Origin of the sequence: Streptomyces johnsoniae (genome assembly GCF_031845565.1) — a bacterium.
GTDB lineage: Bacteria > Actinomycetota > Actinomycetes > Streptomycetales > Streptomycetaceae > Streptomyces > Streptomyces johnsoniae.
Map to the genome: position 1 here is coordinate 282779 of NZ_JAVREV010000006.1, position 55569 is coordinate 338347.

Genomic DNA, 55569 nt, shown 5'->3' on the forward strand with positions numbered 1-55569 from the left:
ACCGCGAGCGCGTGGAAGGCACGTTCGGGAACGTTTTCCCGCTTGTAGAGTCCACGCCAGAACGTGGTGAGGTCGGCGTCGCCGCGCACGAAGAACACCTCGGTGCCGCCCGCCGCGGAGGCGACCGCCTGCCACCCTCCTGGGGCTTCATCGACGGGGAAGACCAGGCAAGCGATGTGGTGGCCTTCCAGGGCGCTGCGCAGGGCGTGACCGAGTGACCAGGCCAACTGCCGTGTCCGGCCGGCCACCGTGACCTCGTCGGGGACATGCGTGGCCTGCTCGGTGTCCCAGGTGCGGCAGCGGTCCATCAGCAGGGCCATGCGACGGCGGACGTCCGGGGACACCGCCCGCCCCGGGCCGTCGGACTCGTACATGAACCGCCACAGCTCGCAGTCGTCCAGGCATTCGTGCTCGTGCCACCACTCGGGCCGCTGCCACAACCCGTTCGTGAAGGATGTCCTCAAGAACGTCGTTGAACTCGTCGAGCAGATGGGTCAGTGGCTCGGACGCGAGACCCCGGAAATCAAAGCTGGTCTCGTCGACGAGTACCCGGTACGGCTCATCGGCTGCGGCGTCGGGCACGGGCGAGCCTCCCCAGGTCACTCTCGATCTGGTCGAAGAAGCCGCCGGGCCACTGCGTCAGCTCGCCGCGGTCGGTCAGCTCGATGGGCACTGTCTCCTCCCGCCCGAAGTAGTGCACGATTGCGTCCTGCGCGCGTAGAGTCCGGTCCTCCGCCACGGCGAGGCGCGCCCCGTTCAGTACGTGGTCGCTGTGCGTCTCCACCATGACCTGGACGCCGCTGCCCGCGACGCGGGCCAGGAACCGGCCGAGCCGGGACTGGCCGCCCGGGTGGAGATGGGCCTCGGGATTTTCCACGATGAGGATGTCGCCGGGCTCGGTCATCAGTCCGGCGACGATGACGGGCAGGCCGTAGGAGACCCCGAACCCGGTATTGGCGGGCCGGATCACTTCGCCGTACGGGCCCGCCTCCTGGAAGCGGATGGTGCTCGCGGCGAGTCCCGGGGCCCACTGGGCGGTGATCCGGATCGGGCGGATGATGTGCGAGGCCCAGTGTTCGGCTTGGGAACGCAGCAGCGGCACGTCGGAGTCCGGGTGCTGGAGCGGGTCCCGTACGGTCAGCCGCCGCGTCGTCAGTCGTTCCTGGCGCAGAGCGAGGACCTGCGCGGTGTGCTCGCCCCGGACGCCGACCCCCAGCTCATCGGGCGGCTCGGCCGAGACGTTCAGCAGGTCGCGGGGGCCGAGGCGTTCGGCGCAGGTAGGTGAACCCACTGCCCGGGCGGTCGAGGCCGGGCGGCGGCTGGTCGGGCGCATCGTCGACCGAGAGGTGCAGGGCGCGTTCGTGGGGGATGCCGAACCGGTACTCCCAGATAGCGTCCGGGCGTTCACCGTCGCCGTGGAGCCGGAAGTCGAATTCCTGATGCTCGGCCGCGGGATGCAGCAGTTCCTGGGCCTCTCCCAGGGCCAAGCCGTACGGCCCGTTGAGTCTGACGGTCCGGTCGACGGGCGAAGCGGCCTGGCGGGCGAGCAGGAGGGATTGAAGGACGGTGCTCTTGCCGGCACCGTTGAGGCCGGTCAGCACTGTCAACGGGCGCAGCGTGAAAGCAGCGTTCGCGAAGCACTTGAAGTTCTTGATCCTCAGCGAGGTGATCACAGACCGGCCTTCGCGTCCTGCTCGGCGGAGCTGAAGCGGTACGCCACACGGCGCCGGTCGCTGGTGGAGGAGGTAATGGCGTCAAGGTAGGCGATGTCTTCGGCCATGCGGGTACGTGCCGCGCCCACGATGGCCGCCTGCCTGCGCTTGAGGTCTTCCGCGTCGTAACGGGCCAGGGCGACGGACCAGCTCTCGAAAAGGGCCCGGTTGATCGGATTGCGTCCCGGCGGGCCGCCTGCCGGCCACTTGCGGAACGTGTGCTCGCCGAAGAGGAGATGCGCGTTGGCCATGGCTGTGCGGAACGCCTCGTACAGCTCGTCGACCTTGCTGTCGGGCACTTCTTTCGGATCATCGAGCTGTGCCGTGGCATGCTCCAGGAACTTGTCCATCACCGGATTTCGTTGGTACGCGTCCATGCCCATCAACCAGAAGGCCGCGAATCGCAGGGCCATCTCGCGGTCGTTCATGCGGATGTGGCCGCCCAGGTAGTTGGTCGCGGTGTTGAACTCGGGCATGGCTGTCATGTGCTTGAGAATGTTCCGGCTGCGGTCCTTGCTCATGCAGTGCCGGATCTCCTGCGCGTTCAGCGGAGTACCGCCGGTGTTGATGCGCTTGAAGATGTCGTACATGACGTCGGACGGCGTCGTTGGGTCGATGACGTTCACCACGAGCTGGGTATTGTTAACGCGGCGCTGCCACTGCACGGGCAAGTCCGAGAAGCTGCTGCTGTTTTCCTCCAGGTAATCCAGCCCCTTGAGGCGGAACCCTTGGTCACCACCCCGGACGAAGGCATGGAGGGTGGAGAGCCGCTGCAGACCGTCCACGACCCTGAAGGCCCCATCGCTGTCCTCGGCGAAGTAGAACGCGGGCAGCGGGATCTGGAGCAGCAGGGATTCGACGAGGCGTGACTTCTGTTCGACCTTCCACACCTGGCCGCGCTGGAAGTCCGGGGCCAGCTCCAGCGACCCTTCGTCGATCATGTCCAGGATGTTCCGTAGCGAGAACGTACTGGTGGTGACGCGGATCTGCGCCGGGTCCCACGGCTTCACGATTGCGGAATCCGGCTCCGGAGCCGTTCGGTCATCCTGCTCCACCTCGACGCCGGTCGCCCGACCGTCGAAAACGTCCTCGACCACGTCGGGTGTTCCTTGTGCCTCCGCCTTCTCCATGCGGCTGATCCTATCGACGCGGTGTCTCGCCCGGGGTCAGGTCTCTTCCGCGAGATGCGGCGTCATGTCCGGCGGGCGAGGAATCCGGTGTCGAGCGCCGGGTAGGGCGCCGGCAGTTGAAGCTTGCCGCTCAATTCGACGGAGGCGACGGCCCGGTGGTGGCTGTCGGCGGGTGCGTCCGGAACGGGCACGGGGTCCGAGTGGACGTAGGCACGGCCCTCCTGGCGGTGCACGAGAACGCACACGGGACCCCCGCTGTCGCGTAGGCACGGAGCTTGGGCCCCGTGTCGGTCTCGTGGTTGCCCGACGTCACCTCGCCCGCGAGGGCGAGCATGTCGATGGGATACCAGCCCTTGCGTGCCGCCCGGTATGCCTCGTCGAGATCGGTCGGCTCGCGGCGGAGCACATAGAAGTCCGGGATGAGCAGGGCAACGGTCCGGCCGTCACCGAGCCCCACCCGGTAGCCGTTGCCGAGGCCCGCGAGAGCGAACCCGGCGGAGCGCAGCCGGCTGCTCAGCTCGAAGGCCGCTGCATTGTGCTTGAGCTCGTGGTCGGGTTGCGGTGGCACGAGGATCAACCCCTCGACGTACTCGGGCTGGATCGGCTCCTGGGACGCCTCTTCGATCGCGATCAGCAGGTCGGTGGGGTCGGGCCGCTGGGGTCCCCCTGGCTGAGTAACGGGATGGACGCTCATCGCGATCTCTCCTCACACCGTCCGCAACGGCCCTCGTCACCCCCAGGCCACGCCGCGGCGGCCGCCCGCGGCACCGTAGAGCCCCGGGCGGGGCGCGTGCGGCGGCTGAGGGGACCCTTCACCCGTTCGGGGTCGGGCGGGTGGCACGGCTGTCGGCGACGCGGATCGCGTTGCCGAGCGCGGTGCTGGTTCGGCCCAGCGCGATCCGGAGGGTCAGCGGTCCTGCGGCCCGGTCGGCCAGAACGGTTTCCGCGTCGGCCAGCACCTCGGCGCCCGTCCGGAGTTGCGCCTCCTCCAGGTCGTCGGCGACGCGCGAGAGCAGACTCTCGCTGTTGTCCGTGCGCAGAAAGCACGGCTTACCCTCCGGAGTCTCCCAGGGGAGCAGCCGGAGCCCCGGCTCCGGAGCGGCCTGGCCGCGCTCGCGGTCGTAGTTCATCGGATCACCACTCGATCGTTGCTGTGTGTGCTGATTTGGATACAGACTGCCGGTGGCGTGGCTACGGTGGAAGATGCGGCACCTCTCCACGGCCGCGGACAAGACGGGAGTTGAGCTGTGACCAACGATTCGACGCGCCGTGGTGGCCAGGAGCCGGCAATGACGCGGCGGAAGTACGGCGAGGAGTTGTTCCTGCGACGGCAGGAGGCGGGGCACACCCAGCAGTCCCTGGGGGACGCGGTGATCATGTCCCCGTCGATGATCGCCCACATCGAGGCGGGGCGGCGACGGCCACGCCTTGAGGACGCGCGACGGATCGACAAGGAACTGGGCAGCGGGAAGTTTTTCGAACGATGGCTGCCCACGCTCGACGAGGGCCAGTTTCCGCCGCACTTCAGGGATGCGGCGGAGTCGGAACGGCGGGCCGACGTCATTGAGGAGTACGCGGTCGGCTCCGTGCCCGGCCTGCTGCAAACCGCGGCCTACGCACGTTCCCTGGCTCTCGGGACCGAGCCGAACGTTCCCGCGAAGGAGCTTGACGAACGCATTGTCAACAGAACGGGCCGTGCCCGCATCCTGGAAGATCCGTTGAAGCCTCGGATGTGGGCGATTCTCGGTGAGAGCGTGCTGCGGACGGTCGTTGGCGGACCGGACGTCATGACGGCACAGCTGCGGCACATTGCCGCGTTGGTCCGATCCGGGCGCGTGCAGGTGCAGGTACTGCCGTTCTCGGCGGGCGCTCATCCGTTCCTCGACGGCAAGTTGAAGCTGATGCGCTTTTCGGACGGGCCTGACGAGGTGTACTTCGAAGTGCTTTACACGGGCTCGCTGAACGACGATCCGGCGACGGTGAGGCGCTATCGGGACGCATATGATCTGGCAAGGGCCGCCGCGCTGTCCCTTGAGGCGTCCCTTCAGTTGATCGAGTCGGTGGCGGAGGAGTACGAGCATGCGGAGCAAGAGCATCCCTGACGTGTCCCAGCTCTCGGCCTGGCGCAAGTCCAGCTACAGCGGTGGCGACGGCGGTGATTGCCTGGAGGTCGCCGATGCCCCTTCCGGCTTCGTTCCGGTGCGGGACAGCAAGAACCGCAGTGGTGCTGTGCTTGTCCTCCCGGCGGGTGGCTGGTCCGGATTCGTCGCCGCGGTGCGGGGCGGGGCGTTTGACGGTTGATCGCTGAGGCCGGTCCGCGACGGCATCCGTTGCGGACCGGCGTCAGCCCAGGGCCGTGGCGATGGCGAGTGCGATGCGTTCGATCCAGTTGATCGCGTCCGTCACCTCGGCCTCGGTGATGGGACGCCGGCGCTTGAGGTCGCCGTCCAGCAAGTCGGCGTCGTGCGCGATCTTGTTGCGGCGGTCGGTGATCTCGACATACCGCTGCTTGAGTTTCTGCCCGGTGAACGATGTCCGGTTATGGCTCCAGGCGTTGATCTCGACGGCGGCCTTGCCCCAGACATCGTCCTCCGTGACCAGCTTCAGCGCCTCGCTGATCTTGCGCGGGTTCTGCAGCGATGCGTTGCCCCACTTGGTCCTGACATGCTCCGAGACGGCCTCGGCCAGCGTTGTGGTGCCCCGCCGGACCTCTTCGACCTTCGCGAGCGGCAGCTCGAACCTGGTCAATTGGTGCGGCATGTCGGGGCTGTCCCGGGCCGTGGTCGCAGCCCGTCACTTCGCGCACGGCGGCCGCCGTCAGTGCGCGGGAGAGGAAACGCTGGTCGTAGCCCTTCTGGTCGTAGCCTGTGAGGTCTTCGTCGTAGATGAGCCCCTGGTACTGCTGCAGAAGCGCCGTGCGGATCTGGTGGATGCGGATGGGAGCTGTCGCAGCCCTGCGTTCTGTCTCGTCCATGTCCGCCCCCAGCGCTCGTTGCCTCCGTGCCCGCCACAGTTCAAGCGTCGATGCATCGGTTGGGTGGTTGTCCGTGTACAGGGTGCGAAGGCGGCGGCTCCGCCGGGAGTTGCAGTGTGCCCCGGGCCGGCCACGGTCGTCTGAAAGGATCGGTCGTGTGACTGATGAAGCACCGACCGGGTTCACGCGGGTGCGCCTGGATCTGGCCTATGACGGGGGTGGGTTCTCCGGGTGGGCTCGGCAGGTGGGGCGGCGCACCGTTCAGGAGGAGATCGAGGAGGCGCTGCGGGTGGTGACGCGTTCGCCGGGGCGTTACGAGCTGACCGTGGCGGGGCGGACGGACGCGGGGGTGCACGCGCGCGGGCAGGTCGCGCACGTGGACCTGCCGGACGAGGTCTGGGCCGGGCAGGGGGAGGGGCGCCTGCTGCGCAGGCTCGCGGGGCGGCTGCCGCACGATGTGCGGGTGTGGCGGGCCGAGGAGGCGCCGCCGTACTTCAACGCGCGGTTCTCCGCAGTGTGGCGGCGCTACGCCTACCGCGTCGCCGACCATCCGGGCGGTGTCGACCCGCTGCTGCGGGGCCACGTGCTGTGGCACAACTGGCCGCTGGACGTGGCCGCGATGAACGAGGCGTCCCGGCGGCTGCTGGGCGAGCACGACTTCGCCGCGTTCTGCCGCAGGCGCGAGGGCGCGACGACCATCCGCGCGCTGCGGGATCTGCGGTGGGAACGGCGCGCGGACGGCGTCGTGGAGGGCACGGTGCGGGCCGACGCGTTCTGCCACAACATGGTGCGTGCGCTGGTGGGCGCGCTGCTGTTCGTCGGCGACGGGCACCGGCCGCCGGACTGGCCCGCGCGGGTGCTCGCGGCCCGGGTGCGGGACTCGGCGGTGCACGTGGTGCGCCCGCACGGCCTCACGCTGGAGGAGGTGGCGTACCCGCCGGACGGCGAGCTGGCGGCGCGCAACGCGCAGGCCCGCCGCCGCCGGACGCTCGCCGGTGCGGAGGGCGCGGCGGGCTGAGCCTCAGCCGCCGCCCTGCCGCTCCTCGACGAGGGCGCTCGCGGAGGCCGATGCCTGGGCCTCGCCGCGCTGGATGATGCGGTTGAACGCGTGGTCGTTCCCGTCGCGGGCGCCCTGCTGGGCCGGGGTGCCGTCGCCGCTGTCGGGGGAGCCGTCGCTGTTGCCCGCGATGGTGTAGTAGGCGTAGCGGCCGACCTGGTTGGCGGTGGTGCGGCAGCCGCCCTGCTGGCAGAACTCGGGGGCTCCGTCGCCGGTCAGGGCCTGGAGGCTCGCGCCGTCGGCCCCTTCCTGTGCCTCGCGGGCGGCCTGGGCGTCCGCCTCGCTGCCGAACTGGGCGACGCCCACCGTCACCGCGACGCCGCCGCCGGTGTAGGTGGCGCGCAGCAGCGCCGTGCAGCCGTGGTCGGTGAGGATCGTGCCCAGCGCGGCGCTCGCGGCCTCCGCACAGTCCGCCGCGGAGCCGGTCGCGGCCTTCTGGTAGCTCCTGCCGTCGATCTCCATGGCGTCGCCGGCCCAGAAGCCCTCGACGTCGAAGGGCGCGGTGTCCTTCTCGGCGTCCGATATGAACTCGCGCGGCTGCGGCAGCGGCGGCAGCGACACCTCGTCCCACGAGGGCTCGGACCCGGCGCTGCCCGACGGCACGTCGGTGGGCTCGGGCAGCGTGGCGGACGCCTCGTCGGACGCACTGCCGCCGTCGTCGCTCTGGCTCACCACGGCGAACGCCACCACGGTGCCGATCACGGCCGCCGCGGCGGCGGAGGCGATGATCGTGGTGGTGCGCTTGCGGCGCCTGCGCCGGTCGGCGTCGGCGGCGAGCGCGTTCCAGTCCGGTGTGTTCGATCCCCCGGGGACCCAGTTGGAGCCCCCCTGCCCGTAACTCATGGCCGAAGCTTATCCGCCCGGCGGCGCCGCAAAAACGGCTGGGACGGGACGCTGCCGGGGCGGCACAATGCGCGGGTGGGACATGTGGAGGCCGCGCATCTGGAATATGACCTGCCCGACGGGCGGGTCCTGCTCGACGACGTGTCGTTCCGCGTCGGCGACGGCGACGCGGCGGCGCTGGTCGGGGCGAACGGTGCGGGCAAGACGACGCTGCTCCGGCTCGTGACGGGGGAGCTGAAGCCGCGCGCCGGAACGGTCACGGTCAGCGGCGGGCTCGGTGTGATGCCGCAGTTCGTGGGGAGCGTGCGCGACGACCGGACGGTGCACGACCTGCTGGTCTCGGTCGCCGCTCCGCGGCTGCGGGAGGCCGCGCGGGCCGTGGAGACGGCCGAGCTGGCCGTGATGACGGACGACGACGAGGCCGCGCAGATGGCGTACGCGCAAGCGCTGGCCGACTGGGGCGAGGCGGGCGGCTACGAGGCCGAGACGATGTGGGACATGTGCACCATGGCCGCGCTGAAGACCCCGTATGAACGGGCGAGGTGGCGCGAGGTGCGCACGCTGTCCGGCGGCGAGCAGAAGCGGCTGGTGCTGGAGGCGCTGCTGCGCGGCCCCGACGGGGTGCTGCTACTGGACGAGCCGGACAACTACCTGGACGTGCCGGGCAAGCGGTGGCTGGAGGAGCGGCTGCTCCAGACGCGCAAGACGGTGCTGTTCGTCTCCCACGACCGGGAGCTGCTGGCGCGCGCCGCGCGCAAGATCATCAGCGTGGAGCCGGGCCCCGCGGGCTCCGACGTGTGGACGCACGGCGGCGGCTTCGCGACGTACCACGAGGCGCGGCAGCAGCGCTTCGAGCGCTTCGAGGAGCTGAAGCGGCGCTGGGACGAGCGGCGCGCGCAGCTGAAGCGGCTGGTCGTGGAGCTGCGGCAGTACGCGGCGCGCAGCGACGAGATGGCCTCGCGGTACCGGGCGGCGGTGACGAGGCTGCGGAAGTTCGAGGAGGCGGGCCCGCCGCAGGAGCCGCCGCGCCGGCAGAACATCCGGATGCGTCTCGGCGGCGGCCGGACGGGGGTGCGGGCGTTCACCTGCGAGCGCCTGGAGCTGACCGGCCTGATGAAGCCGTTCGACCTGGAGGTCTTCTACGGGGAGCGGGTCGCGGTGCTGGGGGCGAACGGTTCGGGCAAGTCGCACTTCCTGCGGCTGCTGGCCGGTGAGGACGTGGCGCACACCGGCACCTGGCGCGCCGGCGCGCGCGTCGTTCCCGGGCATTTCGCGCAGACGCACGCGCACCCCGAGCTGTTCGGCAGGACGCTGCTCGACATCCTGTGGACCGAGCACGCGCTCGACCGGGGCGCGGCGACGTCGGCGCTGCGCAGGTACGAGATGGACCGGCAGGCGCTCCAGCCGTTCGACCGGCTCTCCGGCGGTCAGCAGGCCCGCTTCCAGATCCTGCTGCTTGAGCTGGCCGGGACGACCGCGCTGCTGCTCGACGAGCCGACGGACAACCTGGACCTGGAGAGCGCGGAGGCGTTGCAGGAGGGGCTCGCGAGCTTTGCGGGAACGGTGCTCGCGGTGACCCACGACCGCTGGTTCGCGCGCTCTTTCGACCGGTTTCTGGTCTTCGGCGCGGACGGCCGGGTGCGCCAGGCGCCGGAGCCGGTGTGGGACGAGGAACGGGCGGCCCGGTAGCGGCTCCCGCCGTTTTGACTGCCCAACGGCACGGGCAGTACGCTGCAACGTCGAACAAAGAAAAATAATGCGTATGGCTTGCTCGATCTCACGTGAGGGGCCTGCGCCGGTCCACCAGGATGGCTGCTGGCGGCCGGCACCCGGTTTGCGTCACCGGAGTGCGGCCAGTGCCGGTTTCTCCCCCGGATGGCCTTGTCAGGAACCCAACACTGAAGAAGCGAAGGCTACGACCCGTGCGTACGTACAGCCCCAAGCCCGCCGACATCCAGCGTCAGTGGCACGTCATCGACGCCGCCGATGTCGTACTGGGCCGCCTGGCCTCCCAGGCCGCCACCCTTCTGCGGGGCAAGCACAAGCCGATCTACGCGCCGCACGTCGACACCGGTGACTTCGTCGTCATCATCAACGCCGACAAGGTGCACCTCTCCGGCAACAAGGCCACGCAGAAGCTTGCCTACCGCCACTCGGGCTACCCGGGCGGTCTGCGGTCGGTCCGTTACGAGGACCTGCTGAAGAACAACCCGGAGAAGGCGGTGGAGAAGGCGGTCAAGGGCATGCTCCCGAAGAACACGCTGGGCCGCCAGATGTTCTCCAAGCTGAAGGTGTACGCGGGCCCCGAGCACCCGCACGCCGCCCAGCGGCCCGTGCCGTTCGAGATCATCCAGGTCGCGCAGTAGTCCCGGCCACCCCCGACACGGAAGAGAATCTGAGGAGAATCGTGGCCGAGACCACCCCTGAAACGCTTGACACCGAGGTCCCCGAGGTCGAGGAGTACACGACCGAGAGCACGCCCGAGGAGTTCGCCGTCGACGGCGAGCCCGCGGCGGCGCAGTTCGGCGACCCGCTGCCGGGCGCCGGCACCGGGCGGCGCAAGAACGCCATCGCCCGCGTCCGGATCGTCCCGGGCAGCGGCAAGTGGAAGATCAATGGCCGCACCCTGGAGGGCTACTTCCCCAACAAGGTGCACCAGCAGTCCGTGAACGAGCCCTTCAAGGTGCTCGAGCTCGACGAGCGCTACGACGTCGTCGCCCGCATCTCCGGTGGCGGCATCTCGGGTCAGGCCGGTGCGCTGCGCCTCGGCGTGGCCCGCGCGCTGAACGAGGCGGACATCGACAACAACCGCGGCCCTCTGAAGAAGGCCGGCTTCCTCACCCGTGACGCCCGTGCGGTCGAGCGGAAGAAGGCGGGTCTGAAGAAGGCCCGTAAGGGGACGCAGTACAGCAAGCGCTGACCCTCGGCTGGATCATTTCTGCTGACGCCCCGACAGCACCTCCGTGCTGTCGGGGCGCTCCTTTTATAGGGTTAACGCGTCGGGCCGCTCTGGTGAACTCGGAGGAATTACTGTGGGACGACTCTTCGGCACGGACGGCGTGCGCGGTGTCGCCAACGCGGATCTCACGGCAGAGATGGCCCTCGGCCTTTCTGTGGCGGCGGCGGGCGTACTCGCCGGTGCGGGCGGGGAGCCGGGGCGCCGGCCGCTGGCCGTCGTGGGGCGCGACCCGCGGGCGTCCGGCGAGTTCCTTGAGGCGGCCGTCGTCGCCGGCCTCGCCAGCGCGGGCGTCGACGTCCTGCGGGTGGGGGTGCTGCCGACCCCGGCCGTCGCCTACCTGACGGGTTCGCTCGGCGCGGACTTCGGCGTGATGCTGTCCGCCAGCCACAATCCGATGCCGGACAACGGCGTCAAGTTCTTCGCCAGGGGCGGCCACAAGCTCGCCGACGAGCTGGAGGACCGCATCGAAGCGGCCTACTGGGACCATGCGGCGGGCCTGCCGTGGGACCGTCCGGTCGGCGCGGGCGTCGGCCGCGTCACGGACTTCGGCGAGGGCTTCGACCGTTACGTGTCCCATCTGGTCGGCGTGCTGCCGCACCGCCTCGACGGGCTGAAGGTCGTCATCGACGCGGCACACGGCGCGGCCTCCCGGGTGGCGCCCGAGGCGTTCGCGCGGGCGGGCGCGGACGTCGTCACGATCGGCGCGGAGCCCGACGGCCTCAACATCAACGACGGCTACGGCTCGACGCACCTCGGTGCGCTGCGCGCCGCCGTGCCCGCCCACGGCGCGGACCTGGGCATCGCCGTGGACGGCGACGCGGACCGCTGCCTGGCGGCGGACGGCACGGGCGCCGACATCGACGGCGACCAGATCCTCGCCGTGCTGGGCGTGGCGATGCGGGACGCGGGCACGCTGCGGCACGGCACGGTGGTGGCGACCGTCATGTCGAACCTCGGCTTCACCCTGGCCATGCAGCGCGAGGGGCTGCGCCTGCGGCAGACGGCGGTGGGCGACCGCTACGTGCTGGAGGAGATGAAGCGCGGCGGCTACTCGCTGGGCGGTGAGCAGTCCGGGCACGTCATCGTGCTGGACCACGCGACGACCGGCGACGGCACGCTGACCGGGCTGATGCTGGCGGCGCGGGTCGCGGCGACGCGCCGCCCGCTGGCGGAGCTGGCCCGCGTGATGGAACGGCTCCCGCAGGTGCTGATCAACGTGCGGGACGTCGACCGTTCGCGCGCCGCGGACAGCCGCGAGGTGGCCGAGGCGGTGGCCGAGGCGGAACGGCAGCTCGGCGACACCGGGCGCGTGCTGCTGCGGCCCTCGGGCACCGAGCCGCTGGTGCGCGTGATGGTCGAGGCGGCCGACGCCGCGCAGGCCCGCGCGGTGGCGTCGGGGCTCGCGGACGTCGTGAAGTCGGCACTCGGCTGACCCGGCGGGGGCGGCGGGGCGCTGCGGCGGCGGGGTCGGGCGGCCCCGCGGGCGTCACAGCTTGCGCAAGCGCAGGCGGCGGACGGCGTGGCCGGCGTCCTTCTGGAGGATCAGGGTGGCCCTCGCCCGGGTGGGGGCGATGTTGGTCAGCAGGTTGGGCTCGTTGATGGTCCGCCAATTCCGTTCGGCGTATTCCATGGCGGCGGCTTCCGGAACCGAGGCGTATTTCCTGAAGTAGGAGTCCGGGTTCTGGAATGCCGTCGCGCGGAGTTTTCTGAAGCGGTCGAGGTACCAGTGGCGGATATCCGCCGGGCGCGCGTCGACGTAGACGGAGAAGTCGAAGTAGTCGGCCAGGCCGACCTGGCCGTGCTGGGCGGGCTGGAGGACGTTCAGGCCCTCCAGGATCAGGATGTCGGGGCGGCGGACCACCTGGCGCTCGCCCGGCACGATGTCGTACGTGAGGTGGGAGTAGACCGGCGCCCCGACCTCGTCGCTGCCCGATTTGACCCGGGCCACGAACCGGGTCAGCGCGCGCCTGTCGTACGACTCGGGGAAACCTTTCCGCGCCATCAGCCCGCGGCGGTGCAGCTCGGCGTTGGGCAGCAGGAAGCCGTCGGTGGTGACGAGTTCCACCCGCGGGTGCTCGGGCCAGCGGGCGAGGAGCACGCGCAGCAGGCGCGAGACGGTCGACTTGCCGACCGCGACGCTGCCCGCCACCGCTATGACGAACGGGGTCGCCGGCTGCGGGCCGCCGAGGAACGTGCTGACCGCGTCGCGCAGCCGGCCGGTGGCGCCGACGTACAGGTTGAGCAGGCGGGACAGCGGCAGGTAGACCTCCGCGACCTCGGTCAGGTCGATCACGTCGCCGAGGCCGCGCAGCTCTTCCACCTCCTCCGCGGTGAGGGGCAGCGGCGTGCGCGCGCGCAGCGCGCTCCACTCCGTGCGGCTGAGATCCACGTACGGCGTCGGGTGCTGGAGCGAGGTTGCCACGCGCACATTGTGTCGGCCCCGTTAGTCTGCCCGCATGTGCGGGATGGTCGGGTACGCGGGAGCACAGGCGCAGTCGGCCCTGGAGGCCGTACTCGCGGGCCTGGGGCGGCTGGAGCGGGCGGAGCACGACGCGTCCGGGGTGGCGGTGCTGTCCGACGGCGGCCTCGCGGCGGCGGGCGCCGCGGGGCCGCTGGCGCAGCTGCGCGGCGTGCTGGCGCGCCGGCCGCTGCCCACGGGCGGCATCGGCGTCGGGCAGCTGCGTGCGAAAGGCGGGGCGGGGAACGGGGCGACGGCCTGCGCGCAGCCGTGTCTCGACGCCGCGGGGCGGGTCGCGGTGGTGCACGACGGGTCCTTCGGCAACCGTGCCGAGTTGCGCGACGCGCTGGCCGGGCGCGGCCATCTGCTGCCGTCCGGCACCGAGGGCGAGGTGGCGGCGCACCTGCTGGCCGAGCAGTTCTCGTCCTGCGTCGACCTCGGCGAGGCGCTGCGGCAGGTGTGCCGTTCGCTGCGCGGCTCGTTCGCGCTGATCGCCGTGCACGCCGACGAGCCGGACACCGTGGCGGGCGTGCGGCGCGGGCTGCCGCTGGTGGCGGGGGTCGGGGACGGCGAATCGTTCCTGGCCTCGGACGCGGCGGCCTTCGACGGGCACGCGCACGAGGTGCGCGGCCTGCCGGAGGATCATGTGGTGCTGCTGCGGCGGGAGTTCGACGAGGTGCGGTGCGAAGTCACCGACGCGCACGGGAGCGTGGTGCAGGCGTGATCGTCGGTGTGGGCATCGACGTGGCGGGGATCGACCGGTTCGCCGAGGCGCTGGAGCGCACGCCGCAGCTGGCGCGGCGGCTGTTCGTCACACGGGAGTTGCTGCTGCCCGGCGGGGAGCGGCGCGGCGTGGCCTCCCTCGCGGCCAGGTTCGCGGCGAAGGAGGCACTGGCCAAGGCGCTGGGCGCGCCGGCCGGGCTGAGCTGGACGGACGCCGAGGTCGTCACGGACGCCGACGGGCGCCCGCGGCTCGCCGTGCGCGGCTCGGTGGCCGCGCGGGCGGCGGAGCTGGGCGTGCGCGCCTGGCACGTCTCGCTGAGCCACGACGCGGGTGTCGCGTCCGCGGTGGTCATCGCCGAGGGCTGAGCGCGGCCCACACCCCGGGCAGCGCCTCGGTGACCGTGGAGGCCATCGGCGGCACGGGTGCGGCCCGCCCGGCCAGGCCGTGCAGGTGCGCGCCGAGCGCGGCGGCGTCCAGCGGGGCAAGGCCGGCCGCGAGGAGCGCGCCGATCAGGCCGGAGAGCACGTCGCCGCTGCCCGCGGTCGCGAGCCACGGGGTGCCGGTGGTGTTGGCCAGCACGCGCCCGCGCCCCTCGGGGCCCCCGGGGCCCGGCTCGGCGATCAGCGTCGTGGACCCCTTCAGCAGCGCCACCGCGCCGTAGCGGACGGCGAGTTCGGACACGGACGCGAGCCGCGCGGACTCCACGCGGTCGCGGGACGTGCCGAGCAGCGCCGCGGCCTCCCCGGCGTGCGGGGTGAGCACCGTGGGCGCGGAACGGGCGCGCAGCCGTTCCGGGTCGATGCTGTGCAGGCCGTCCGCGTCCACCAGGACCGGCACGTCGGCGGCCAGCACGTCGGCGACGGTCGCCGCGGCCTCCGGGCCGCCGCCGAGTCCCGGGCCGACCACCCACGCCTGCACCCGCCCGGCTTCGCTCGGCCGGCCCTCGGACACCAGCGTCTCGGGATAGCGGCCGATGACGCCGCCGCCGGCCGGGCCCGCGTACCGGACGGCGCCGGCGCCGCCGCGCAGCGCGCCGCCGACGGTGAGCACGGCGGCGCCCGGGTAGCGGGCCGAGCCGGCCGCGATGCCGATCACGCCGCGCCGGTACTTGTCGGACTCGGCCTCGGGACGTGGCAGGAGCGCGGCGGCGTCGGCGTCGTCGAACGCCACGAGGTCGGGCTCCGGCGGCAGTTCGGGGCCGAGGCCGATGTCGACCAGTCGCACCTCGCCCGCGAGGGCGCGCGCCGGGTCCACGAGCAGGCCCGGCTTCCAGGCGCCGAACGTGACGGTCAGCGCCGCCCGCACGGCCGCGCCGTGCACCTCACCGGTGTCCGCGTCGACGCCACTGGGCAGGTCCACGGCGACCACGGGAACGCCGTGCTCCGCCGCGGCGGCGGCCGGACCGGCGGCGTCCTGGCGCAGGCCGCCGCGCCCGCCGATGCCGGTGATGCCGTCGACGACGAGCCGGGCGCGGGCGATCAGCCGCTCCGCGCCCGCCGCGCCCGCGGCCCGGCCGCCGGCGGCGCGCAGCGCCGCGAGGCCGCCGGGGTGGGCGCGTTCCTCGTTCAGCAGCACGGCCGTCACCGCGGCGCCGCGCCGGGCGAGCCGCGCCCCGGCGTACAGGGCGTCGCCGCCGTTGTCGCCGCTGCCGACGAGCAGCACGACCCGGGCGCCGTACAGGCGCGGCCTCAGCAGCTCCGCGCAGGCGGCGGCGAGCCCCGCGGCGGCCCTGGCCATCAGCGTGCCCGCGGGCAGCCGCGCCATCAGGGCCCGTTCCGCGGCGCGTACGGTCTCCACTCGGTATGCGGTCCTCATGGTCCCAGTCTGACCCGTACGCCCGCGCGATTCCTGCGACACTGGAGGGTGATGAACGATCACTCACCGGCCGGCGGCCGGCGGCTGTGGGCCGACATCGATCTCGACGCGTTGCGCGCCAATGTGCGCACGCTGCGCGAACGTGCCGTCGGTGGCGCCCAGTTGATGGCCGTGGTGAAGGCCGACGGATACGGGCACGGGCTGCTGCCGAGCGCCGCCGCGGCGCGGGAGGCCGGGGCGGCGTGGCTGGGCACCGCCACCCCGCAGGAGGCGCTCGCGCTGCGCGCGGCGGGCGATACGGGGCCGTTGCTGTGCTGGCTGTGGACGCCGGGCGACCCGTGGCGGCAGGCCGTCGAGGCGGGCATCGACGTCTCGGTCAGCGGCCGGTGGGCGCTGGCGGAGGCGGCGGACGCGGCGCGGTCCGCGGGCCGCGTCGCGCGGGTGCAGCTGAAGGCGGACACGGGCCTCGGCAGGAACGGGTGCCAGCCCGCGGACTGGCCCGACCTGGTGGCCGCGGCGCGGGCCGCCGAAGTGGCGGGCACCGTGCGGGTGACCGGCGTGTGGTCGCACTTCGCGTGCGCGGACGAGCCGGGGCATCCCTCGATCGCGCTCCAGCAGGCCGCGTTCGCCGACGCCCTCGGCGCGGCGGCGCGGGCCGGCCTCGACCCCGAGGTGCGGCACCTGGCCAACTCGCCGGCGACGCTGACGCTGCCCGACGCGCACTACGACCTGATCCGGCCGGGCGTCGCCGTGTACGGGCTCTCGCCGTCCGCGGAGGTGGGCACGCCGCAGGACTTCGGGCTGCGGCCGGTGATGACGCTGCGGGCGCGGCTCGCCTCGGTGAAGCGGGTGCCGGGCGGGCACGGGGTCGGCTATGGGCACAGCTACACGACGTCGGGCGCGACGACGCTGGCGCTGGTACCCGCGGGTTACGCGGACGGTGTTCCGCGGCACGCCTCGAACACCGGCCCGGTGCTGGTCGCGGGGAAGTGGCGGACGGTCGCGGGCCGGGTGGCGATGGACCAGTTCGTGGTGGACCTGGGCGGCGACGCGGCGGCCGCGGGGGACGAGGCGGTGCTGTTCGGCCCCGGCGACGCGGGGGAGCCGACGGCGGAGGACTGGGCGCGGGCCGCGGGCACCATCGGGTACGAGATCGTGACCCGGGTGGGGCACCGCGTGCCGCGCGTGTACCGGGGGGAGCGGGCGTCGTGAGCTGGGCGCGGCGGGCGGGGATAGCGGGCCTCGCACTCGGGGCGGTGGCCACGACGGTCGCCGTGGAACGGATATCGGTGGGGCGTTCCGTGCGGCGCGAGGCGCAGCTGGCGCTGGACGCGGCGGGCCCGTACGGGACGCTGCGCGGCACGCCTGGCGCGGCGGTCGCCGAGGACGGGACCGAGCTGTACTTCGAGGTGGAGGACGTCGGGGAGTACGCGCGCCCGGCGGCCGATCGGCCGGGCGGCCCGGCCCCCGGCCCCGGCCCCGCGGCCCCGGCCGGCCGGGCGCGGCGCCGGGCGCGGCGGCGGCAGCCGCCGCCCACCGTGGTGTTCAGCCACGGGTACTGCCTGCACCAGGACGTGTGGCACTTCCAGCGGGCCGCGCTGCGCGGCTCGGTGCGGGCGGTGTACTGGGACCAGCGCGGGCACGGCCGTTCGGGGCGCGGCCGGGCGCTGCGGGAGGGCGGTGACCCGGTCAGCATCGACCTGCTCGGCCGCGATCTGAAGGCGGTGCTCGACGCGGTGGCGCCGGAGGGCCCGGTGGTGCTGGTGGGGCACTCGATGGGCGGTATGACGATCATGGCGCTGGCCGAGCAGTACCCGGACTACGTGGCGCGCCGGGTCGCGGGCATCGCGCTGCTGGCGACCTCGGCGGGGGACCTGGCGGAGGTGACGTACGGCTTCCCGGCCTCGGCGGTGCGCGCGGTGCGCAGGGTGGTGCCCGGCGTGCTGCGGGCGCTCGGCTCGCAGCAGGAGCTGGTGGACCGCGCCCGGCGCCTCGCGGGCGACCTGTACGCCGGGCTCGTGCGCCGGTACGCGTTCGGCACGCCGGACGAGGTCGACGCCGGGGTGGCGCGGTTCGCGGAGCGGCTGATCGACTCGGTGCCGGTGGAGGTGGTCGCCGCGTTCTACCCGGCGTTCGCCGAGCACGACAAGCAGCGGGCGCTCGCCGTGCTCAACGGGCTCGCCGACGACCTGCCGGTGCTCGTGCTCGCCGCCGAGCGGGACGAGGTGACGCCCGCCTCGCACAGCGAACGCATCGCCGCCGCGCTGCCGGGCGCGGAGCGCGCGGTGCTGCCGGGCGCCGGGCACCTGCTGCTGCTCGAACGTCCACGGCAGGTCAACGAGCAGCTGACGCGGCTGCTTGCGCGTAGCATCCCGTTCCATGAGCCAGCTGTCTGAGGCGCCGGTGTCCACGGCGTCGTTCACCGTCGGCGGGGCGGAGCGGATGCGGGAGGCCGGGCGGCGCCTGGCGGCGCTGCTGCGGCCGGGGGACCTGGTGCTGCTCACCGGGCCGCTCGGCGCGGGCAAGACGACGCTGACCCGCGGCATCGGCGAGGGGCTCGGCGTGCGCGGCGCGGTGACGTCGCCGACGTTCGTGATCGCGCGGGTGCACCCGCCGCTCGGCGGCGGCCCGCCCCTGGTGCACGTGGACGCCTACCGGCTCGCGGGCGGCCTCGACGAGATGGAGGACCTGGACCTCGACGTGGCGCTGCCGGAGTCCGTGGTGGTCGTGGAGTGGGGCGAGGGCCGCGTCGAGGAGCTGTCGGAGGACCGGCTGCACGTGGTGATCCAGCGGGCGGAGGGCACCGACGCAGGGGACGCCACGGACGCCGGGGACGCCACGGACGCCGGTGACGAGGAGCGGAAGGTCACGCTGACCGGCGTCGGCGCCCGCTGGCAGGGCATCGGCCTGCGGCTGCTGGACTGAGCCGTCAGGCGGACAGCCGCGCCAGGCGGGCGGCGGCCCCGGGGGCCTCGGCGGCGCCGATGCGCTGGTAGATGCCGACCGCTCGGCGGAGCGCGGCGACCGCGGCCTCCGTGGCGCCGGTGCGTTCGTGGCAGTGGGCGCTCCCTTCGAGGGCGTGCGCCTCGTCCAGCGGGCTCGTGACCTCACGGGCCAGGTCCAGGGCCCCCCGGTACGCGGCAAGCGCCTCCTCCGGGCCGGCGGACGCGGTCAGGAGAGCGCCCTGACTGTTCAGGACCTCGGCCTCCCCGAGGCGGTCCCCGACCTTCCGGAACAGCCCCAGGGACCGTTCCAGCAGGCCGGCCGCCGCCGTATGGTGCCCCGTCTGCGTCCGGACGCGCCCCAGGTCCTGGAGGGTGTGGGCCTCGCCGTGGAGATTCCCGATGGCGCGGAACAGGTCACCTGCCCGCTCGAACAGGCCGGCCGCCTCCCGGTGGTCCCCGGTCACCGACCGCACGCGCCCGAGCTCCCACGTGGCGGTGGCCTCGCCGTGGCGGCTGCCGAGGGCACGGCAGAGGTCGAGCGCCTGCCCGGCCAGATCCGCCGCCTCGCGGTAGTCCCCGGTCACGTAACGCACCCGGCCCAGCTCCCCCAGGGTGGCGGCTTCGCCGTGGCGGCTGCCGAGGGCGCGGTACAGCTCCAGCGCACGGGGCAGCAGCTCGGCCGCCTCGCGGTAGTCCGCGGTCGCGGCCCGGGTGCGGCCCAGATCGCGCAGGGCGTGGGCCTCGCCGAGACGGTCGCCCAGGGACCGGTACAGGTCCAGCGCCCTGGGCAGCAGTTCGAGTGCCTCGGGGAACGCCCCGGTAACCGCCCGCACCTGCCCCAGCTCGCGCAGGGCGGTGCCCTCGCCGTGCCGGTCGCCGACCGCGCGGTACAGGTCCCCCGCCTGCTGGAACAGGCCGGCCGCGGCCGTGAGATCCCCGGTCATGGCCCGCGTGCGCCCCAGCTCCCCGAGGGCGGCGGCCTCGCCGCGGCGGTCGCCGAGGGCGCGGAACAGGTCCCGTGCCCGCCCGGCCAGGCCGGCCGCCTCCTGGTAGTCCCCGGCCACGGCGCGCATCCGGCTCAGCTCGCGCAGGGCAAGGGCCTCGCCGTGCTCGTCCCCGGCGCTGACGGCCGCGTCGGCCGCGGCGCGGTGAAGGGCGACGGCCTCGTCCCAGGGGCCCTGCAGATGCAGGAAGGAGGCCAGGGCGGCCGTGAGCCGCAGGGTGCGTGCGTGCCGCGCCGTCGCGTTGGCGTAGCGCGTGCAGGCGATGAGGTTGGACCGTTCGGCCAGCATCCAGGCCAGCGCCGCCTCGTAGGTGGCCGGAGCGCGCACGTGTGCCGGGGGAGCGGCACCGGTGCGGGAGAGCGGAGCCTGGGCGAGGAGGCGGTCGGCGGCTTCCGCCGTGTGCTGGTAATGATCGAGCAGCCGGCCGATTCCCCGGTCGCGGTCCCGGTCCGACTCCTGGTCCGCGAGCATGCGGGCGTAGCTGCGGATCAGGTCGTGCAGGCGGAAGCGGTCGGCCGTGGCCGAGTCGACGAGGTGGCTGGTGTACAGGGCTTCGAGCTCCCGGCGGGCCAGGCCCACGGGAGTACCGGCGAGGGCGGCCGTGGCGTCGGCATCGATGTCGGTGCCCGGGTGCAGGCCCAGGTAACGGAGGAGACGCTGCCGTTCCGGAGTGAGCGCGCGGTAGGACATGTCGAAGGCGGCGGCCACCCCCTTGTGGCCGGTGGCGAGTTGTTCGAGCCGGTCCCGCGCGCCGGAGAGCTTTTCCGGCACCGTGGCGAAGCTCCACTCCCGGTGGGCGGCGAAGTGTCCGGCGGCCAGGGCCACCGCCAGCGGCAGGTGACCGCACAGGTCCACGGTCAGGGTCACCGCGGCCGCGTCCTCGGCGGTGGCGGGCGTCCGGCGGGCGAGGCGGACGAACAGTTCCGCGGCGTCCCCCGGCGGCAGCGGACCCACCGTCAGCGGGGCGGCACCGTCGAGCGCGACGAGACGGCGGCGGCTGGTGATCAGTACCAGAACGTCTCCCGTGCCGGGCAGGAGCGGTTCGACCTGGGCCTGGTCGGCGGCGTCGTCCAGCAGCAGGAGCACGCGTTTGCCGGCCAGCCGGTCGCGCCACAGACGGGCGCGGTCGTCCTGACCCCGGGGGATGTTCTCGGGGGCGATGCCGGTGCAGAGCAGAAGAGCGCCGAGGGCATCGGCGGGACCGACCGGATGCTGCCCTGGGCTGTGGGCATGTAGTTCGAGCAGGATCTGCCCGTCGGGGAAGCGGTCGGCCAGGAGGTGGGCCGCGTGAAGGGCAAGGGTGGTCTTCCCGACGCCGGGCATGCCGTCGATGGTGTGGATGACCGGGGCACCGCCCTGCTCGGTACCGGTGAGGAGCCGTTCCAGCTCGGCACCGCGGCCGGTGAAGGCCGGCGTGTCGCGCAGCAGGGTCCGCAGCGCGGTCACCGGCGCGGGCGGCGCTCCGTTGACGACGGTCATGTCCCCGGCGGCCACATGGACCTGCGCGTTGTCTTGGGCGGTGACCTCGATGGATGTCCGGCGGGGTGGCCGGGTCTCGTCGTCCGGCCGCGTGGTCATGAACGGTCGACCCGCAGGGGGCCGTTGGCGATGAACACCTGGGCGTTGTCCCGGGCGTGCCCGACGATGTGGACGGACCCCTGACCGGCGGCGGGGAGGAGGGCCCGGATACGGCTCTCCAGCAGGCGCAGCTCCTCCAGCAGCGCCGGGTCCTCGGCGAGGAGGCCCTGCAGGCGCAACCGCCAGGCCCCGATCAGGGCCTGTTCGGTGTCCTGGTCGCCCTGCTCCCGGGCCGCCAGCAGCGCGGCGCGGTCGGCGTCGAGGGCGGTCTCCACCGCGTCGGCCTGTGCGGGACGCGTCCGCCGCCACCAGGCCATCGCCGCGATTCTGGCCTGCTGCCACGTGTCGGTGACCATCGCGCCGACGAGCGCCGTGCCCGCCGCCAGTACCACCGGGTCCATCCTCGTCCTCTTCCCTGCCTGCCGCGCACCGCGGGTCTCGTCGTCCGCCCGGTGGGCCGGCCCAGGTGGGTCACCAACTGCCGACTGCCGAGCGGGGGTTCAGAATACGAAGGACGGCGGTGATGCGGACGGCTTCGCGTCGACATCACCCGCCGGACGCAACTTCGAACCTGTCAGCGGCATATGACGCGTTCCCGGCAGCCGCCGACGCCGCCGACGCCGCGTCCGCCTCGCCGCGGCCGGGGTGGCCTACGGGACGACGATCACCGGGATGCCGGCGGTGGCGAACAGCCACATCGTGTCCCCGTCCTCCCGCGTCTGCCGGAGGGCGCCCGTGCGCTGGCTCGACTCCGGGTCGGGCGTCGAGCCGTCCAGCGCGGCGGAGAAGCCGAACGCGATACCGTCCGCGTCCTGGTGGAAGCCGACGGTGTGCTCGGTCGGGACCCCGTCGGAGCCGCTGCCCTGCGCGGTCCGCCACTCCACGGCGTACTCGCCGGGCGGCGGGGTCACCGAGCTGGGGAACACCTCGTAGGTGTCGGCGACGACCTCTCCCGTTCCGTCCTCGCTCAGATCGACCAGCCACACCCGCCGCTGCTCCACGGAGTAGACGACGCGCTTGCCGGTGCCGGACTCGGCGGGCACCGGCGGCGGCCCTTCGGACGGGTCCGCCTGCTCCCCGCCCCCTTCGCCCGAGGGGGACGCCGACTGGGAGGGCGCCCCGCCGTTCCCCGGGCGGTCGTCCGCCGCGGATGCCTGGTAGGCGAAGAAGGCGACGACGGCGATCGCGGCGGCCGTCAGCAGGGTGACGAAGGCGCCGGAATGGGAGCCAGAGGTATGCCGCGCCACTGTTCTGCCGCCGCCTTTCACGGAAACCCGCCGGAGAGTCCAGAGGGCGACGGTACCAGGGACGCCCGCGCCTCCCGGGGAGCTTTAGGCTTGCTGCGTGCTGCTGCTCGCCCTGGACACCGCCACCCCCGCCGTCACCGTTGCGCTCCACGACGGGACCGGGGTGCTCGCCGCCGCCGAGGAGACCGACGCCCGCAGGCACGGGGAGCTGCTGCTCCCCGCCGTGGACCGGGTGCTCGCCGCGGCCGGCCGCGGCCTCGGCGAGGTGACGTCCATCGTCGTCGGCACCGGCCCGGGACCGTACACCGGACTGCGCGTCGGCCTGGCCACCGCCGCGGCGTTCGGGGCCGCGCGCGGCCTGCCCGTGCACGGCCTGTGCACGCTGGACGGCATCGCCTGGGCCACGGGCCTGACCGAGCCGTTCCTGGTGGCCACCGACGCGCGGCGCAAGGAGGTCTACTGGGCGCGGTACGCCGACGCCCGCACCCGCGTGGCCGGGCCCGCGGTCGGCCGGCCCGCGGACGTCGCGGCCGGGGCGGCGGGGCTGCCGGCCGTGGGGGCGGGCGCGCTGCTGTACCGGGAGGCGTTCCCCGGCGCGCGGGATGACCTGCCGCGGCACGCCTCGGCGGCGGCGCTCGCCGGGCTCGCGGCGGAGCTGATGGCCGCCGGGCAGCCGCTCCAGGAGCCGGTCCCGCGCTACCTGCGCCGCCCGGACGCGCGGGTGCCCGCCGGGTACAAGGCGGTCACGCGGGCATGACGGACGCGGAAGGGCCCGCGCTCCGCGAGATGCGCTGGTGGGACATTCCGGGCGTGCTGGCGCTGGAGAAGGAGCTGTTCCCCCAGGACGCCTGGTCGGAGGCCACCTACTGGGCCGAGCTGGCCCAGGCCGGCGGGCCCGGGCGGCGGCGCCTCTACCTGGTCGCGGAGTCGGACGGCACGCTCGTCGGCTACGCGGGCCTCGGCGTCGCGGGGGACACCGGCGAGGTCATGACCATCGGGGTCACCGCGGGCCGGCAGGGCGCCGGGCTCGGCGCCCGGCTGCTCGGCGCGCTGCTCGGCGCGGCGGCCGGCCCGTTCGCCTGCCGCGAGGTGCTGCTGGAGGTGCGCGTCGACAACCGGCCCGCCAGGCGCCTGTACCAGCGGTTCGGGTTCACCAGGGTCGGCGTCCGCCGCGGCTACTACCAGCCGGGGAACCACGACGCCCTGGTCATGCGGCGCGAGCTGCCCGCGGGCGGCGCCCTGGCGAACGAAGCAACGGAAGGGGAAGCGGGAACGCATGGCTGACGAACCGCTCGTGCTCGGCATCGAGACGTCCTGCGACGAGACGGGGGTCGGCATCGTCCGCGGCCACACGCTGCTCGCCGACGCCGTCGCCTCCAGCGTGGACGACCACGCCCGCTACGGGGGCGTCGTTCCGGAGATCGCCAGCAGGGCGCACCTGGAGGCGATGGTTCCCACGATCGAACGGGCGCTGAAGGAGGCCGGCGTCACCGCGTCCGACCTCGACGCCGTCGCCGTCACCGCGGGGCCAGGGCTCGCGGGCGCGCTGCTGGTCGGGGTATCGGCGGCCAAGGCGTACGCCTACGCCCTGGGCAAGCCGCTGTACGGCGTCAACCACCTGGCCTCGCACGTGTGCGTGGACCAGCTCGAACACGGGCCGCTGCCCGAGCCGACCATGGCGCTGCTCGTTTCCGGCGGCCACTCCTCGCTGCTGCTCGCCCCGGACATCACGGCGGATGTCAGGCCGCTGGGCACGACGATCGACGATGCGGCGGGTGAGGCGTTCGACAAGATCGCCCGGGTGCTCGGCCTCGGCTTCCCCGGCGGCCCGGTCATCGACCGGCTCGCGCGCGAGGGCTACCGGGACGCGGTCCGTTTCCCCCGCGGGCTGACCGGGCCGCGGGACGCGCCCTACGACTTCTCGTTCTCCGGCCTGAAGACGGCGGTGGCCCGCTGGGTCGAGGCGCGGCGGAACGCGGGCGAGGACGTGCCGGTGGCGGACGTGGCCGCCTCGTTCCAGGAGGCCGTCACCGACGTGCTGACGCGCAAGGCCGTCCGGGCCTGCCGCGAGGAGGGCGTGGACCACCTGATGATCGGCGGCGGCGTCGCCGCGAACTCGCGGCTGCGCGCCATGGCCGAGGAACGGTGCGCCGCGGCCGGTATCACGCTGCGGGTGCCGCGCCCCGGTCTGTGCACGGACAACGGCGCGATGGTCGCCGCGCTCGGCGCCGAGATGGCCGCCCGCGGCCGGGAGCCCTCCGCGCTCGGCCTGCCCGCCGACTCGTCGCTGCCGGTGACGGAGCCCCACGTGCCGGGCGGCCGCCGGTGACCGTGGCGCTGATGTGGGAGGCGCGGGCGGCCGAGGGGCGCGGCGCGGAGCTGCTGGCCTGGGTGCGTACCCAGCGGCCGGCGCGCGCCCCGCTGCGCCGGGAGACGTTCACCGCGCCCGCTGACCGGGTGCTGGTCATCACCTGGTGGCCCGCCGGAGCCGAGGGGGACCCGTTGCCCGAGCCCCCGCAAGAGCTGCTGCACCGGCCGGTGCACCGCTGGCGGTTCACGCGGGTGCCCGACTGAACGGCGCCCTCCGGCGGCCTACGGCCCCGCGGGGCGGCCGATCAGCACGGTGGGCGCGTCCGCGATGCGGGTGAGGAACACGGTGGCCGCGGCCGGGCCGCGGGGCTTCAGGCGGCTGCGCAGCTCCTCGGGGGTGACCGCGAAGCCGCGCTTCTTGACGGTGAGGGTGCCGACGTTCCGCTCGCGCAGGAGTGCGCGCAGCCGTTTCACGTTGAATGGCAGCACGTCGGTGATCTCGTAGGCCGTGGCGAACGGGGTGGGGCGCAGCGTGTCGGCCGTGACGTAGGCGATGTGCGGGTCGAGCAGGCGGCCTTCGACGTGCTCGGCGACGTCCGCGACGAGACCGGCCCTGATGACCGCGCCGTCGGGCTCGTAGAGGTAGCGGCCCGGCGGCCCGGCCGGCGCGGGGCGCGCAGTGCCGGTGAGGCTGTCGCCGCCGGGCAGCAGCGTGGCGCGGCGGGGCGCGGCAGGTCCGGTGCCGAACCACAGCACGGCCTCCTTCACGTCGCCGCCGTACGAGACCCACTCCGCCTCGGTGTCGCCGGGGAGCGCCTCGTGCGGCACGCCCGGCGCGATCTTCAGCGCGGCGTGCGGCAGCCGGCCGGCCAGCCCGACGGCCCAGGACAGCGGGGGCGAGTACGCCTCGGGCGCGAAGATCCGGCCGCCGCCTGTCCTCCGGCGCGCGGGGTCTACGAACGCGCCGTCGCAGCCGGAGACGTCGACGTCCTCGACGGCGGCGCAGCGCACGGTGATGCGGTCGGCGAGGCCGAGCGCCGCGGCGTTGGCCTCCGCGGCGGCGCAGGCCAGCGGGGAGCGGTCGACGGCGAGCACGCTCAGCCCCGCCCTGGCCAGGGCGATGGCGTCGCCGCCGATGCCGCAGCACAGATCGGCCACGCGCCGGACGCCGAGCGCGGCGAAGCGGCGGGCCCGCCAGGCGGCGACCGGGGCGCGGGTGGCCTGCTCGACGCCGTCGGGCGTGAAGTACATCGCCGCGGCCTCGGGCCCGAATTTCGCCGCGGCGCGGTCCCGCAGGCGGGCCTGTCCGATGGCCGCGGAGACCAGGTCGGCCGGGTGGGTGCGGCGCAGCCGGGTGGCGGCGGCCAGCTCGTCGCCGGGCGCGAGACCCCTGAGGTCGTCGAGCAGGCGCCGTCCCGGGGCGGTCAGCAGGGCGCGGAATGCGTCGAGTTCGGTTGCGGCCACACGGGTCATTCTCCCCGTCGGCGCGGAACGGCGTGCGCGGGTCCGGCGGTGGGGGTGGCAGCATCCCAAGCCATGAAGATTATCCGACAAGTAGGACAAAAGGATTGTCGGGTTGGGCGGGGAGTGCGACGCTACGGCACCCTCGGCGGCGCGGCGATGCTCGCCCTTGTCTGCTCGGGGGCCGGCCTGCCCCCGTACCTCCTGCCCGGAGCGGAGGAGCCGGCGTCGCACCTCGCGTCCACCGTGGACGCCAACCCGCCGGGCGCGCTCGGCGCGCGCACGGTCCTCGGCCTGCCGCGGCACCGCCAGGCACAGGCCGTCGCCGACGCCACCGCGGCCTACGCCAAGCGGCTCGAACGGGCCGAGGCGCGGCGCGTCGTCGCCGCAAAACGCTGGGGACTGCGCCGCGCGCCGCTGCGCGCTCCCGCGCCACCGGCACACAAGCCGAAGCTCGCCACCGAACCCGGCCACCTCTCGGGGCCCGGGCTGCCGCCGGTCATCGTCCGGGCCCCCACCGAGGACAAGGTCGTCTTCCTCACCATTGACGACGGCGCGGACAAGGACCCGAAGCTGCTGGACATGCTGCGCGAACTCGACGTGCCCTACAGCAGCTTCGTCACCGACTACGTCGCGCGCGACGACTACGGCTACTTCCGCAGGGCCCACCGGAACGGCTCCGGTGTGCACAACCACACCGTGACCCACCCGGAGCTGCCCCGGCTGTCCTACCGGCAGCAGCGCGCCGAGATCTGCCGCCAGCAGGACAACCTGGAACGGGAGATCGGCGAGCGCCCCGTCCTCTTCCGGCCGCCCTACGGCGCCTACGACCGGGACACGCTGCGCGCGGCCGCGTCCTGCGGGGTGACGGCGGTGCCGCTGTGGGCCCAGGAGGCGTTCCCCGACCGCATCGAGTGGGGGCGCGCCGACCGGAAGTTCCACCCCGGGGACATCATCCTCACCCACTTCCGCGGCCCGGGGGAGTGGGACGGCACCATGACCGACATGGTGCGGCGGGTACTCGACACCGCGACCGAGCAGGGCTTCGCCCTCGCCCGGCTGGAGGACTACCTCTAGGAACTTTCGCGGACGCGCCGGGCGGCGCGTTCCGCGGGACGTGTCCCGGCGGTCAACCGGCCCCGGACGGGGGGCGTTTCACCGGCGCGCGCGCCCCCTCGCGCTACCGCCCACCAGGCGAACTGGCACTCTAGTTGACTGAGTGCTAACCGACGCATAGTCTCGATGCTGGCACTCTCACTGCGGGAGTGCCAGACACTGCGCGACAGGTTGATCCGGCACCCGCGACGACGGGTCCACCACGTCGCCGTCCAGCCATAGAAGACCCCGTGAGATCTCCGAAGGGGGAGGTCGGATCGTGACGACCGCCAGCTCCAAGGTTGCCATCAAGCCGCTTGAGGACCGCATCGTGGTCCAGCCGCTCGACGCCGAGCAGACCACGGCCTCGGGCCTGGTCATTCCCGACACGGCCAAGGAGAAGCCCCAGGAGGGCACCGTCCTGGCCGTCGGCCCCGGCCGCTTCGAGGACGGCAACCGCCTGCCGCTCGACGTCAAGGTCGGCGACATCGTTCTGTACAGCAAGTACGGCGGCACCGAGGTGAAGTACAACAACGAGGAGTACCTCGTCCTCTCCGCTCGCGACGTGCTCGCGATCATCGAGAAGTGATCGCACCGCGCCCCTGGGTCCACGGCTGACGCAGCCGTTCACGGCCCGGGGCGCGGTTTCGTTTTCCCCGAAGAACGCAAGGGACATCCACACCCATGGCGAAGATCCTGAAGTTTGACGAGGACGCCCGGCGCGCCCTCGAACGCGGCGTGAACCAGCTTGCCGACGCGGTCAAGGTGACCATCGGTCCCCGCGGCCGCAATGTCGTGATCGACAAGAAGTTCGGCGCGCCGACCATCACCAACGACGGTGTCACCATCGCGCGCGAGGTCGAGTCCGAGGACCCGTACGAAAACCTGGGCGCGCAGCTGGTGAAGGAGGTGGCGACCAAGACCAACGACATCGCTGGTGACGGCACCACCACCGCCACCGTGCTGGCGCAGGCGCTCGTCCGCGAGGGTCTGCGCAACGTGGCCGCCGGTGCCTCCCCCTCCGGCCTCAAGCGCGGCATCGACGCCGCCGTGGAGGCCGTCGCCGACGACCTGCGCGCCAGCGCCCGGCCCATCGACTCCAAGGAGGACATCGCCGCCGTCGCCGCGCTGTCCGCCCAGGAGAAGCAGGTCGGTGAGCTGATCGCCGAGGCCATGGACAAGGTCGGCAAGGACGGTGTCATCACCGTCGAGGAATCCCAGACCTTCGGCCTCGACCTCGACTTCACCGAGGGCATGGCCTTCGACAAGGGCTACCTCTCGCACTACATGGTGACCGACCAGGAGCGCATGGAGGCCGTCCTCGACGACCCCTACATCCTGATCCACCAGGGCAAGATCGGCTCCATCCAGGACCTGCTCCCGCTGCTGGAGAAGATCATGCAGGCCGGCGGCTCCCGGCCGCTGCTGATCGTCGCCGAGGACGTGGAGGGCGAGGCGCTGTCCACCCTCGTCGTCAACAAGATCCGCGGCACGTTCAACTCGGTGGCCGTCAAGGCCCCCGGCTTCGGCGACCGCCGCAAGGCGATGCTCGGCGACATGGCCACCCTCACCGGCGGCACCGTGATCTCCGAAGAGGTCGGCCTCAAGCTCGACCAGGCCGGTCTCGACGTGCTGGGCACCGCGCGCCGCGTGACCATCACCAAGGACGACACCACCATCGTCGACGGCGCGGGCAAGGCGGCCGACATCGAGGGCCGGGTCGCGCAGATCCGCGCCGAGATCGAGGCCACCGACTCCGACTGGGACCGGGAGAAGCTCCAGGAGCGGCTGGCCAAGCTGGCCGGCGGCGTGTGCGTCATCCGGGTCGGCGCCGCCACCGAGGTGGAGCTGAAGGAGAAGAAGCACCGCCTCGAGGACGCCATCTCCGCCACCCGTGCGGCCGTCGAGGAGGGCATCGTCCCCGGCGGTGGCGCCTCGCTCGTCCACTCGGCCAAGGTGCTCGACGGCGGCCTCGGCAAGACCGGCGACGAGGCCACCGGCGTGGCCATCGTGCGCCGTGCCGCGGTCGAGCCGCTGCGCTGGATCGCCGAGAACGCGGGCCTCGAAGGCTACGTGATCACCGCCAAGGTGGCCGAGCTGGACAAGGGCCAGGGCTTCAACGCGGCCACCGGGACCTACGGCGACCTGGTCGGCGACGGCGTGATCGACCCGGTGAAGGTGACCCGTTCCGCGCTGCAGAACGCGGCCTCCATCGCCTCCCTGCTGCTCACCACCGAGACCCTGGTGGTGGAGAAGAAGGAAGAGGAGCCGGAGCAGGCCGCCGGGCACGGCCACGGCCACGCCCACTGACGCGGTCGCGCACGACCCCGCGGGCCCCCGGCCCGCCGCCCGGAGCACCGGCGGCGGCCGGGGGCCCGCCGCCGTCCCTACCCCCGTTCCCCGGCCAGTTCACTGCCCGTCGTGCCGCGGCCCGTACCTGCGGCCCGCCCGGGAGGACAGGCCGCCGAGCGCGCCGCGCGGCGCCAGCCGGGCCGCGCCCATCAGCACCTTGTACCGCGGATCGGGAATGCACACCGTCCGCCGTCTGGCCAGATCCCGCAGTGCCGCGTCCACCACCCGGTCCGCGTCCAGCCACATCCAGCCCGGGATGTTGTCCGTCCCGAGCCCCGCCCGCTGGTGGAAGCCGGTGCGCACGAATCCGGGGCAGAGCGCCATCAGCCGCACGCCGTCGGCCGCGAGGTCCCGGGCCGCGCCCTCCGTGAACTGCACCACCCACGCCTTGGACGCCCCGTAGGTACCGCGCGGCAGGAACGCGGCCACCGACGCCACGTTCACCACGCCGCCCCGGCCGCGCCGCCGCATCGGCTCCGCGGCGGCCGAGGTCAGCCGCAGCACCGCCTCGCAGTGGACCTTGAGCATCCGCAGTTCGTCGGCCACGGGCACGTCCAGGTAGCTGCCCCGCTGCCCGAAGCCGGCATTGTTGATCAGCAGGTCTACCGGGTGCGCCCGTTCGGACAACCGCGCTTCGACAGCGGCGATGCCCTCGTCGGTCGACAGGTCCGCCCGCAGCACGGCGGCCTCGATCCCGTGCCGGTCGTGCAGTTCGGCGGCCTGGTGTCCCAGCGCCTGTGCGTCACGGGCCACCAGCACCAGGTCGTGCCGGTCACGGGCCAGCCGGCGGGCGAACGCGGCGCCGATCCCCGACGTCGCTCCGGTCACCAATGCAGTTGTCATACGAAGACCGTAGTGGGCGCTATCCGCGGGAGTGCGGCGCGTTCGCGTTCACCAGATCGCGGCGTGCGCGGCCGAGCAGCTCCTCGCGCTCGTCCTCGGTCAGGCCGCCCCAGACGCCGTACGGCTCGCGCACCGACAGCGCGTGCGCGGCGCACTCGGCGCGCACCGGGCAGCGCATGCACACTTCCTTCGCCGCTTCTTCGCGGGAGCTGCGCGCCGCTCCGCGCTCCCCCTCGGGATGGAAGAACAGTGAGCTGTCCACGCCCCGGCATGCGGCCAGCAGTTGCCAGTCCCACAGGTCGGCGTTGGGGCCAGGAAGGCGGGAGAAATCTGCCATGACGGTGTCCCATCGTCATCGAGGCTGAGGAAGGGGATGTAAATATGACTACCAGCTGAATATATATCTATGCACTCCAAGTCGGGCAATAAGGTCTAAAAAGGGCAAAAACGAATGTTCGGCGTGTTTGGCTGAGCGCGGCGGTCGCGTGACGAGCCGGTCACGTACAGTGCTGCTGCTGTGAGGTTGGAGGCCGTAACTCTTTCGGGTGACCGTCGTTGAGAGGGCGGAGGCGGTTGACACGGCTTGTCAATCGCACAGGTGACGACACACGACTGCCTGGAGGCTCAAGTGCGCATCAGCTGCGGAGGGCGACCATGACTTCCGTCCTTGTCTGCGACGACTCCCCGCTCGCCCGGGAGGCGCTCCGCCGCGCGGTCGCGACCGTGCCCGGCGTTGAGCGGGTCACTACGGCCGCCAACGGCGAGGAGGTCCTGCGCCGCTGGGGTGCCGACCGTTCCGACCTGATTCTGATGGACGTCCGAATGCCCGGCCTCGGCGGAGTGGAAACCGTGCGGCGGCTTCTTTCCGCGGACCCCGGCGCCCGCATCATCATGCTCACCGTCGCCGAGGACCTGGACGGCGTGGCGCTCGCCGTGGCCGCGGGGGCGCGTGGCTATCTCCACAAGGACGCCTCGCGCGCGGAGCTGCGCGCCACCGTCACGCAGGCGCTCGCCGATCCGACCTGGCGGCTGGCACCGCGCCGGCTGCGTTCCTCGGACATGGGGGCGGCCCCGACGCTGACCGCCCGCGAGATCCAGGTCCTGGAGGGGATGAGCCACGGCCGGTCCAACGCCGAGATCGGCCGTGAGCTTTTTCTCTCCGAGGACACGGTCAAGACGCACGCCCGCCGGCTGTTCAAAAAGCTGGGTGCTTCGGACCGCGCGCACGCCGTTGCCCTGGGGTTCCGGTGGGGGCTGGTGCGCTGAGCGACGGGACCGGACGGGGACGCGGCCACGAGTCGGCACCCCGTCCGGTGAGGAGCGGTGACCCAAAAGGATCGCGGGTGCCGCATCCTTGAGAGTATGACGCTCCTTGGGGACGAGTCGGCCAGGTGCGAGGGGAGGGCCCGGGACATGTCGTTCGGCACTCCCGCCCACAACGCTCCCGCCGCACATAACGCTTCGGTGCACAACTCCGCCCGCGGTGGTCCGGACCCTGCGGCGACGGTGCACCATGGACCGATGCGCGATGACGAGCACACGGCGATCGGCGCCCTCGTGCATCGCGCCGCCGAGGGTGACGCGCAGGCCACGCACGATCTGCTGGCCCATGTGCACCCGCTCGCGCTGCGCTACTGCCGGATGCGCCTGGCCCGGCTGCCGGGCGAGGCGCGGCACTTCGTGGACGATCTCGCGCAGGAGGTCTGTCTCGCGGTGCTCTGCGCGCTGCCCCGCTACCGGGACACCGGGCGGCCGTTCGACGCGTTCGTCGTCGCCATCGCGCAGCACAAGGTCGCCGATCTCCAGCGCGCCGCCCTGCGTCACCCCGGCAGCACCGCGGTCCCCTCCGACCAGATGCCCGAGCGGCCGGACGACTCGCTCGGCCCGGAGGAGCGCGCCCTGCTGAGCAGCGACGCCGAGTGGGCCCGCACCCTGCTGGCCAGCCTGCCGGACCACCTGCGCGAGCTGGTGCTGCTGCGGGTCGCGGTGGGGCTGACCGCGGAGGAGACCGGCCAGAAGCTCGGGATGTCGCCGGGCGCGGTGCGGGTCGCGCAGCACCGGGCGCTGAGCAGGCTGCGGGCGCTGGCCGGGCGCTGAGCCATCCCGGTGATGGCCGTAGCATGGACCTTCATGCGGGTTGCGCGGGAAAGGCTGTCATGACTGATTACGCGGGTGAGGTGCCGGAGAAGTTCGCGGCGCTCGGGCTGACCTTCGACGATGTGCTGCTGCTGCCTGGTGCGGCGGACATGGCGCCGGGCGACATCGACACCTCCTCGCACATCTCCCGCAACGTGCGGGTGCGCGTGCCGCTGCTCTCGGCCGCGATGGACCGGGTGACCGAGGCGCGCATGGCCATCGCCATGGCCCGGCAGGGCGGCGCCGGCGTCCTCCACCGGAATCTGTCGATCGAGGAGCAGGCCGCCCAGGTCGACCGCGTGAAGCGGTCGGAGGCGGGCATGGTCACCGATCCGATCACGATCCGCCCGGACGCGACGCTGCGGGAGGCCGACGAGCTGTGCGCCCGGTTCCGCATCAGCGGCGTGCCGGTCACCGACGCGGCGGGGCGGCTGCTCGGCATCGTGACCAACCGCGACATGGCCTTCGAGCCGGACCGCAGCCGTCAGGTGCGCGAGGTCATGACGCCGATGCCGCTGGTCACGGGCCGGGTCGGGATCTCGGGTCCGGACGCCATGGAGCTGCTGCGGCGGCACAAGATCGAGAAGCTGCCGCTGGTGGACGGCGAGGGTCTGCTCAAGGGCCTGATCACCGTCAAGGACTTCGTCAAGGCCGAGCAGTATCCGAACGCGGCGAAGGACGGGGAGGGCCGGCTCATCGTCGGCGCGGCCGTCGGCGTGGCCGGTGACGCGTACGAGCGGGCCCAGGCGCTGATCGAGGCCGGGGTGGACTTCGTCGTGGTGGACATCGCGCATGGGCACTCCCGTCTCGTGCCCGATATGGCCGCGAAGATCAAGTCGAACTACGACCGGGTGGACGTCGTCGCGGGGAACGTGGCCACCAGGGACGGCGCGCAGGCGCTGGTGGACGCCGGTGTGGACGGCATCAAGGTCGGTGTCGGCCCCGGCTCCATCTGTACGACCCGGGTGGTCGCCGGGATCGGCGTGCCCCAGGTCACCGCGATCCACGAGGCGTCTCTCGCCGCGCGCGAGGCGGGCATCCCGGTCATCGGGGACGGCGGCCTCCAGTACAGCGGCGATATCGCGAAGGCGCTGGTCGCGGGCGCCGACACGGTGATGCTCGGCAGCCTCCTCGCCGGCTGCGAGGAGTCGCCCGGCGAGCTGATGTTCATCAACGGCAAGCAGTTCAAGTCCTACCGCGGCATGGGCTCCCTCGGGGCCATGCAGTCGCGCGGGGAGCAGCGTTCGTACTCGAAGGACCGTTACTTCCAGGACGAGGTGGCCGACGACGACCGGCTGGTCCCGGAGGGCATCGAGGGGCAGGTGCCCTTCCGCGGGCCGCTCGCGTCCGTGGTGCATCAGCTGGTCGGCGGTCTGCACCAGTCGATGTACTACCTCGGCGGCCGGACCGTTCCGGACATCAAGGAGCGCGGCCGGTTCGTGCGCATCACCTCGGCGGGGCTCAAGGAGAGCCACCCGCACGACATCCAGATGACGACCGAGGCCCCGAACTACTCGCGGCGCTGACCGGCCGCGACGCAAGGAGAATCCTCCGTGACTGAAATCGAGATCGGCCGCGGCAAGCGCGGGCGGCAGGCTTACGCGTTCGATGACATCGCCGTGGTGCCGAGCCGGCGCACGCGCGACCCCAAGGAGGTCTCGATCGCCTGGCAGATCGACGCCTACCGGTTCGAGCTCCCGTTCCTCGCCGCGCCGATGGATTCCGTGGTCTCGCCCGCCACCGCCATCCGCATCGGCGAGTTCGGCGGGCTCGGCGTTCTCAACCTGGAGGGTCTGTGGACCCGCTACGAGGACCCGGAGCCCCTGCTCGCCGAGATCGCCGGCCTCGACGAGACCGCGGCGAACCGGCGGCTCCAGGAGATCTACGCCGCGCCGATCCAGGAGGAGCTGATCTTCCGGCGGATTCGTGAGGTCAGGGAGGCCGGCGTGGTCACCGCGGCGGCGCTCTCGCCGCAGCGCACCGCGCAGTTCTCCAAGGCGGTGCTGGACGCGGGCGTCGACATCTTCGTCATCCGCGGCACCACGGTCTCCGCCGAGCACGTGTCGGGGGCCGCCGAGCCGCTGAACCTGAAGCAGTTCATCTACGAGCTGGACGTGCCGGTGATCGTCGGCGGCTGCGCCACCTACACCGCCGCCCTGCACCTGATGCGCACCGGCGCCGCCGGCGTGCTCGTCGGCTTCGGCGGCGGCGCCGCGCACACCACGCGGAACGTGCTGGGCATCCAGGTGCCCATGGCCACCGCGGTGGCCGATGTCGCGGCGGCGCGCAGGGACTACATGGACGAGTCGGGCGGGCGCTACGTGCACGTCATCGCGGACGGCGGCGTGGGCTGGTCGGGCGACCTGCCGAAGGCGGTCGCCTGCGGCGCGGACGCGGTGATGATGGGCTCGCCGCTGGCGCGCGCCGCGGACGCCCCCGGCCGCGGCCACCACTGGGGCATGGAGGCCGTGCACGAGGACGTGCCGCGCGGCAAGAAGGTCCACCTCGGCACCGTCGGGACGACGGAGGAGATCCTCATGGGCCCCTCGCATATCCCCGACGGCTCGATGAACTTCTTCGGGGCCCTGCGCCGCGCGATGGCGACGACGGGCTACTCGGAGCTGAAGGAGTTCCAGCGGGTCGAGGTCATGGTCGCCAGGTCCCGCTGACCCGGCCGGCCCGCGGCGCCTCAGCCGCGGCGCCAGGGGCCGGTGATCGCCAGCAGGATGCCGGGCTCCTGAATGCTCGCGTACAGGGTTTCGCCGTCCGGCGAGAAGGTCACCCCGGCGAACTCGCTGTACTCGGGCTCATCCTCGGTGCCGATGTTCACCTCGTTGCGGGCCATCGGGTACGTGCCGCCGTCCTCGTCGGTGCCGAACAGGTGCTGAAGCCCCTCGCCGTCCTCGGCGATGACCAGGCCGCCGTACGGGGAGACGGTGATGTTGTCCGGGCCGTCCGGGCGGTCGCCGCCGTCCGGGTCGGGGTTCACCCCGAAGCGGATCTTCAGGGTGGCGGCGCGCCGTTTCGGGTCGTAGAACCAGACCTGCCCGTCGTGCGGCTCGCCCGGGCTCTCCTCCCGGGCGTAGGACGACACGAAGTACGCGCCGCCGTCGCCCCACCACATGCCTTCGAGCTTCTGGCCGCGCGTGACACGGCCGTCCTCGAACTGTTCGCGCACCGGCGTGTCCCGCGCGTCGCGGTCGGGCACGGGCACCCAGTCCACGCCGAGGACCGTGCCCGGCTCGGTCACCCGGGAGAGGTCGTCGACGAACCGGCCGCGGTCGTCGAAGCAGCGGAACGCCTCGAACGCGCCGTCCTCGTCCGCCAGCGTGCCGAGCCGGCCGCGGCCGTGGCGGAAACCGGACGGCGGGGTCCAGCGGTAGAACAGCCCGTTCGGCTCGTCCGCGTCCTCCGTCAGGTAGAGGTGGCCGCGCTCGGGGTCGACGACGACGGCCTCGTGGTCGAAGCGGCCCAGGGCCTTGATCGGCCGAGGGCTCCGGTTGGCCTCCGGGTCCTCGGGGACGACCTCGAAGACGTACCCGTGGTCGCGGGTCATGCCGTTCTCCCCGGCAAGGTCGGAGTTCTCCTCGCAGGTCAGCCAGGTGCCCCAGGGCATGGTGCCGCCGGCGCAGTTGTTCGAGGTGCCGGCCACGCCGACCCACTCGGCGACCTGCCGTCCGTCCGCGCCGACCTCCACGACCGTGCAGCCGCCGGGCGCCGCCGGGTCGTACACCAGTCCCTCGGTGAGCGGCACGGGGTGGTCCCACTCGGAACGGGGGCCGTCCATCTCGTGGTTGACGACCAGGAGGACCGTGCCGCGCGGGCCCTCGAAGGTGCCGGTGCCGTCGTGGTTGCCCGGCGTCGTCTCGCCCGTGGTCAGCGTCGTGCGGCCGGTGCGGGTGAGGACGCGGTAGGAGAAGTCCTCGGGCAGCGACAGGATTCCGTCGGGATCGGCCACCAGCGGCCCGTACCCGGCGCCGCCCGTCTGCCGCCCCGCCTCGCAGGCCAGCGCGCCGGGGGCACTCGCCAGCACGCCCACGCTTCCGGTCAGCGCCACCCCCGAGCCGAGGGCGGAACGTCCCATGAAGGTCCGGCGGCTGAACCCCGCCCTTCCGCCTGCTTCGGTCGTGCGTTCGTCTGCGCTCATGTGGCATCACCTTGGCGCCGCGGAGGAAATGGCGCCTGAACGCTAGGCGACGCGGGCCGGACGTTACAACCGGTGTGCCGCTCCCGCCGGGGTGGCGCCGCGCGTGTCGAGCAGCAACTGCGCCTTGGCGGCAAGGCCTTGGAGGTCGTACGTGCTGTGGTGCTGGAGCAGCAGCGTCAGGTCGGCGGCGGCGGCGGACTCGTAGAGCGAGTCCGCCCTGGCGACCGGTCGGCCCGCCACGCGCCACTCGGCGACGAACGGGTCGTGGAACATCAGCTCCGCGCCGAGCGTCAGCAGCCGGGAGGCGATCTCGCCCGCGGGCGCGCCCTGCCGGTCGGGCAGGTCCGGCCGGTAGGTGACGCCGAGCAGCAGGACGTGGGCGCCGCGCGCCGACTTGCCGTGCTCGTTGAGCAGCGCGGCGGCGCGCTGGGTGACGTAGCGCGGCATCCGTTCGTTGACCTCGCGCGCCAGTTCGACCAGGCGCAGCCGCCCGCCCGGATCGCAGGCCGCCGCGCGGCCCCCGACCCCGGGCCCGGGGCGGAAGGCGAGGAAGCCGAACGGTTTGGACTCCGCGCAGCGCACCACGTCCCATACGTCGATGCCCAACTCGTGGCACAGCACGGCCATTTCGTTGACGAGCGCGATGTTGACGTGCCGGAAGTTCGTTTCGAGCAGCTTCACCGCCTCGGCCTCCTGCACGCCTCGCGCCCGCACCACCTTGTCGGCCAGCCGCCCGTAGAACGCCGCGGCGGCCTCGGTGCAGGCCGGGGTGAGGCCGCCGATGACGCGGGGGATGCCGGCGTAGCCGACCGTTCGGCTGCCCGGGTCGAGCCGCCCCGGGGCGTGCGCCAGGTGGAAGTCGCGCCCGGCGCGCAGGCCGGAGCCGCGTTCGAGCAGCGGGCGCAGCACGTCCCGGGTGGTGCCGGGGTGCACCGTGGACTCCAGCACCACCAGCATGCGCGGGCGCAGCACCGGGGCCAGCGCCTGTGCGGCCTCCCGGACCGCGCTCAGATCCGGGGCGTGCCCCGCGCCGGGCGGGGTGGCCGCGCAGATCAGCGCGGTGCGCACCCGGCCGAGGTCCGCCGGGTCGCTGCTGGCGCGGAACCCCGCGGCGAGCATGCGGCGCAGCTCGGCCGCGGACAGTGAGCCGCCGGCGGGTGGCCGGCCCGCGTTGATCCCGGCGGCGGCATCGGGGTCCGCGAGGAAGCCGACGGTGCCGATGCCGGCGGCGGTGGCGGCGCGGGCGGCGGGCAGCCCCAGCTGCCCCAGGCCGAGCACGGCGAGATCAGCGGGCATTCGCGGTACCGCTCCCTTCTCCCCGGTGGTCAGCTTAGGGGCATATATGACAGATGTAGCTGATTGACCCCCTGGGCCGGACCGACGGCGCGCCAAAGCGGAGGAAATGGGGAATCATCGAGAGGGCACACGGAGGGGGAACAGCGGTAGGAATCCGGGCGGGACCGTTTGGTGCGACAGCAGCCGGACTTGAAGGAGGCAGAGGCGTGAGGACAGCCGCATTGGGGCCGGAGCAGCGGGCCGAAGCACTTGCCCGGATGGCGGAACGTGAGCTGGACGTGCTGGTGATCGGCGGCGGTGTGGTCGGCGCGGGCACCGCCCTCGACGCCGTGACCCGCGGCCTGGCCACCGGCCTGGTCGAGGCCAGGGACTGGGCGTCGGGCACGTCGAGCCGGTCGAGCAAGCTGATCCACGGCGGGCTGCGCTACCTGGAGATGCTGGACTTCGGCCTGGTCCGCGAGGCCCTCAAGGAGCGCGGACTGCTGCTGAGCCGCATCGCCCCGCACCTCGTGCGGCCGGTCCCGTTCCTGTACCCGCTGCGGCACCGCGGCTGGGAGCGGCTGTACGCGGGCTCGGGCGTGGCGCTGTACGACGCGATGTCGATGTCCTCGGGACACGGCCGCGGCCTGCCGCGGCACCGGCACCTGTCACGGCACCGGGCGCTGCGGGTGGCGCCCTGCCTGAAGAAGGAGGCGCTGGTCGGCGCGTTGCAGTACTACGACGCGCAGGTGGACGACGCCCGCTACGTGGCCGCGCTGGTGCGCACGGCGGCCGGCTACGGGGCGCACGTGGCGAACCGCGCGCGGGTGGCCGAGTTCCTGCGCGAGGGCGAACGCGTGGTCGGCGCGCGGGTCAGGGACCTGGAGCAGGACGGCACCTACGAGGTGCGCGCGAAGCAGGTCGTGAACGCCACGGGGGTGTGGACGGACGACACGCAGTCGATGATCGCCGAGCGCGGACAGTTCCACGTCAAGGCCTCCAAGGGCATCCACCTGGTGGTGCCGAAGGACCGCATCCACTCCTCGACCGGCCTCATCCTGCGCACCGAGACCAGCGTGCTGTTCGTCATCCCGTGGGGCAGGCACTGGATCGTCGGCACGACCGACACCGCGTGGGACCTGGACAAGGCCCACCCGGCCGCGTCGAGCGCGGACATCGACTACCTGCTCGACCATGTGAACTCCGTGCTGGCCGTTCCCCTGACGCGGGACGACGTCGAAGGTGTGTACGCGGGACTGCGCCCGCTGCTCGCGGGGGAGTCGGACGCGACGAGCAAGCTGTCCCGCGAACACACGGTGGCCCACCCCGTGCCTGGCCTCGTGGTGGTGGCCGGCGGCAAGTACACGACGTACCGGGTGATGGCGAAGGACGCGGTGGACGCGGCCGTCCACGGCCTGGACCAGCGGGTCGCCGCCTGCTGCACGGAAGAGGTGCGGCTGGCCGGGGCGGAGGGGTTCCACGCGCTGTGGAACGCGCGGGCCAGGCTGGCGGCGCGGGCCGGGCTGCACGAGGCCAGGGTGGAGCATCTGCTGCACCGCTACGGCTCCCTGACGGAGGAGCTGCTCGATCTGGTCGCCGCCGACCCGGCCCTCGGGGAACCGCTGCCCGCGGCGGACGACTACCTCAAGGCCGAGATCGTGTACGCCTGTTCACACGAGGGTGCCCGGCACCTGGAGGACGTGCTGACGCGCAGGACCCGTATCTCGATCGAGACGTTCGACCGGGGCACGCGCAGTGCGCGGGAGTGCGCCCGGCTCATGGCGGGCGTGCTGGGCTGGACGCCGGAGCAGGTCGAACGCGAGGTGGAGCACTACGAGAAGCGGGTCGAGGCGGAGCGCGAGTCGCAGTTGCAGCCCGACGACCAGACCGCCGACGCGGCCCGCCTCGGCGCGCCTGACACGGTCCCGCTCTGACGCGGCGCGGCTCCCCGGGCCCAGGGAGTCGGCGGCATGGGTGACAATGGCCGGGGAAGCCGGAGGGGACGCATGGGCCAAGACAATGGGGACATCGAGCCGCGCGAGAAGAAGACACCCGACGCCGCAGAGCCGCCGTCCGAGGCGGCGAAGACACCACGGGACGCGGCGCCTCCGCCCCCCGAGAAGCCCGCTCCGCGGGCCGCGGGGGCGGGCCGGGTTGCCGATCCGCGGGTGAGCGCGGAGTCCGCCGCGGAGTCCGACGCGGAGCCGGAGCCGGAGCCCGCAGCCGCGGCGGGGGCCGCGAAGTCGGGGGAGCGGAAGGACGGTTCGGGGGACCGTTCGGAGTCCTCCGCAGCCGGGGCGGGCGAGGACAAGGCGACCCAGGTGGTGCGGGGCGTCCGGCTGCTGAACGGGCGGTACCGGCTCGGGGCCGTCGTCGGGCGGGGCGGCATGGGAACGGTGTGGCACGCCACCGACGAGGTGCTGGGGCGGGCTGTCGCCGTGAAGGAGCTGCGGCTGCCGCCCGGTGTCGACGATGGCGAGCGCAAGCGGATGATCACCAGGACGCTGCGCGAGGCCAAGGCGATCGCGACGATCCGCAGCCGCGGCGTCGTGACGATCTACGACGTCGTGGACGAGGGGTCCAGGCCGTGGATCGTGATGGAGCTGATCGAGGGCCGTTCGCTGGCCGACATCATCAGGAACGACGGCCCCATGCCGCCGCGCCGCGCCGCCGAGATCGGGCTGGCCGTGCTCGACGTGCTGCGCGCCGCGCACGCCGCCGGGATTCTGCACCGCGACGTCAAGCCGTCCAATGTGATCATCGCGGACGAGGACAACCGCGTGGTGCTCACCGACTTCGGCATCGCGAAGGTGGAGGGCGACCCGTCCATCACCTCGACCGGCATGCTCGTCGGAGCCCCGTCGTACATCTCGCCTGAGCGGGCCACCGGCGAGGCGCCCGGGCCGCCCGCCGACCTGTGGTCGCTCGGCGCGCTGCTGTACTGCTGCGTGGAAGGCCGCCCGCCCTATGACGAGGGCGGCGCCATCGCCACGCTGGCGGCCGTGATGCACGACCCGGTTCCGCCGCCGCTCAGCGCGGGGCCGCTGACCGAGGTCATCACCCGGCTGCTGATGAAGAAGCCGGCGCAGCGGATCGACGAGCCGGGCGCACGCCGGCTCCTGACCGCGGCGCTGGCCGCCGTCGAGGACCCGACGATCGCGGTGGACGTGCCGGAGGCGCCGCCCACGCCGGCGCAGCCGGCCGCGGCCATCGCGCCGGCGGCGCCCGCCGCTTCCCCCGCGTCGCCCAAGGGCGCATCCGGGGGTTCGACCGGGGGTTCGACCGGACCGATGCCCGCGACGCGCACCGGGCAGGACGACGGGCGTCGGCGCGTGCTGATCGCCGCGGGTGTGGTCGTGGCGCTGCTCGCGCTGGTCGGTGTACTGCTCGCCGCGCAGCTCGGGAGCGGCGACGAGGGCGACGACGGCGGCGCGCAGGGCGGGGACGGCAGCGGTGAGCCGTCCGCTCCCGCCGATGACGAGCCGTCGGAGGAGGAGCCGGCCGGGGAGGACCCGGCCGGGGAGGACCCGGCCGGGGAAGGTCCGTCGGGGGACGCGTCGGAGGAGGACGGCGATCCGCCGGCCGAGGAAGGGCCGCCGGGCACGTCGCCGGAGAACGATCCGGACGCGTCCGTGCCGGACAGCCCGGCCGGGTACGCCGAAGTCGTCGACGGGGACTTCAACTTCAGCATGTCCCTGCCGCGCGGCTGGGAGCGCACGGGCATAGCGGGTCAGAACTCGGGGGCGATATACAGCGCTCCGGACGGCTCGGCGCCCAAGGTGCAGGTCGACTTCAACAGCAGTCCGGGGGAGGACGCGGAGGCCGCCTGGCGTTCCCTTGAGCCCGCGGTCAGGCAGAACAGCACGGACTACGAGCTGATCAGCCTGGAGACGATCGAGTGGCGCGACTATCCGACCGTTGCGGACTGGCAGTTCGAGCGTACCGAGCGCGGGGAACGGGTACGTGTGCTCAACAGGGGTTTCCGGGTCGACGACGACCGCGGCTACGCCGTGATGATCACGTGCCCGGCGGAGGAGTGGGATGACGCCTCCTGCCGCACGCTCAGGGAGACGGCTTTCGCGACATTCCAGCCGTTGAACTGAGAATGATTGAGAGTTGACGGACCGTAGGCGCGTCATGTCCGCGGCGCGTATGGTGAGACACCGGATCGGGCGCGGAGGTTCGCACGCGGTGGGGAGGCATCGTGGACAGTTACGCGGGACGGCTGCTGGCCAATCGCTATCGGCTTCCGAGGACTCCTTCTGACGAGTTCGAGCTGATCGAGTCGCGGGCCTTCGACACGGCGAGCGGGCAGGAAGTCCTGGTGCGCCAGGTGCCGTTGCCCGAGGTCGTCGAGGCGGAGACGCTCGACGACGACGGCCGCGGGGTGCGGCCGGTGGCGCGCGGCCACGAGGAGACCGCCACGCGCACACCGGATGATCCGGTGGTGCGGCGGGCGGTGGAGGCCGCGGTCGCGGCGGCGGGAGTGCCGGACCACCCGCGTCTCGACCAGGTCTTCGACGTTTTCGTGCAGGGCGACGGCCTGTGGATCGTCAGTGAGTTAGTACCGGCCCGGCCGCTCGCCGCGGTGCTGGCGGAGGAGCGGCTCGGCCCGTTCCGGGCCGCCGAGGTGGCGGCCGATCTGCTGGCGGCGCTGCGCATCGTGCACGCGCACGGCTGGACCCACCGGAACGTCACGGCTCGTACGGTGCTGATCTGCGAGGACGGCCGCGCGGTGCTGACGGGCCTCGCGGCGGGCGCGGCGGAGGAGGCGCTGTGCGGCTACGACCCGCTGCCCGCGGGCGTGCCCGACACGTTCGCGCCGGCGCGGGAGCCCGCGCTGCCCGCGGCCCCCGCGCCGTCCCCGTCCCCGTCCCCGCCTCCGGCCCTGCCGCCGCAGGTTCCGCGGGGCCCGCAGCCGGGTGCGCCCTGGCAGGACCAGGGCCGGGCGTCGGAGCACGGCGAGCTGGCCGCCCGGGTGCGGGAGCAGGGCGGGCTGCCGCCTGGTTTCGAGGCGCAGCCGTTCGGGCCGGAGGCGTACCGGCGCTGGGACACCGGGAGCATGCCCCGCGTCGACGAGCAGGACGACGGCGGCCCGGCGGGCCCTGGCGGCGCGGCCGGGCTCGTGGAGCGGGTGCGGGAGCAGGGCGGGGCGCCCCAGCAGCCGCACGAACGGCCGCCGGACGCGGGGCACGTGGGGCACGTGGGGCACGCGGGCAGTGGTGACCAGCTGCCGGCCACCTGGGACTTCGAGGGCGGTGCCCGCCGCGGGGACGACACGGCGCGGCCGGGCGGCACGGACCGGGCCGCCCGCAGCGGCGCCATCGCCGCCTACCGGGCGGGTACCCAGGCGGGCGCGGCGCGCCGCGGCGGCAACGGTCCTTCCACCGGGCCGACGGATGTGCCGGGGACCGGGCGGCCGACGCACCCGGTGCGCACCGGCTGGGAGCCGGTGCCCCGCCAGGAGCGTGGCCAGGAGCCGCCGCCACCCCGGCCGGAGCCGGAGCCGGCGCGTGAGCCGGTGCCCGCCGCCGCCGTGCGGCGCGCGGGGGCCCGTTACCGCGGCCCGGACACGGCGCTGGCCGCCGAGCGTGCGCGGCAGGCGCGCATCATGACCGTGGGCGCCGTCACCGAGCGCTGGGCGCCGGAGCAGGCCGGGCCGGTGTACGAGAACTGGCGGCTCGCCCCGCCGGTCGGCCCGCCCGCGGACTTCTGGGCGCTGGGCGCGCTGCTGTTCCGAGCCGTTCAGGGGCATCCGCCCTATCCGGAGGAGAACGCGGCGGAGCTGACGCAGGCGGTCTGCGCGGAGCAGCCGGCGTTCGCCGAGGACTGCGGCGCCCTGCGCCCCATCATCGAGTCGCTGCTGCGGCAGGACCCGACCGACCGGCCGCGCGCCGAGGATCTGCGGGGCTGGCTGCGGTCGCTGCTGCGCAGCGCGCCGGAGCCCGAGGTGGGCCGCAATACGGTGACGGCCCCGCCCGCGCTCGAACCGGGGCGGCCCGCCGACCCGCGGCGCCTGCCCATCCTGCGCCGCCGGGGCGAGCTGGTCGGCCCGCGCCGGCGCCCGCGGCGCCCCCGCAGCCCGCGCCGCCTCGGCCGGGCGATGCTCGTCCTCGTGCTGCTCGGCCTGGCCGGGGCGGTCGCCTCGGTGCTGGCGTTCATGTCGGACGAGGGGACGACGCGCGGCGCCGCGCCGCCGCCTCGGGCGCCGGAGGCGCAGCCGGGGGGCGACCCGACGGCGGACGAGTCGCCGCCGGTCGAGGAGGAGGACCCGGCGCCGGAGCCCACCGAGGACGCCACGCAGCCCTCGCCCGCGGAGGAGGACCAGCAGCTCGCGCCGCCGCCGGACGGCTACGTCGTGCAGGAGGACGAGGCCGGGTTCGCGCTGACCGTTCCCGAGGGGTGGGAGCGGCAGGGCGAGAACGGGGAAGGCCAGATCATCTACGCGGGGGACGGCCTGGAAGTCCTGGTGGTGCCGGGCCGGGACCGGGTCGGCGAGTTCGCCGAGGAGCCCAGGGACTACCAGATGGGGCAGGAGCCGGAGCTGGCCGAGTACCGCGCCTACCAGTTCAGGTCGGCGGAGCACCTGTACGAGACGCGGGTCGGCGACATCCTGTGGGCGGAGGGCGTCTTCGCCTGGCGGAACGACCAGGGTGACCGGGTGGCGCACAACCGGGCGTTCCTGATCGACGGCGCCTACCACGTCGTGCAGGTGCGCGGCCCCGCGGACCAGGGGGACCGGCTCGGCGAGATCTACGACGTCGTGGCCGAGAGCTACCGTGCCGGCGGCTGAACGGGGCGCCGCGGCCCGGGGATTCGTGCCAGTGTTCGCTGGCGAAAACCGGTTACCAATAGGTAGTCAGCCGTGGTCGGACGGTCGTACTCTCCGGCTATGACGACAGTGCAGTCCGATTCCCCGGCCCGCCCGCCGCGCGTGGTCACCGAGGATCTGGTGGAACAGCTGACCCGGGGCGTCATCGGCCGGGGCAGGACGGCCTGCCACTCGCCGCTCACCGGCGACCGGCTCGCCGAACTGCCCGAGGCCACGGAGGACGACGTCGCCCTGGCCTTCGAGCGGGCCAGAGCGGCCCAGCCCGCCTGGGCGGCGAGACCCGTGCGGCAGCGGGCCGCCGTGCTGCTGCGCTTCCACGACCTGCTGCTGCGCCGTCAGAAGCTCGTCCTCGATCTGATCCAACTGGAGACGGGCAAGGCCAGGCTGCACGCCCACGAGGAGGTGCAGGCGGTCGCGATGGCCGCCAGGCACTACGGCCGCAGGGCGCCCGCCTACCTCCGGCCGAGGCGGCACGCCGGGGCGATCCCCGTGCTGACGCGGGTGAGCGAACTGCGCCACCCGCGGGGCGTCGTCGGCCATATCTCGCCGTGGAACTACCCACTCGAACTGTCCGTCGGCGACGCCCTGCCCGCGCTCGCCGCGGGCAACGCCGTCGTGATGAAACCGGACACCGAGACGGCGCTGACCGCGCTGTGGGCGCGGGCGCAGCTGATCGACGCCGGGCTGCCGCCCGAGGTGTGGCAGATCGTGCTGGGCGAGGGCCCGGTCGTCGGCCCGCACGTCGTCCGGCACGCCGACTACGTCACGTTCACCGGCTCCACCAGAACCGGGCGCGAGGTGGCCGAGCGGGCCGCGGCCCGCCTGATCGGCGCCAGTCTCGAACTCGGCGGCAAGAACGCCATGCTGGTGCTCGACGACGCGGACCTCGACAAGGCCGCGGCCGGGGCGGTCCGGGCCTGCTTCGCCTCCGCGGGGCAGCTGTGCATCTCCGTGGAGCGGCTGCTCGTGCACGAGCGCGTGGCCGACGCGTTCCTGGCGCGCTTCCTCGAACGGGTCGGGGCGCTGCGGCTCGGCGCGCCGCTCGACTGGGGCACGGACCTGGGCTCGCTGGCCTCCCAGCGGCAGCTGGACACCGTGGTGCGGCACGTCGAGGACGCCGTGGCACGCGGGGCCGAGGTGCTCACCGGCGGGAAGCCGCGCCCGGACCTGGGCCCGTTCTTCTACGAGCCCACCGTCCTGGCGGGCGTCGAGCCGTCGATGCTGGTGTGCGAGAACGAGACGTTCGGCCCGGTCGTCTCGGTCCACCGGTTCGCCGACGAGGCGGAGGCGGTCGCCCGCGCCAACGCCACCAGGTACGGCCTCAACTCCTCGGTGTGGTCTCGGGACACGCGGCGCGCCCGGCGCATCGCGGCGCGGCTGCGGACCGGCAGCGTCAACATCAACGAGGCGTACGCCGCGGCCTACGGCAGCATCCAGGCGCCGATGGGCGGCATGGGCGACTCCGGGATCGGCCGCCGCCACGGCGCGGAGGGCATCCTCAAGTACACCGAGTCGCAGACGGTCGCCCAGCAGCGGCTGCTGCCGATGGCGCCTTCGCTCGGCCTCGACGACCGCCGCTACGCCGAGCTGATGACCCGTTCCCTGCGGGCGCTCAAGACGCTGAGGTTCCGCTGATGACACGCGACGACGGACGCGACGCGCAGGACTTCGACTACGACGTGGTGATCGTCGGCTCGGGGTTCGGCGGCGCGGTGTCCGCGCTGCGGCTGACCGAGAAGGGCTACCGGGTCGCGGTGCTCGAGGCCGGCCGTCGTTTCACCCGCGCCGACCTGCCGAAAAGCTCCTGGGACCTGCGGAACTACCTGTGGGCGCCGCGGCTGCGGCTGTACGGCATCCAGCGCATCCACCTGCTGCGCAAGGTGATGATCCTCGCGGGCGCGGGCGTCGGCGGCGGTTCGCTCAACTACGCGAACACGCTGTACGTGCCGCCCGTGGCGTTCTTCGAGGACCGCCAGTGGCGCGGCATCACCGACTGGCGGCAGGAGCTGGCGCCGTACTACGACCAGGCCGCGCGCATGCTCGGGGTCCGCACCAACCCGACGGTCACCGCGGTGGACCGGCATCTGAAGGCGGCGGCCGAGAAGATGGGCTGCGGCGACACGTTCCACCTGGCGCCGGTCGGCGTCTTCTTCGGCGACGAGCACGACGGTGACGGCACCGCCGCGGCCGGCCCCGGCGGCGAGGTGCCCGACCCCTACTTCGGCGGCGCCGGGCCTGCCCGCCGGGCCTGCACCGAATGCGGCGAGTGCATGACCGGCTGCCGGCACGGCGCGAAGAACACGCTGAACGAGAACTACCTGTACCTCGCCGAGCGCGCGGGCGCCGAGGTCCACCCGCTGACCACCGTGACCGCCGTGACCGAACTGCCCGGCGGGGACGGCCACCTGGTCACCGCCGTGCCGACCGACGCCTCGGCGCGCGGGCGGCGGCGCCGCGGGCGCACGCTGCGCGCGCGGCACGTCGTGCTCGCGGCGGGCACCTACGGCACGCAGACGCTGCTGCACCGCATGCGCGACAGCGGCGCGCTGCCCCGCATATCCGACCGGCTCGGCACGCTGACCCGCACCAACTCCGAGGCGCTGGTCGGCGCCCGCACGAGCCCGCGGCGCTACCGCGCCAGGCACGGCCCGGACGCGGAGCCCGACTTCACGCACGGCGTCACCATCACCTCGTCCGTTCACCCGAACGAGCACACCCACATCGAGCCGGTGCGCTACGGCAAGGGCTCCAACGCGATGGGGTTCCTGTCGATCGAGCAGTTCCCCAGGGGCGGCCTGCCGCGGGCGCTGTCGTACGCGTTGACGTCGTTGCGCCACCCGCTGCTGTTCCTGATATCGATGTCCAACCGGAGATGGTCGGAACGGACCATCATCGGCCTGGTCATGCAAACGCACGACAATTCCCTGACCACGTTCCGGAAGCGGCGCGGGCTCGGGAAGGGCACCCTGTCGGCCAGGCAGGGACACGGCGCGCCGAACCCGGACCACATACCCGAGGGGGCCGAGGCCGCCCGCAGGCTCGCCGAGGACATCAACGGCTTCGCGGGCACGAACGTCGGCGAGCTGATCGGCTCCCCGCTGACCGCGCACTTCCTCGGCGGCTGCCCCATCGGCGCCGACGCCGGGCACGGCGTGGTCGACCCGTACCACCGGCTGCACGGGCACCCCGGGATCTCGGTCGTCGACGGCTCCGCGGTGTCCGCCAACCTCGGCGTCAACCCGGCGCTCACCATCACCGCGCAGGCCGAACGGGCGATGGCGCTGTGGCCCAACAAGGGCGAGCCCGACCCGAGGCCAGGACAGGGCGCCGCCTATACGACGCTCCCGCCCGTATCGCCCCGCGCGCCCGCCGTGCCCGGCGGGGCGTTCGGGGAACTGCGCACCACCGTCGTCCTGCCCGTCCCCGAGGTGCCGCGGCGCCCCGCGGACACCGCGTAGCGCGGCGCGGCAGGACACGGCGAAGAAGGGGTCCGCTCCCCGGGGGAATGGGAGCGGACCCCTTCGGTCTGTGCGGGCCCCTCGGGCCAGAACCGGTTACTCCTGATATGACAGGCGGCGGGGCCCTGAGGTTGTGCACGGCCCGATCACGAAACAGCCACGGAAACACGCAGGTGCGACGGGGGTTCCGCGGCGAGGAGCCCCGGCCAACGAAGGCCGGGGCTCCCGCGCAGCACGGGCGACAGGGCGGCGCCGGTGCTGGGAAGCGGTGCCCGGGGGTAGGCACCGCTGCCGTTGGCCGGACCACTGGAGGGGGTGCGCCGTGGTCCGCCAACAGGTCTGGCTGGTCTTGGTCGTCGGGGCTGTGAGCGCGGCGGCCGGCTCCCGGCGTCCCGGGAACCGGCCGCCCGCCAGGACGTGACCGGCCTGCTGTCCCCTGCTGCCCGGCCACCGCACCGGGGCGAGGTCCCACGGCGCGCGGCCCCCGCCACACCGCGGGGACCGGGGCGCCTCATCGCCCCGGGGACAATCCCTTCAACGAAGCCCTCCGCGGCCGGTCACGCTCCGGACGGGTGACTCTTCGCGCTCCGGTGCGCCCTGGTGCGCGACGCGCGCCGCCGGGCCGGCCGCGGGGCGGTCAGACCCGGCCGCGGCACAGGTCGAGCAGCGTCATCGCCAGGCCGGTGCCGGGGGCGCCGAGGCCGTCCCGGTACCGGCGCAGCACCTCCATCTCGCGGGCCAGGTGGACACGGCGGCCGCCCGCCGCGATGCGGGTGGCCTGGATCTGCTCCGAGACCGAGATCCGTTCCTTGATCAGGCTGATGATGCTGTCGTCCAGGGCGTCGATCCGGCCGCGCGCGTCGGCGATGGTGTGCTCGGCGGTGGCGTGCTCGGCGGTGGTGCTCTCGCTGGTGGTCATGCGGGTCTCCTGGTGGGGTGGTGGTGGGTGCCCCGGCCCGGCTGCCGCCCGCGGAACGGATGCGCCCCGGGCCGCAAAGAGCGGTGCCCGGGGCGTTCGCTGGGAAAGTCGCTGGTCAGTGAGGTGCGCAGCGCTCCTTGCGGCAGCCGGCCGGGCCGGTGCCATAGGTAAAGGAGCGGAAACGCACGTCGTGACGCATGCCCGCGAGTATGCCAGCCTCCGCGGCGTGCGGCCAAGCCGCGGCGGGCCCGTAGACTTTCCCTACGCACCGGGGAAGGCAAGGAAGGCAGCTTTTTCGTGGCAGACACGGACACCGACACCGTTCTCGTCGTCGATTTCGGCGCCCAGTACGCCCAGCTCATCGCGCGCCGGGTGCGAGAGGCCCGGGTCTACAGCGAGATCGTCCCCTCGACCACCCCGGTGGCGGAGATCCTGGCCAGGAAGCCGCGCGCGATCATCCTCTCCGGCGGCCCCTCCTCCGTCTACGCCGAGGACGCACCCGGCCTCGACCGCGCGCTGTTCGAGGCGGGCGTCCCGGTGCTCGGCCTCTGCTACGGCTTCCAGCTGATGGCGCAGGCGCTCGGCGGCACGGTCGACAACACCGGCGCCCGCGAGTACGGGCGCACCGCGCTGAGCGTGTCCCGGCCGTCCTCGACCCTCTTCGAGGGCACGCCCGCCGAGCAGCAGGTGTGGATGTCGCACGGGGACGCCTGCTCGGCCGCCCCCGCGGGCTTCGCCGTGACGGCCGCCACCGCGACCGTTCCGGTGGCCGCGTTCGAGGACGACGAACGGCGGCTGTACGGCGTGCAGCACCACCCCGAGGTGATGCACTCCACCTACGGGCAGCAGGTGCTCGAACACTTCCTGTACCGCGGCGCCGGTATCGCGCCGGACTGGACCACCGGCAGCATCGTGGAGGAGCAGGTCGCCGAGATCCGCGCCCGCGTCGGCGGCAGGCGCGCGATCTGCGCGCTGTCCGGCGGCGTGGACTCCGCGGTCGCCGCCGCCCTGGTCAACCGGGCCATCGGCGACCAGCTCACCTGCGTGTACGTGGACCACGGGCTGATGCGCCGGGGTGAGACGGAGCAGGTGGAGAAGGACTTCGTGGCCTCCACCGGGGTGCGGCTGCGGGTCGTGGACGCCTCGGAGCGGTTCCTCGGCGCGCTCGCCGGGGTCACCGACCCCGAGGAGAAGCGGAAGATCATCGGCCGGGAGTTCATCCGGGTCTTCGAGCAGGCGCAGGCCGAGCTGGTCGCCGAGGCGGGCGCGGCGGGCGAGGACGTCGCGTTCCTCGTACAGGGCACCCTCTACCCGGACGTGGTGGAGTCGGGCGGCGGTACCGGCGCCGCGAACATCAAGTCGCACCACAATGTCGGCGGCCTGCCGGAGGACCTGGAGTTCGAGCTGATCGAGCCGCTGCGCCGCCTGTTCAAGGACGAGGTGCGGATGGTCGGACAGGAGCTGGGCCTGCCGGAGGAGATCGTCCACCGGCAGCCGTTCCCGGGGCCGGGGCTCGGCATCCGCATCATCGGCGAGGTCACCAGGGAGCGCCTCGACGTGCTGCGCGCGGCCGACGCGATCGCCCGCGAGGAGCTGACGGCCGCGGGCCTCGACCGGGACATCTGGCAGTGCCCGGTGGTGCTCCTCGCCGACGTGCGCAGCGTCGGCGTCCAGGGCGACGGCCGCACCTACGGCCACCCGGTGGTGCTGCGGCCGGTCTCGTCCGAGGACGCGATGACGGCGGACTGGTCCCGCCTGCCCTACGACCTGCTGGCGAGGATCTCCACCCGCATCACGAACGAGGTGCGCGACGTCAACCGCGTCACACTCGACATCACCAGCAAGCCGCCGGGCACCATCGAGTGGGAGTGAGCGGCCCCGCGGCCGGTTCGCCCGTCATACCAGGCGGCGTCACACCAGGCGGCGTGCGGTGGCCCAGCGGGTCAGCTCGTGGCGGTTTGACAACTGGAGCTTGCGCAGCACCGCGGAGACGTGGCTCTCCACCGTCTTCACCGAGATGAACAGCTCCTTGCCGACCTCCTTGTACGCGTAGCCGCGGGCGATCAGCCGCAGCACCTCGCGCTCCCGCTGCGTCAGGCGGTCCAGGTCCTCGTCCACCGGGGCCGCCTCCGAGGACGCGAACGCGTCCAGCACGAAGCCGGCCAGCCGCGGCGAGAACACCGCGTCGCCCTCCGCGACCCGGAAGATGGCGTCCACCAGGTCGGCGCCCGTGATGGTCTTGGTGACGTAGCCGCGGGCGCCGCCGCGGATCACGCCGATCACGTCCTCCGCCGCGTCGGAGACGGACAGCGCCAGGAAGCGCACCGGGTCCTCGGCCGCGGACATCAGCTCCGCGCTGCGCCGCAGCACCTCGACCCCGCCGCCGCCCGGCAGGTGCACGTCCAGGAGAACGACGTCGGGGCGGGCCGCCTTGATCACGGTGACCGCCTGGTCGACGTCGCCCGCCTCGCCGACCACCTCGACGCCGGTCTCCTCGGTGCGGCCGATCTCGGCCTGCACCCCGGCGCGGAACATGCGGTGGTCGTCCACCAGGACCACGCGGGCCCTGCGCTCCTCGGATGTCGGGTTCATTCCGCTCGCTCCATCGTCAGCTCCACCTCTGTGCCCTCGCCGGGGGTGGAACGCACCCGCGCCGAGCCGCCGTTGCGCTGCATGCGGCCGATGATGGACTCGCGCACGCCCATCCGGTCCCCCGGCACCGAGTCCGGGTCGAAGCCGGGGCCGCGGTCGCGCACCGACACGAAGACAGTACGCCCCTCGACCTCGGCGAAGACCCGCACGGGTCCGCCCTCGCCACCGTACTTGGCGGCGTTCACCATTGCCTCGCGGGCGGCCTGCAACTGGGCGCCCAGGGCTTCGTCCACCGGGCAGTCCCCGACGCACACGACCTCGATCGGCACGCCGTGGTGGTCCTCCACCTCGGCGACGGTCGCGCGGATCGCGGCGGCGAACGTCTGCGGCTCGTCCTCCTCCTCGGCCACCTCCTGCGCCTCCGCCGACTTGTACAGCCAGGCGCGCAGGTCACGTTCCTGCGCGCGGGCCAGGCGGGCGACCTCGCGCGGACGTTCCGCGTTGCGCTGGATCAGCGTGAGTGTGTGTAGCACCGAGTCGTGGATGTGCGCGGCGACCTCGGCCCGCTCCTGCGCGCGGATGCGCATGGTGCGCTCCTGGGACAGGTCCTGGACCATGCGCACCAGGTAGGGCCCGACGAGTAGCGCGATGCCGACGAGCAGCGCGACGGACGCCTGGAAGACCAGGCTCAGGCTCTGTGTCGACTCCGAGGCGCTGCGGCCCACGACGAAGCTGCCGACGCCAAGGCACACCAGCACCGCGCCCGCCGCGCTGCGCAGCAGCGGCAGCCAGCGGCTGCGGCGGGTCGCCTCGGCCCAGTGCGCGCGGCGCGAGTTGTCCGCCTGCCGCCACACCACGGCCGCGCCGACGCCGATGATGAGCAGCGGCCACAGGTAGCCGTCCTGGATGGGGAACTGGACGTTGGCGGCCAGCACGCCCAGCGTGGCGGCGAGCACGAGGAACGCGAAGATCTGCCCCTTGTCGGGCCGGCGCAGCAGGCTCTTGCGGACGGGCGCGGCGGGCGCCGCCTGCGGTGCGCCCAGCGGCACGACGAACCAGAAGATGCCGTACAGCAGCACGCCGAGCCCGTTCGCCGGCATCAGCGCGAAGAAGACCAGCCGCACCCAGGAGACGGGCAGCGCCAGATGCCCCGCGAGCCCCTGCGCCACGCCGCCGAGCCAGCGGCCCTCGACGCTGCGGTAGAGCTTGCGCACCGGCGCCTCGTCCAGGGCGGCGCCGGTGGGGGTCGCGGTCGTCATGACCCGATCGTCACACGACCGGGCGCGGCGGGTCATCAGGGGCGACCCGGAGGAGACGTCAGGGACCGATGGGGGACGTACCCGGGTCACGCCGGGGCGCGCCTGCGTCACCATGGTGGGCATGACCGACGATCTGACGACGGAGCCGCCGCCCGGCACCGCGGCCGCGACGCGGCTGTCCCGCAGCCGGCGGCACAAGGTGGTCGGCGGGGTGTGCGGCGGCTTCGGCCGGTACTACAACCTCGATCCGGTGATCTTCCGCGTGCCGCTCGCGGTGCTGTCGGTCATCGGCGGTCTCGGGCTCGTCGCGTACGGGATCGCGTGGCTGCTGATCCCGTTCGAGCGGGAGGAGGAGAACGAGGGCCGCCGGCTGCTGTCCGGCCGGGTGGAAGGCCCGGGGCTGACGGCGCTGCTGTTCATCGTCGCGGGCTGCGGACTGCTGCTCGCGTCGCTCGGCAACCGAGGCCCTTCCACCTGGTTCTCCGTCATGCTGCTCGGTGCGCTGGCCGCGGCGGCGTACTGGTCGCGGCGGCGCAGCGAGTCGCAGGGCGCGGGGGAGGGCGGCGAGCCGGGGGACGCGGCCACCGCGCAGGTGGTCGCGGAGGCGCCGCCGGAGGCTCAGGCCCCGCCCGCGCCGCTCGGCCCGTCCTGGTGGCAGGGCGGGGGCGCGGGGTGGCGGCGCCCCTACCTGTGGGGTCCCGAGGACGCGGAGCCGGGCGACTATCCGCCGACCGTGCCGCCCGCGTCGCCCTCGGCCGCCGGGCCGCCGGCGCCGCGGCGGCCGGCGGAGCCGCGTGAACTCCGGCTGGGCGGGCTGCTGTTCCTGCTGGCGGCGGGCGCGTGCCTGGTCGGTTCCGCGGTGGCGTGGGAGCACCAGCCGCTGGGCACGACCCTGGTGATCGGCCTGTCCGCGGCGCTGATCGTTTATGGCGTCGGCTTCGTGGTGAGCGCGTTCGTGGGCCGCCTCGGCGGCGGCACGGTCGCGGCGGTGATCCTCACCGGCGCGTTGCTCGCCGGCGCCTCGGTGCTGCCGGACAACATCACGACCAGCTGGGTCGGCACCCAGTGGCGGCCGGAGTCCGCGGCGGCGGTGACGGAGCGGTACGAGCTGGGCACGGGCGACGGCGAGCTGGACCTGACCGGCTTCGAGCTGGACAAGGGGGAGACGCTGAGCACGACCGTGGTGGCCGGGGCCGGGCAGATCCGGGTGCTGGTGCCGCGCGGCGCGGAGGTGACGGTGCACACGGAGATCGACGCGGGCGCGTTCACCTACCAGTCGCCGGCCTCCGGCACGTGGGAGGGGCTTGAGGACTCCTGGGGCGGGCTCGGCCAGGAGCGCACGCGCAGCTATCCGGCCGAGCCGGGCGCGGAGCCGGGCGGCGACGTGGAGCTGTGGCTGGACATGGGCATCGGACACGTGGCGGTGGAGCGGTCATGAGCGGGAACGGGCGGATCTGGCGGCACCGGTTCGAGCCGGCGCGACTGGTGCTGGGCGTGGCGCTGATCGGCGTGGCGTGCGTGTACCTGGTGGACGCCGCCGGGCGGGGCGACGTGCCGCTGCCGGTGCTGTTCGCGCTGCTGCCCGCCGCGCTGCTGTGCACGGCGGGCGTGGCCGTCGCGGCCATGGCGGCGCGGCGGGCGCGGGGCCGGCCCCGGGACGAGCCGCGGGACGAGCCGCGGGACCTGCCGGACGTCAGCCGAACAGGCGCCGGTTCCGCTGGGCCTGACGCGCGCTGAGGAGGCGGCCGAGGGCGAAAGGCCCTGGCCCGGCGAGCAGGAGTGTCACGAAGCCGAACAGGTACGGCAGATCCTGTCCGAAGTAGTACGGGTCGGCGTTCCAGCTGACCGTGAGCCAGAAGGAGAACGACAGCAGCGCGCCGCCCGCGGCGGCCAAGCGCGTCAGCAGCCCGAACAGCACGCCCGCGCCCACCGCGATCTCGGCGACGGCCGCGCCGCCGAGGAGCGGTCCCGGATGGTCGAGGGCGAGGTCGGCGAGCCAGCCGGCCGCCGCGTCCTCGCGGGAGAAGCGGAGCATCTGTTCCATCGCGTCGGTGCTCATCGCGCTGCTGAACGGTCCGGCGTCGGTGAACTTGTCGATGCCGGCGTAGAGGAAGGTGAGGCCGAGGAAGAGCCGCAGCGGCAGCACCGCGTACCGGGCGGCGGCCTCCCGGGGGCCGCCGCCCGGAGCGCCGGCGCCCGGCAGGCGCCCGTGGGCTCCGCGGCCGCCCAGCTGTTGGGTCACGGACATGGGGGGTCCGGCCTTTCTGCATCGGTGGGGGACCGGTGGGTCGGCCAGTCTGCCACGGTGAGCCGCCACCGCAAGGCCGCCACCACGGGCCCGCCACCGACGCGTCAACTCGGGCCGCGGAAAAGGAACCGGGAGCGCCCGGGGGGCCTAGCCGGGGCGGGTGGCGGCGGCGAAGGGCATGGAGTCGACGGGGGCG

53 protein-coding genes and 1 pseudogene (2 of these 54 only partly in view) are annotated in these 55569 nt (G+C 73.5%); 31 read left to right on the forward strand and 23 right to left on the reverse strand.

Annotated features, from left to right (window positions below):
- The 6 genes from RM779_RS13465 to RM779_RS13490 form a co-directional block, all read right to left on the reverse strand.
- Nucleotides 1–464, reverse strand: partial view of a hypothetical protein gene (locus tag RM779_RS13465; RefSeq protein ID WP_311617906.1) — the 5' portion only. Its footprint begins 391 nt before the window's first position; only the first 464 of its 855 coding nucleotides appear in the window; it begins with the start codon at nt 462–464; its stop codon lies off the left edge, out of view.
- A 95-nt stretch (nt 465–559) separates the two neighbouring features.
- Nucleotides 560–1291: an AAA family ATPase gene (locus tag RM779_RS13470; RefSeq protein WP_311617907.1), complete on the reverse strand. Its 732-nt coding sequence runs from the start codon at nt 1289–1291 to the stop codon at nt 560–562.
- Nucleotides 1218–1673 carry an AAA family ATPase gene (locus RM779_RS13475; protein WP_311617908.1) on the reverse strand — a complete coding sequence of 152 codons (456 nt, stop codon included), beginning with the start codon at nt 1671–1673 and terminating at the stop codon, nt 1218–1220. Before RM779_RS13475 ends, RM779_RS13470 begins: the two co-directional genes overlap by 74 nt.
- Entirely contained in the window at nt 1670–2842 is a 1173-nt protein-coding gene (locus RM779_RS13480; RefSeq protein WP_311617909.1) for a DUF262 domain-containing protein, read from the reverse strand. Before RM779_RS13480 ends, RM779_RS13475 begins: the two co-directional genes overlap by 4 nt.
- A 130-nt stretch (nt 2843–2972) precedes the next feature.
- Nucleotides 2973–3536 carry a Uma2 family endonuclease gene (locus RM779_RS13485; protein ID WP_311617910.1) on the reverse strand — a complete coding sequence of 188 codons (564 nt, stop codon included), beginning with the start codon at nt 3534–3536 and terminating at the stop codon, nt 2973–2975.
- Between the two features lie 118 nt (nt 3537–3654).
- Nucleotides 3655–3972: a hypothetical protein gene (locus RM779_RS13490; RefSeq protein ID WP_311617911.1), complete on the reverse strand. Its 318-nt coding sequence runs from the start codon at nt 3970–3972 to the stop codon at nt 3655–3657.
- A gap of 159 nt (nt 3973–4131) precedes the next feature.
- Between RM779_RS13490 and RM779_RS13495 the strand changes: the two genes are divergently transcribed.
- Together RM779_RS13495 and RM779_RS13500 are read left to right on the forward strand one after the other, a co-directional pair.
- Nucleotides 4132–4944, forward strand: coding sequence for a helix-turn-helix domain-containing protein (locus tag RM779_RS13495; RefSeq protein WP_311617912.1), 813 nt, complete (start codon nt 4132–4134; stop codon nt 4942–4944).
- On the forward strand, nt 4922–5143 hold the full coding sequence (locus tag RM779_RS13500; RefSeq protein WP_311617913.1) for a DUF397 domain-containing protein: 222 nt from the start codon (nt 4922–4924) through the stop codon (nt 5141–5143). The genes RM779_RS13495 and RM779_RS13500 overlap by 23 nt, the downstream gene beginning before the upstream one ends.
- A 42-nt stretch (nt 5144–5185) precedes the next feature.
- On the opposite strand, the gene RM779_RS13505 is transcribed toward RM779_RS13500, so the two are convergent.
- Nucleotides 5186–5590 carry a hypothetical protein gene (locus RM779_RS13505; protein ID WP_311617914.1) on the reverse strand — a complete coding sequence of 135 codons (405 nt, stop codon included), beginning with the start codon at nt 5588–5590 and terminating at the stop codon, nt 5186–5188.
- 383 nt (nt 5591–5973) lie between these two features.
- On the opposite strand from RM779_RS13505, the gene truA reads away from it, so the two are divergent.
- Nucleotides 5974–6834 carry a tRNA pseudouridine(38-40) synthase TruA gene (truA, locus tag RM779_RS13510; protein WP_311617915.1) on the forward strand — a complete coding sequence of 287 codons (861 nt, stop codon included), beginning with the start codon at nt 5974–5976 and terminating at the stop codon, nt 6832–6834.
- 3 nt (nt 6835–6837) lie between these two features.
- On the opposite strand, the gene RM779_RS13515 is transcribed toward truA, so the two are convergent.
- A complete protein-coding gene (locus RM779_RS13515; protein WP_311617916.1) occupies nt 6838–7716 on the reverse strand; it encodes a hypothetical protein in 879 nt (292 codons plus the stop codon).
- Nucleotides 7717–7791: 75 nt separating this feature from the next.
- Here RM779_RS13515 and RM779_RS13520 point away from each other — a divergent pair, with 75 nt between their 5' ends.
- The 4 genes from RM779_RS13520 (at nt 7792) to glmM (ending at nt 12107) form a co-directional block, all read left to right on the forward strand.
- Entirely contained in the window at nt 7792–9405 is a 1614-nt protein-coding gene (locus tag RM779_RS13520; protein ID WP_311617917.1) for an ABC-F family ATP-binding cassette domain-containing protein, read from the forward strand.
- A 233-nt stretch (nt 9406–9638) separates the two neighbouring features.
- Nucleotides 9639–10082 (forward strand): 50S ribosomal protein L13, encoded by a 444-nt coding sequence (gene rplM, locus RM779_RS13525; RefSeq protein ID WP_077059518.1) that lies wholly within the window; start codon nt 9639–9641, stop codon nt 10080–10082.
- Nucleotides 10083–10123: 41 nt separating this feature from the next.
- Entirely contained in the window at nt 10124–10636 is a 513-nt protein-coding gene (rpsI, locus tag RM779_RS13530; RefSeq protein ID WP_311617918.1) for a 30S ribosomal protein S9, read from the forward strand.
- 112 nt (nt 10637–10748) lie between these two features.
- Nucleotides 10749–12107: a phosphoglucosamine mutase gene (glmM, locus tag RM779_RS13535; protein WP_311617919.1), complete on the forward strand. Its 1359-nt coding sequence runs from the start codon at nt 10749–10751 to the stop codon at nt 12105–12107.
- A 54-nt stretch (nt 12108–12161) separates the two neighbouring features.
- On the opposite strand, the gene coaA is transcribed toward glmM, so the two are convergent.
- Nucleotides 12162–13097 (reverse strand): type I pantothenate kinase, encoded by a 936-nt coding sequence (coaA, locus tag RM779_RS13540; protein ID WP_311617920.1) that lies wholly within the window; start codon nt 13095–13097, stop codon nt 12162–12164.
- 34 nt (nt 13098–13131) lie between these two features.
- Here coaA and RM779_RS13545 point away from each other — a divergent pair, with 34 nt between their 5' ends.
- Entirely contained in the window at nt 13132–13857 is a 726-nt protein-coding gene (locus RM779_RS13545; protein WP_311617921.1) for a glutamine--fructose-6-phosphate aminotransferase, read from the forward strand.
- Nucleotides 13854–14222 carry a holo-ACP synthase gene (locus RM779_RS13550; protein WP_311617922.1) on the forward strand — a complete coding sequence of 123 codons (369 nt, stop codon included), beginning with the start codon at nt 13854–13856 and terminating at the stop codon, nt 14220–14222. Before RM779_RS13545 ends, RM779_RS13550 begins: the two co-directional genes overlap by 4 nt.
- Here the strand turns inward: RM779_RS13550 and RM779_RS13555 are convergent.
- Complete coding sequence (locus RM779_RS13555) at nt 14206–15672, reverse strand: NAD(P)H-hydrate dehydratase (protein WP_311617923.1); 1467 nt, start codon at nt 15670–15672, stop codon at nt 14206–14208. The two genes, RM779_RS13550 and RM779_RS13555, sit on opposite strands and share 17 nt — an antisense overlap.
- 51 nt (nt 15673–15723) lie before the next feature.
- Here RM779_RS13555 and alr point away from each other — a divergent pair, with 51 nt between their 5' ends.
- The 3 genes from alr to tsaE are packed head-to-tail and all read left to right on the forward strand — an operon-like array spanning nt 15724 to nt 18597.
- Complete coding sequence (gene alr, locus RM779_RS13560; protein ID WP_311617924.1) at nt 15724–16884, forward strand: alanine racemase; 1161 nt, start codon at nt 15724–15726, stop codon at nt 16882–16884.
- Nucleotides 16881–18068 carry an alpha/beta fold hydrolase gene (locus RM779_RS13565; RefSeq protein WP_311617925.1) on the forward strand — a complete coding sequence of 396 codons (1188 nt, stop codon included), beginning with the start codon at nt 16881–16883 and terminating at the stop codon, nt 18066–18068. The genes alr and RM779_RS13565 overlap by 4 nt, the downstream gene beginning before the upstream one ends.
- Nucleotides 18052–18597, forward strand: coding sequence for a tRNA (adenosine(37)-N6)-threonylcarbamoyltransferase complex ATPase subunit type 1 TsaE (gene tsaE / locus RM779_RS13570; RefSeq protein WP_311617926.1), 546 nt, complete (start codon nt 18052–18054; stop codon nt 18595–18597). Before RM779_RS13565 ends, tsaE begins: the two co-directional genes overlap by 17 nt.
- 4 nt (nt 18598–18601) lie before the next feature.
- Here the strand turns inward: tsaE and RM779_RS13575 are convergent, their stop codons facing one another.
- From RM779_RS13575 to RM779_RS13585, 3 genes are all read right to left on the reverse strand, one after another.
- Entirely contained in the window at nt 18602–21199 is a 2598-nt protein-coding gene (locus RM779_RS13575; RefSeq protein WP_311617927.1) for an ATP-binding protein, read from the reverse strand.
- The gene (locus RM779_RS13580; RefSeq protein WP_311617928.1) at nt 21196–21600 is read right to left on the reverse strand and encodes a hypothetical protein; all 405 of its coding nucleotides are present in this window, start codon (nt 21598–21600) and stop codon (nt 21196–21198) included. Before RM779_RS13580 ends, RM779_RS13575 begins: the two co-directional genes overlap by 4 nt.
- 249 nt (nt 21601–21849) lie before the next feature.
- Nucleotides 21850–22446 (reverse strand): hypothetical protein, encoded by a 597-nt coding sequence (locus RM779_RS13585; protein WP_077059508.1) that lies wholly within the window; start codon nt 22444–22446, stop codon nt 21850–21852.
- A gap of 97 nt (nt 22447–22543) precedes the next feature.
- On the opposite strand from RM779_RS13585, the gene tsaB reads away from it, so the two are divergent.
- Genes tsaB through RM779_RS13605 form a run of 4 tightly spaced genes read left to right on the forward strand, consistent with a single transcriptional unit; the run spans nt 22544 to nt 25020 of the window.
- The gene (tsaB, locus tag RM779_RS13590) at nt 22544–23203 is read left to right on the forward strand and encodes a tRNA (adenosine(37)-N6)-threonylcarbamoyltransferase complex dimerization subunit type 1 TsaB (RefSeq protein ID WP_311617929.1); all 660 of its coding nucleotides are present in this window, start codon (nt 22544–22546) and stop codon (nt 23201–23203) included.
- On the forward strand, nt 23200–23730 hold the full coding sequence (rimI, locus tag RM779_RS13595) for a ribosomal protein S18-alanine N-acetyltransferase (RefSeq protein WP_311617930.1): 531 nt from the start codon (nt 23200–23202) through the stop codon (nt 23728–23730). The genes tsaB and rimI overlap by 4 nt, the downstream gene beginning before the upstream one ends.
- Nucleotides 23723–24775, forward strand: a complete 1053-nt coding sequence (gene tsaD, locus RM779_RS13600; RefSeq protein WP_311617931.1) for a tRNA (adenosine(37)-N6)-threonylcarbamoyltransferase complex transferase subunit TsaD — start codon at nt 23723–23725, stop codon at nt 24773–24775. The genes rimI and tsaD overlap by 8 nt, the downstream gene beginning before the upstream one ends.
- Nucleotides 24772–25020, forward strand: a complete 249-nt coding sequence (locus RM779_RS13605; RefSeq protein ID WP_311617932.1) for a hypothetical protein — start codon at nt 24772–24774, stop codon at nt 25018–25020. The genes tsaD and RM779_RS13605 overlap by 4 nt, the downstream gene beginning before the upstream one ends.
- 18 nt (nt 25021–25038) lie before the next feature.
- Here RM779_RS13605 and RM779_RS13610 read toward each other — a convergent pair whose 3' ends face one another.
- Entirely contained in the window at nt 25039–26229 is a 1191-nt protein-coding gene (locus RM779_RS13610; RefSeq protein ID WP_311617933.1) for a class I SAM-dependent methyltransferase, read from the reverse strand.
- A 114-nt stretch (nt 26230–26343) separates the two neighbouring features.
- Between RM779_RS13610 and RM779_RS13615 the strand changes: the two genes are divergently transcribed.
- The 3 genes from RM779_RS13615 (at nt 26344) to groL (ending at nt 29622) form a co-directional block, all read left to right on the forward strand.
- The gene (locus RM779_RS13615) at nt 26344–27294 is read left to right on the forward strand and encodes a polysaccharide deacetylase family protein (RefSeq protein ID WP_311617934.1); all 951 of its coding nucleotides are present in this window, start codon (nt 26344–26346) and stop codon (nt 27292–27294) included.
- Nucleotides 27295–27592: 298 nt separating this feature from the next.
- Complete coding sequence (gene groES / locus RM779_RS13620) at nt 27593–27901, forward strand: co-chaperone GroES (RefSeq protein ID WP_077059501.1); 309 nt, start codon at nt 27593–27595, stop codon at nt 27899–27901.
- Between the two features lie 95 nt (nt 27902–27996).
- Nucleotides 27997–29622, forward strand: a complete 1626-nt coding sequence (groL, locus tag RM779_RS13625) for a chaperonin GroEL (protein ID WP_311617935.1) — start codon at nt 27997–27999, stop codon at nt 29620–29622.
- Between the two features lie 99 nt (nt 29623–29721).
- Here the strand turns inward: groL and RM779_RS13630 are convergent, their stop codons facing one another.
- Together RM779_RS13630 and RM779_RS13635 are read right to left on the reverse strand one after the other, a co-directional pair.
- Nucleotides 29722–30507 (reverse strand): SDR family NAD(P)-dependent oxidoreductase, encoded by a 786-nt coding sequence (locus RM779_RS13630; protein ID WP_311617936.1) that lies wholly within the window; start codon nt 30505–30507, stop codon nt 29722–29724.
- Nucleotides 30508–30526: 19 nt separating this feature from the next.
- Entirely contained in the window at nt 30527–30844 is a 318-nt protein-coding gene (locus RM779_RS13635) for a WhiB family transcriptional regulator (RefSeq protein ID WP_311617937.1), read from the reverse strand.
- A 317-nt stretch (nt 30845–31161) separates the two neighbouring features.
- On the opposite strand from RM779_RS13635, the gene RM779_RS13640 reads away from it, so the two are divergent.
- The 4 genes from RM779_RS13640 to RM779_RS13655 all read left to right on the forward strand — a co-directional run bounded on the left by RM779_RS13640 (nt 31162) and on the right by RM779_RS13655 (nt 35312).
- The gene (locus RM779_RS13640; RefSeq protein ID WP_019431595.1) at nt 31162–31773 is read left to right on the forward strand and encodes a response regulator transcription factor; all 612 of its coding nucleotides are present in this window, start codon (nt 31162–31164) and stop codon (nt 31771–31773) included.
- 255 nt (nt 31774–32028) lie between these two features.
- Nucleotides 32029–32604, forward strand: coding sequence for an RNA polymerase sigma factor ShbA (gene shbA, locus RM779_RS13645; RefSeq protein WP_107485046.1), 576 nt, complete (start codon nt 32029–32031; stop codon nt 32602–32604).
- Between the two features lie 59 nt (nt 32605–32663).
- Nucleotides 32664–34169: an IMP dehydrogenase gene (gene guaB / locus RM779_RS13650; RefSeq protein ID WP_311617938.1), complete on the forward strand. Its 1506-nt coding sequence runs from the start codon at nt 32664–32666 to the stop codon at nt 34167–34169.
- Nucleotides 34170–34196: 27 nt separating this feature from the next.
- Entirely contained in the window at nt 34197–35312 is a 1116-nt protein-coding gene (locus RM779_RS13655; protein ID WP_311617939.1) for a GuaB3 family IMP dehydrogenase-related protein, read from the forward strand.
- Between the two features lie 20 nt (nt 35313–35332).
- On the opposite strand, the gene RM779_RS13660 is transcribed toward RM779_RS13655, so the two are convergent.
- Together RM779_RS13660 and RM779_RS13665 are read right to left on the reverse strand one after the other, a co-directional pair.
- On the reverse strand, nt 35333–36790 hold the full coding sequence (locus tag RM779_RS13660; protein ID WP_311617940.1) for an alkaline phosphatase PhoX: 1458 nt from the start codon (nt 36788–36790) through the stop codon (nt 35333–35335).
- Nucleotides 36791–36853: 63 nt separating this feature from the next.
- Complete coding sequence (locus RM779_RS13665) at nt 36854–38086, reverse strand: nucleotide sugar dehydrogenase (protein WP_311617941.1); 1233 nt, start codon at nt 38084–38086, stop codon at nt 36854–36856.
- 206 nt (nt 38087–38292) lie between these two features.
- On the opposite strand from RM779_RS13665, the gene RM779_RS13670 reads away from it, so the two are divergent.
- The 5 genes from RM779_RS13670 (at nt 38293) to RM779_RS13690 (ending at nt 48355) form a co-directional block, all read left to right on the forward strand.
- On the forward strand, nt 38293–39999 hold the full coding sequence (locus RM779_RS13670) for a glycerol-3-phosphate dehydrogenase/oxidase (RefSeq protein WP_311617942.1): 1707 nt from the start codon (nt 38293–38295) through the stop codon (nt 39997–39999).
- A 72-nt stretch (nt 40000–40071) separates the two neighbouring features.
- The gene (locus RM779_RS13675; protein ID WP_311617943.1) at nt 40072–42168 is read left to right on the forward strand and encodes a serine/threonine-protein kinase; all 2097 of its coding nucleotides are present in this window, start codon (nt 40072–40074) and stop codon (nt 42166–42168) included.
- 101 nt (nt 42169–42269) lie between these two features.
- Entirely contained in the window at nt 42270–44858 is a 2589-nt protein-coding gene (locus tag RM779_RS13680; RefSeq protein WP_311617944.1) for a protein kinase family protein, read from the forward strand.
- A gap of 99 nt (nt 44859–44957) precedes the next feature.
- Nucleotides 44958–46532 carry a succinic semialdehyde dehydrogenase gene (locus RM779_RS13685; protein WP_311617945.1) on the forward strand — a complete coding sequence of 525 codons (1575 nt, stop codon included), beginning with the start codon at nt 44958–44960 and terminating at the stop codon, nt 46530–46532.
- The gene (locus tag RM779_RS13690; protein WP_311617946.1) at nt 46532–48355 is read left to right on the forward strand and encodes a GMC family oxidoreductase; all 1824 of its coding nucleotides are present in this window, start codon (nt 46532–46534) and stop codon (nt 48353–48355) included. Before RM779_RS13685 ends, RM779_RS13690 begins: the two co-directional genes overlap by 1 nt.
- A gap of 637 nt (nt 48356–48992) precedes the next feature.
- Here the strand turns inward: RM779_RS13690 and RM779_RS13695 are convergent.
- A pseudogene (locus tag RM779_RS13695) lies at nt 48993–49283 on the reverse strand (chorismate mutase); the annotation flags it as partial.
- A gap of 288 nt (nt 49284–49571) precedes the next feature.
- On the opposite strand from RM779_RS13695, the gene guaA reads away from it, so the two are divergent.
- A complete protein-coding gene (gene guaA / locus RM779_RS13700) occupies nt 49572–51146 on the forward strand; it encodes a glutamine-hydrolyzing GMP synthase (protein WP_077059488.1) in 1575 nt (524 codons plus the stop codon).
- Between the two features lie 39 nt (nt 51147–51185).
- Here guaA and RM779_RS13705 read toward each other — a convergent pair whose 3' ends face one another.
- Complete coding sequence (locus RM779_RS13705) at nt 51186–51866, reverse strand: LuxR C-terminal-related transcriptional regulator (RefSeq protein ID WP_077059487.1); 681 nt, start codon at nt 51864–51866, stop codon at nt 51186–51188.
- A complete protein-coding gene (locus RM779_RS13710) occupies nt 51863–53125 on the reverse strand; it encodes a PspC domain-containing protein (RefSeq protein ID WP_311617948.1) in 1263 nt (420 codons plus the stop codon). Before RM779_RS13710 ends, RM779_RS13705 begins: the two co-directional genes overlap by 4 nt.
- A 121-nt stretch (nt 53126–53246) precedes the next feature.
- Here RM779_RS13710 and RM779_RS13715 point away from each other — a divergent pair, with 121 nt between their 5' ends.
- Nucleotides 53247–54563 (forward strand): PspC domain-containing protein, encoded by a 1317-nt coding sequence (locus tag RM779_RS13715; protein WP_311617949.1) that lies wholly within the window; start codon nt 53247–53249, stop codon nt 54561–54563.
- On the forward strand, nt 54560–54862 hold the full coding sequence (locus tag RM779_RS13720) for a hypothetical protein (protein WP_311617950.1): 303 nt from the start codon (nt 54560–54562) through the stop codon (nt 54860–54862). Before RM779_RS13715 ends, RM779_RS13720 begins: the two co-directional genes overlap by 4 nt.
- Here RM779_RS13720 and RM779_RS13725 read toward each other — a convergent pair.
- Together RM779_RS13725 and RM779_RS13730 are read right to left on the reverse strand one after the other, a co-directional pair.
- The gene (locus tag RM779_RS13725) at nt 54819–55373 is read right to left on the reverse strand and encodes a DoxX family protein (RefSeq protein WP_311617951.1); all 555 of its coding nucleotides are present in this window, start codon (nt 55371–55373) and stop codon (nt 54819–54821) included. The genes RM779_RS13720 and RM779_RS13725 overlap by 44 nt on opposite strands.
- 147 nt (nt 55374–55520) lie before the next feature.
- Nucleotides 55521–55569, reverse strand: the end of a protein-coding gene (locus RM779_RS13730) for a C40 family peptidase (RefSeq protein WP_311617952.1). The gene runs 1025 nt beyond the window's last position; only the last 49 of its 1074 coding nucleotides appear in the window; its start codon lies off the right edge, out of view; it ends in the stop codon at nt 55521–55523.

What these genes read in the sequence shown, in the direction of transcription:
- RM779_RS13720 (WP_311617950.1), top strand. Translation starts at nt 54,560, where the DNA reads ATGAGCGGGAACGGGCGGATCTGGCGGCACCGGTTCGAGCCGGCGCGA.
- RM779_RS13675 (WP_311617943.1), top strand. Translation starts at nt 40,072, where the DNA reads ATGGGCCAAGACAATGGGGACATCGAGCCGCGCGAGAAGAAGACACCC.
- RM779_RS13725 (WP_311617951.1), bottom strand. Translation starts at nt 55,373, where the DNA reads ATGTCCGTGACCCAACAGCTGGGCGGCCGCGGAGCCCACGGGCGCCTG.
- rimI (WP_311617930.1), top strand. Translation starts at nt 23,200, where the DNA reads ATGACGGACGCGGAAGGGCCCGCGCTCCGCGAGATGCGCTGGTGGGAC.
- RM779_RS13515 (WP_311617916.1), bottom strand. Translation starts at nt 7,716, where the DNA reads ATGAGTTACGGGCAGGGGGGCTCCAACTGGGTCCCCGGGGGATCGAAC.
- RM779_RS13710 (WP_311617948.1), bottom strand. Translation starts at nt 53,125, where the DNA reads ATGACGACCGCGACCCCCACCGGCGCCGCCCTGGACGAGGCGCCGGTG.
- RM779_RS13715 (WP_311617949.1), top strand. Translation starts at nt 53,247, where the DNA reads ATGACCGACGATCTGACGACGGAGCCGCCGCCCGGCACCGCGGCCGCG.
- RM779_RS13610 (WP_311617933.1), bottom strand. Translation starts at nt 26,229, where the DNA reads ATGACCCGTGTGGCCGCAACCGAACTCGACGCATTCCGCGCCCTGCTG.
- tsaD (WP_311617931.1), top strand. Translation starts at nt 23,723, where the DNA reads ATGGCTGACGAACCGCTCGTGCTCGGCATCGAGACGTCCTGCGACGAG.
- RM779_RS13490 (WP_311617911.1), bottom strand. Translation starts at nt 3,972, where the DNA reads ATGAACTACGACCGCGAGCGCGGCCAGGCCGCTCCGGAGCCGGGGCTC.
- RM779_RS13580 (WP_311617928.1), bottom strand. Translation starts at nt 21,600, where the DNA reads ATGGACCCGGTGGTACTGGCGGCGGGCACGGCGCTCGTCGGCGCGATG.
- RM779_RS13635 (WP_311617937.1), bottom strand. Translation starts at nt 30,844, where the DNA reads ATGGCAGATTTCTCCCGCCTTCCTGGCCCCAACGCCGACCTGTGGGAC.
- RM779_RS13495 (WP_311617912.1), top strand. Translation starts at nt 4,132, where the DNA reads ATGACGCGGCGGAAGTACGGCGAGGAGTTGTTCCTGCGACGGCAGGAG.
- RM779_RS13555 (WP_311617923.1), bottom strand. Translation starts at nt 15,672, where the DNA reads ATGAGGACCGCATACCGAGTGGAGACCGTACGCGCCGCGGAACGGGCC.
- RM779_RS13665 (WP_311617941.1), bottom strand. Translation starts at nt 38,086, where the DNA reads ATGCCCGCTGATCTCGCCGTGCTCGGCCTGGGGCAGCTGGGGCTGCCC.
- RM779_RS13640 (WP_019431595.1), top strand. Translation starts at nt 31,162, where the DNA reads ATGACTTCCGTCCTTGTCTGCGACGACTCCCCGCTCGCCCGGGAGGCG.
- RM779_RS13545 (WP_311617921.1), top strand. Translation starts at nt 13,132, where the DNA reads ATGTGCGGGATGGTCGGGTACGCGGGAGCACAGGCGCAGTCGGCCCTG.
- guaB (WP_311617938.1), top strand. Translation starts at nt 32,664, where the DNA reads ATGACTGATTACGCGGGTGAGGTGCCGGAGAAGTTCGCGGCGCTCGGG.
- RM779_RS13480 (WP_311617909.1), bottom strand. Translation starts at nt 2,842, where the DNA reads ATGGAGAAGGCGGAGGCACAAGGAACACCCGACGTGGTCGAGGACGTT.
- groL (WP_311617935.1), top strand. Translation starts at nt 27,997, where the DNA reads ATGGCGAAGATCCTGAAGTTTGACGAGGACGCCCGGCGCGCCCTCGAA.
- RM779_RS13575 (WP_311617927.1), bottom strand. Translation starts at nt 21,199, where the DNA reads ATGACCACGCGGCCGGACGACGAGACCCGGCCACCCCGCCGGACATCC.
- RM779_RS13660 (WP_311617940.1), bottom strand. Translation starts at nt 36,790, where the DNA reads ATGAGCGCAGACGAACGCACGACCGAAGCAGGCGGAAGGGCGGGGTTC.
- tsaE (WP_311617926.1), top strand. Translation starts at nt 18,052, where the DNA reads ATGAGCCAGCTGTCTGAGGCGCCGGTGTCCACGGCGTCGTTCACCGTC.
- RM779_RS13685 (WP_311617945.1), top strand. Translation starts at nt 44,958, where the DNA reads ATGACGACAGTGCAGTCCGATTCCCCGGCCCGCCCGCCGCGCGTGGTC.
- RM779_RS13500 (WP_311617913.1), top strand. Translation starts at nt 4,922, where the DNA reads ATGCGGAGCAAGAGCATCCCTGACGTGTCCCAGCTCTCGGCCTGGCGC.
- shbA (WP_107485046.1), top strand. Translation starts at nt 32,029, where the DNA reads ATGCGCGATGACGAGCACACGGCGATCGGCGCCCTCGTGCATCGCGCC.
- alr (WP_311617924.1), top strand. Translation starts at nt 15,724, where the DNA reads ATGAACGATCACTCACCGGCCGGCGGCCGGCGGCTGTGGGCCGACATC.
- RM779_RS13690 (WP_311617946.1), top strand. Translation starts at nt 46,532, where the DNA reads ATGACACGCGACGACGGACGCGACGCGCAGGACTTCGACTACGACGTG.
- RM779_RS13630 (WP_311617936.1), bottom strand. Translation starts at nt 30,507, where the DNA reads ATGACAACTGCATTGGTGACCGGAGCGACGTCGGGGATCGGCGCCGCG.
- RM779_RS13485 (WP_311617910.1), bottom strand. Translation starts at nt 3,536, where the DNA reads ATGAGCGTCCATCCCGTTACTCAGCCAGGGGGACCCCAGCGGCCCGAC.
- RM779_RS13705 (WP_077059487.1), bottom strand. Translation starts at nt 51,866, where the DNA reads ATGAACCCGACATCCGAGGAGCGCAGGGCCCGCGTGGTCCTGGTGGAC.